Origin of the sequence: Longimicrobium sp. (assembly GCF_036399935.1) — a bacterium.
Lineage (GTDB): Bacteria > Gemmatimonadota > Gemmatimonadetes > Longimicrobiales > Longimicrobiaceae > Longimicrobium.
Genome location: NZ_DASWMD010000047.1, coordinates 1 through 56,447 on the forward strand (window position 1 = coordinate 1; position 56,447 = coordinate 56,447).

General features: G+C 71.4%; 52 protein-coding genes (1 of these 52 running past the window's edge). 18 read left to right on the plus strand and 34 right to left on the minus strand.

Annotation, left to right across the window (positions count from 1 at the left end; translation table 11 throughout):
- Positions 1–392: 392 nt before the first annotated feature.
- The 14 genes from VGB24_RS15125 to VGB24_RS15190 all read right to left on the minus strand — a co-directional run bounded on the left by VGB24_RS15125 (position 393) and on the right by VGB24_RS15190 (position 12,176).
- Positions 393–1,031, minus strand: a complete 639-nt coding sequence (locus tag VGB24_RS15125) for a hypothetical protein (protein ID WP_331073787.1) — start codon at positions 1,029–1,031, stop codon at positions 393–395.
- On the minus strand, positions 1,028–1,591 hold the full coding sequence (locus VGB24_RS15130; protein WP_331073788.1) for a hypothetical protein: 564 nt from the start codon (positions 1,589–1,591) through the stop codon (positions 1,028–1,030). The genes VGB24_RS15125 and VGB24_RS15130 overlap by 4 nt, the downstream gene beginning before the upstream one ends.
- A gap of 50 nt (positions 1,592–1,641) precedes the next feature.
- Positions 1,642–2,463: a PHP domain-containing protein gene (locus VGB24_RS15135; RefSeq protein ID WP_331073789.1), complete on the minus strand. Its 822-nt coding sequence runs from the start codon at positions 2,461–2,463 to the stop codon at positions 1,642–1,644.
- Between the two features lie 60 nt (positions 2,464–2,523).
- On the minus strand, positions 2,524–3,120 hold the full coding sequence (locus tag VGB24_RS15140; protein WP_331073790.1) for a hypothetical protein: 597 nt from the start codon (positions 3,118–3,120) through the stop codon (positions 2,524–2,526).
- Between the two features lie 1,102 nt (positions 3,121–4,222).
- Positions 4,223–4,513, minus strand: coding sequence for a F0F1 ATP synthase subunit epsilon (locus tag VGB24_RS15145; protein WP_331073791.1), 291 nt, complete (start codon positions 4,511–4,513; stop codon positions 4,223–4,225).
- Positions 4,513–5,994 (minus strand): F0F1 ATP synthase subunit beta, encoded by a 1,482-nt coding sequence (atpD, locus tag VGB24_RS15150; RefSeq protein ID WP_331021858.1) that lies wholly within the window; start codon positions 5,992–5,994, stop codon positions 4,513–4,515. Before atpD ends, VGB24_RS15145 begins: the two co-directional genes overlap by 1 nt.
- Before the next feature lie 34 nt (positions 5,995–6,028).
- Positions 6,029–6,892 carry an ATP synthase F1 subunit gamma gene (gene atpG, locus VGB24_RS15155; protein ID WP_331073792.1) on the minus strand — a complete coding sequence of 288 codons (864 nt, stop codon included), beginning with the start codon at positions 6,890–6,892 and terminating at the stop codon, positions 6,029–6,031.
- A gap of 86 nt (positions 6,893–6,978) precedes the next feature.
- Positions 6,979–8,676, minus strand: coding sequence for a F0F1 ATP synthase subunit alpha (gene atpA, locus VGB24_RS15160; RefSeq protein ID WP_331073793.1), 1,698 nt, complete (start codon positions 8,674–8,676; stop codon positions 6,979–6,981).
- 122 nt (positions 8,677–8,798) lie between these two features.
- On the minus strand, positions 8,799–9,380 hold the full coding sequence (gene atpH / locus VGB24_RS15165; protein WP_331073794.1) for an ATP synthase F1 subunit delta: 582 nt from the start codon (positions 9,378–9,380) through the stop codon (positions 8,799–8,801).
- Between the two features lie 3 nt (positions 9,381–9,383).
- On the minus strand, positions 9,384–9,956 hold the full coding sequence (atpF, locus tag VGB24_RS15170) for a F0F1 ATP synthase subunit B (protein ID WP_331073795.1): 573 nt from the start codon (positions 9,954–9,956) through the stop codon (positions 9,384–9,386).
- 81 nt (positions 9,957–10,037) lie between these two features.
- On the minus strand, positions 10,038–10,295 hold the full coding sequence (locus tag VGB24_RS15175; protein WP_331021853.1) for an ATP synthase F0 subunit C: 258 nt from the start codon (positions 10,293–10,295) through the stop codon (positions 10,038–10,040).
- A 251-nt stretch (positions 10,296–10,546) separates the two neighbouring features.
- Positions 10,547–11,563 carry a F0F1 ATP synthase subunit A gene (gene atpB, locus VGB24_RS15180; RefSeq protein ID WP_331073796.1) on the minus strand — a complete coding sequence of 339 codons (1,017 nt, stop codon included), beginning with the start codon at positions 11,561–11,563 and terminating at the stop codon, positions 10,547–10,549.
- Complete coding sequence (locus VGB24_RS15185) at positions 11,560–11,931, minus strand: hypothetical protein (RefSeq protein ID WP_331021851.1); 372 nt, start codon at positions 11,929–11,931, stop codon at positions 11,560–11,562. Before VGB24_RS15185 ends, atpB begins: the two co-directional genes overlap by 4 nt.
- On the minus strand, positions 11,928–12,176 hold the full coding sequence (locus VGB24_RS15190; protein WP_331073797.1) for an AtpZ/AtpI family protein: 249 nt from the start codon (positions 12,174–12,176) through the stop codon (positions 11,928–11,930). Before VGB24_RS15190 ends, VGB24_RS15185 begins: the two co-directional genes overlap by 4 nt.
- A 240-nt stretch (positions 12,177–12,416) precedes the next feature.
- Here VGB24_RS15190 and VGB24_RS15195 point away from each other — a divergent pair, with 240 nt between their 5' ends.
- The 8 genes from VGB24_RS15195 (at position 12,417) to VGB24_RS15230 (ending at position 19,432) form a co-directional block, all read left to right on the plus strand.
- Complete coding sequence (locus VGB24_RS15195) at positions 12,417–12,860, plus strand: BsuPI-related putative proteinase inhibitor (protein ID WP_331073798.1); 444 nt, start codon at positions 12,417–12,419, stop codon at positions 12,858–12,860.
- Positions 12,857–13,888 (plus strand): threonine ammonia-lyase, encoded by a 1,032-nt coding sequence (locus VGB24_RS15200; RefSeq protein ID WP_331073799.1) that lies wholly within the window; start codon positions 12,857–12,859, stop codon positions 13,886–13,888. The genes VGB24_RS15195 and VGB24_RS15200 overlap by 4 nt, the downstream gene beginning before the upstream one ends.
- Complete coding sequence (locus VGB24_RS15205; protein WP_331073800.1) at positions 13,888–14,451, plus strand: gamma carbonic anhydrase family protein; 564 nt, start codon at positions 13,888–13,890, stop codon at positions 14,449–14,451. Before VGB24_RS15200 ends, VGB24_RS15205 begins: the two co-directional genes overlap by 1 nt.
- Positions 14,448–15,605: a M42 family metallopeptidase gene (locus VGB24_RS15210; protein ID WP_331073801.1), complete on the plus strand. Its 1,158-nt coding sequence runs from the start codon at positions 14,448–14,450 to the stop codon at positions 15,603–15,605. Before VGB24_RS15205 ends, VGB24_RS15210 begins: the two co-directional genes overlap by 4 nt.
- Positions 15,602–16,726, plus strand: coding sequence for a glycine oxidase ThiO (gene thiO / locus VGB24_RS15215; protein ID WP_331073802.1), 1,125 nt, complete (start codon positions 15,602–15,604; stop codon positions 16,724–16,726). Before VGB24_RS15210 ends, thiO begins: the two co-directional genes overlap by 4 nt.
- Before the next feature lie 397 nt (positions 16,727–17,123).
- Positions 17,124–18,764, plus strand: coding sequence for a putative bifunctional diguanylate cyclase/phosphodiesterase (locus tag VGB24_RS15220; RefSeq protein ID WP_331073803.1), 1,641 nt, complete (start codon positions 17,124–17,126; stop codon positions 18,762–18,764).
- A gap of 141 nt (positions 18,765–18,905) precedes the next feature.
- On the plus strand, positions 18,906–19,163 hold the full coding sequence (locus tag VGB24_RS15225) for a DUF4160 domain-containing protein (RefSeq protein WP_331073804.1): 258 nt from the start codon (positions 18,906–18,908) through the stop codon (positions 19,161–19,163).
- A 14-nt stretch (positions 19,164–19,177) separates the two neighbouring features.
- Positions 19,178–19,432 (plus strand): DUF2442 domain-containing protein, encoded by a 255-nt coding sequence (locus tag VGB24_RS15230; RefSeq protein WP_331073805.1) that lies wholly within the window; start codon positions 19,178–19,180, stop codon positions 19,430–19,432.
- Between the two features lie 74 nt (positions 19,433–19,506).
- Here the strand turns inward: VGB24_RS15230 and VGB24_RS15235 are convergent, their stop codons facing one another.
- A complete protein-coding gene (locus VGB24_RS15235) occupies positions 19,507–20,844 on the minus strand; it encodes an MFS transporter (RefSeq protein WP_331073806.1) in 1,338 nt (445 codons plus the stop codon).
- Between the two features lie 95 nt (positions 20,845–20,939).
- Between VGB24_RS15235 and VGB24_RS15240 the strand changes: the two genes are divergently transcribed.
- The 4 genes from VGB24_RS15240 (at position 20,940) to VGB24_RS15255 (ending at position 23,402) form a co-directional block, all read left to right on the plus strand.
- Positions 20,940–21,389, plus strand: coding sequence for a PaaI family thioesterase (locus VGB24_RS15240; protein WP_331073807.1), 450 nt, complete (start codon positions 20,940–20,942; stop codon positions 21,387–21,389).
- Positions 21,390–21,460: 71 nt separating this feature from the next.
- Entirely contained in the window at positions 21,461–22,042 is a 582-nt protein-coding gene (locus VGB24_RS15245) for a phosphoglycerate mutase family protein (protein ID WP_331073808.1), read from the plus strand.
- Positions 22,043–22,173: 131 nt separating this feature from the next.
- Positions 22,174–22,719, plus strand: a complete 546-nt coding sequence (gene msrA, locus VGB24_RS15250; protein ID WP_331073809.1) for a peptide-methionine (S)-S-oxide reductase MsrA — start codon at positions 22,174–22,176, stop codon at positions 22,717–22,719.
- Positions 22,720–22,832: 113 nt separating this feature from the next.
- A complete protein-coding gene (locus VGB24_RS15255; protein ID WP_331073810.1) occupies positions 22,833–23,402 on the plus strand; it encodes a hypothetical protein in 570 nt (189 codons plus the stop codon).
- A gap of 433 nt (positions 23,403–23,835) precedes the next feature.
- Here the strand turns inward: VGB24_RS15255 and VGB24_RS15260 are convergent, their stop codons facing one another.
- From VGB24_RS15260 to VGB24_RS15280, 5 genes are all read right to left on the minus strand, one after another.
- The gene (locus VGB24_RS15260) at positions 23,836–30,057 is read right to left on the minus strand and encodes an alpha-2-macroglobulin family protein (protein ID WP_331073811.1); all 6,222 of its coding nucleotides are present in this window, start codon (positions 30,055–30,057) and stop codon (positions 23,836–23,838) included.
- A 175-nt stretch (positions 30,058–30,232) separates the two neighbouring features.
- Positions 30,233–31,015, minus strand: coding sequence for a gamma-glutamyl-gamma-aminobutyrate hydrolase family protein (locus tag VGB24_RS15265; protein ID WP_331073812.1), 783 nt, complete (start codon positions 31,013–31,015; stop codon positions 30,233–30,235).
- A gap of 176 nt (positions 31,016–31,191) precedes the next feature.
- On the minus strand, positions 31,192–31,860 hold the full coding sequence (locus VGB24_RS15270; RefSeq protein ID WP_331073813.1) for a transglycosylase SLT domain-containing protein: 669 nt from the start codon (positions 31,858–31,860) through the stop codon (positions 31,192–31,194).
- Between the two features lie 148 nt (positions 31,861–32,008).
- A complete protein-coding gene (locus tag VGB24_RS15275) occupies positions 32,009–33,004 on the minus strand; it encodes a glycosyltransferase family 2 protein (RefSeq protein WP_331073814.1) in 996 nt (331 codons plus the stop codon).
- Between the two features lie 95 nt (positions 33,005–33,099).
- The gene (locus VGB24_RS15280) at positions 33,100–33,516 is read right to left on the minus strand and encodes a BON domain-containing protein (protein ID WP_331073815.1); all 417 of its coding nucleotides are present in this window, start codon (positions 33,514–33,516) and stop codon (positions 33,100–33,102) included.
- Positions 33,517–33,627: 111 nt separating this feature from the next.
- Between VGB24_RS15280 and VGB24_RS15285 the strand changes: the two genes are divergently transcribed.
- On the plus strand, positions 33,628–34,359 hold the full coding sequence (locus VGB24_RS15285) for a type II CAAX prenyl endopeptidase Rce1 family protein (protein WP_331073816.1): 732 nt from the start codon (positions 33,628–33,630) through the stop codon (positions 34,357–34,359).
- Between the two features lie 82 nt (positions 34,360–34,441).
- The gene (locus tag VGB24_RS15290; RefSeq protein ID WP_331073817.1) at positions 34,442–35,248 is read left to right on the plus strand and encodes a carboxypeptidase-like regulatory domain-containing protein; all 807 of its coding nucleotides are present in this window, start codon (positions 34,442–34,444) and stop codon (positions 35,246–35,248) included.
- A gap of 23 nt (positions 35,249–35,271) precedes the next feature.
- Here the strand turns inward: VGB24_RS15290 and VGB24_RS15295 are convergent, their stop codons facing one another.
- Both VGB24_RS15295 and VGB24_RS15300 read right to left on the minus strand, forming a co-directional pair.
- Positions 35,272–35,541 carry a hypothetical protein gene (locus VGB24_RS15295; RefSeq protein ID WP_331073818.1) on the minus strand — a complete coding sequence of 90 codons (270 nt, stop codon included), beginning with the start codon at positions 35,539–35,541 and terminating at the stop codon, positions 35,272–35,274.
- Positions 35,542–35,575: 34 nt separating this feature from the next.
- Positions 35,576–36,052: a hypothetical protein gene (locus VGB24_RS15300; RefSeq protein ID WP_331073819.1), complete on the minus strand. Its 477-nt coding sequence runs from the start codon at positions 36,050–36,052 to the stop codon at positions 35,576–35,578.
- Between the two features lie 212 nt (positions 36,053–36,264).
- Between VGB24_RS15300 and VGB24_RS15305 the strand changes: the two genes are divergently transcribed.
- From VGB24_RS15305 to VGB24_RS15320, 4 genes are all read left to right on the plus strand, one after another.
- Positions 36,265–36,804 (plus strand): RsbRD N-terminal domain-containing protein, encoded by a 540-nt coding sequence (locus VGB24_RS15305; protein WP_331073820.1) that lies wholly within the window; start codon positions 36,265–36,267, stop codon positions 36,802–36,804.
- A 90-nt stretch (positions 36,805–36,894) separates the two neighbouring features.
- Complete coding sequence (locus VGB24_RS15310) at positions 36,895–37,464, plus strand: hypothetical protein (protein WP_331073821.1); 570 nt, start codon at positions 36,895–36,897, stop codon at positions 37,462–37,464.
- A gap of 239 nt (positions 37,465–37,703) precedes the next feature.
- A complete protein-coding gene (locus VGB24_RS15315) occupies positions 37,704–39,788 on the plus strand; it encodes a hypothetical protein (RefSeq protein ID WP_331073822.1) in 2,085 nt (694 codons plus the stop codon).
- The gene (locus VGB24_RS15320) at positions 39,785–41,206 is read left to right on the plus strand and encodes an acyl-CoA reductase (RefSeq protein ID WP_331073823.1); all 1,422 of its coding nucleotides are present in this window, start codon (positions 39,785–39,787) and stop codon (positions 41,204–41,206) included. Before VGB24_RS15315 ends, VGB24_RS15320 begins: the two co-directional genes overlap by 4 nt.
- A gap of 22 nt (positions 41,207–41,228) precedes the next feature.
- Here VGB24_RS15320 and VGB24_RS15325 read toward each other — a convergent pair whose 3' ends face one another.
- From VGB24_RS15325 to ftsH, 12 genes are all read right to left on the minus strand, one after another.
- Positions 41,229–42,719 (minus strand): putative glycoside hydrolase, encoded by a 1,491-nt coding sequence (locus VGB24_RS15325; RefSeq protein ID WP_331073824.1) that lies wholly within the window; start codon positions 42,717–42,719, stop codon positions 41,229–41,231.
- A 155-nt stretch (positions 42,720–42,874) separates the two neighbouring features.
- The gene (locus VGB24_RS15330) at positions 42,875–44,878 is read right to left on the minus strand and encodes a M1 family metallopeptidase (RefSeq protein ID WP_331073825.1); all 2,004 of its coding nucleotides are present in this window, start codon (positions 44,876–44,878) and stop codon (positions 42,875–42,877) included.
- A 666-nt stretch (positions 44,879–45,544) separates the two neighbouring features.
- Positions 45,545–46,528 carry an RluA family pseudouridine synthase gene (locus VGB24_RS15335; protein WP_414676729.1) on the minus strand — a complete coding sequence of 328 codons (984 nt, stop codon included), beginning with the start codon at positions 46,526–46,528 and terminating at the stop codon, positions 45,545–45,547.
- A gap of 13 nt (positions 46,529–46,541) precedes the next feature.
- On the minus strand, positions 46,542–47,084 hold the full coding sequence (lspA, locus tag VGB24_RS15340; protein WP_331073827.1) for a signal peptidase II: 543 nt from the start codon (positions 47,082–47,084) through the stop codon (positions 46,542–46,544).
- The gene (gene ileS, locus VGB24_RS15345; RefSeq protein ID WP_331073828.1) at positions 47,081–50,260 is read right to left on the minus strand and encodes an isoleucine--tRNA ligase; all 3,180 of its coding nucleotides are present in this window, start codon (positions 50,258–50,260) and stop codon (positions 47,081–47,083) included. The genes lspA and ileS overlap by 4 nt, the downstream gene beginning before the upstream one ends.
- Positions 50,261–50,755: 495 nt before the next feature.
- Complete coding sequence (locus VGB24_RS15350) at positions 50,756–51,574, minus strand: purine-nucleoside phosphorylase (protein ID WP_331073829.1); 819 nt, start codon at positions 51,572–51,574, stop codon at positions 50,756–50,758.
- Between the two features lie 2 nt (positions 51,575–51,576).
- Positions 51,577–52,083 (minus strand): DivIVA domain-containing protein, encoded by a 507-nt coding sequence (locus VGB24_RS15355; RefSeq protein WP_331073830.1) that lies wholly within the window; start codon positions 52,081–52,083, stop codon positions 51,577–51,579.
- Positions 52,080–52,772 carry a YggS family pyridoxal phosphate-dependent enzyme gene (locus VGB24_RS15360; RefSeq protein ID WP_331073831.1) on the minus strand — a complete coding sequence of 231 codons (693 nt, stop codon included), beginning with the start codon at positions 52,770–52,772 and terminating at the stop codon, positions 52,080–52,082. Before VGB24_RS15360 ends, VGB24_RS15355 begins: the two co-directional genes overlap by 4 nt.
- A 50-nt stretch (positions 52,773–52,822) precedes the next feature.
- The gene (locus VGB24_RS15365) at positions 52,823–53,599 is read right to left on the minus strand and encodes an alpha/beta hydrolase (protein ID WP_331073832.1); all 777 of its coding nucleotides are present in this window, start codon (positions 53,597–53,599) and stop codon (positions 52,823–52,825) included.
- Positions 53,600–53,625: 26 nt separating this feature from the next.
- Positions 53,626–54,426 (minus strand): diadenylate cyclase CdaA, encoded by an 801-nt coding sequence (gene cdaA / locus VGB24_RS15370; RefSeq protein ID WP_331073833.1) that lies wholly within the window; start codon positions 54,424–54,426, stop codon positions 53,626–53,628.
- Positions 54,423–55,325, minus strand: coding sequence for a dihydropteroate synthase (gene folP, locus VGB24_RS15375; protein WP_331073834.1), 903 nt, complete (start codon positions 55,323–55,325; stop codon positions 54,423–54,425). The genes cdaA and folP overlap by 4 nt, the downstream gene beginning before the upstream one ends.
- Positions 55,326–55,502: 177 nt before the next feature.
- Positions 55,503–56,447, minus strand: partial view of an ATP-dependent zinc metalloprotease FtsH gene (gene ftsH / locus VGB24_RS15380; RefSeq protein ID WP_331073835.1) — the final stretch only. Its footprint extends 1,056 nt past the window's final position; 945 of the gene's 2,001 nt are visible here — the last part of the coding sequence; the start codon falls outside the window, past its right edge — the gene reads right to left on this strand; its stop codon occupies positions 55,503–55,505.

The following is a 56,447-nucleotide window of genomic DNA, read 5'->3' on the forward strand; positions in this document are numbered from 1 at the left end:
CAGCTTATCGCGCCCTTCTTCGCCTGTCCGTGCCAAGGCATCCACCGTGCGCCCTACTTTCGCTTGACCGGATATGCTTGTTTCCCCACCCGCGCCTAAACGGGGAGGGGCTCATCCGGTCCACCGAACCAACACACTTGCTTGGTGCTCTCGAGCTTTAGCTTCGAGCTAAGATCTTCACGATCCGCTCGGCTTCGCTACCCAACCCACTACCCAAGTTTTCAAAAATTCGTGCGCGGCTTTTTCGCCGCGAGCCATCTAACTTACACGCTTTCGTCGCGGTTGTCAACGGGGCCGGTCGCCCGACTTTCGTTCCCGCTTCCCGGCGCCGTTGCCGGCGCCCCTCGCGAAGGGCTCCACGAATAATCTCAAAAGCCCTTCCTGTCAACGGGTTACGATTTGAGGAGCCTGATCTCTTCTCGAACGATCGTTCGGTCCTCCGCCTCGTGAACTTCGTCATCGGGCCAGAGGAGGCGGGTGCCCGCCGCCCAGCAGGCGATGGCGACAAATCCCACCAATTGCCCGATGGGCCGCAGGGGCCGGTAGTCGGCGAACACGCGGCGCACGCCCTCCGCCGCGTCGCCCAGGCCGAAGGCCGTCCCCGGCTGCGGACCGATGCGGCCCCAGAGGACGGGGATCACCGAGAACTTCAGCACCGCCAGCAGCAGGGCCAGGCTGGCGAGGGTAAAGACGAGCCGCCTACGCGAGCCGCCAGAGAACGCACCCCAGGCCGTCACCGCCACGCCGGCGACCACCATCCACTCGATCATCCCCGGCGGGGGAAGGAGCAGCTCCAGCACCTGGGCGCTCGCCAGCGTTCCGTAGGCGACGGCGATCCATCCGACGGCGTCCTCCGGTGCGTGCCAGCCGCGGCGGAAGACGAGGAGGTACGAAAGCAGGAGGGCGAATACCCCTTCCACCATGCCGAAGGCGCGGTACTCCACGCCCTCTGGGACGAGGGCCACGCCCGCCAGCGCCACGGAGGCGAGAAAGGCGAGGGACGCGGCGACCGCGCGCTGTGCGATCGTCATCGGCGGGGGAGCCATTCCAGGGGACCCGTGCGAAGCTGCCGCTCGATCCGCGCGATCAGCTCGTCCGCGCGCTGTCGTGTCGTGGGCGAGACTGGGGCTGCGCGGACACGCTGGGCGATGGCGAGCGCATCGTTAAGCATCTGGTCGTTGTCTCCCCGGTACCAGGGCGTGGCGCCACCCGCCAGCATCAGCCCCGCGCGGTCCACCGCGATCCCCGCCCAGAACTCCGTCGCCTCGGCCACGCGCGCCGTGTCGTCGGCCGCGCGGTTGCGCGCCTCCAGCGCTTCCTCCTCCGCTTCGGCGTAGCGAGCGATGGCGGCTGCGGTGTCCCCCGCAGCGGCGGCGTCCAGCGCAGCCTTCACCCGCTCCCGCGCCCGGGAGATGCGCGGGGTATAGGCGTCGGGGGCGAGAGCGACCCAGGCGCGCCCGCCCACCTCGGCGGCGGACTGCGGCTTTCCGCTGTAGAGGTGGACGACGAGCACGGTGAGGACGGCCAGGAGAACGAGGCCGGGGATCACCCCCGGGTCGCGGAGGCCTCGGGACGGGCGTGGATCGGGCACGGCGCTGCGCGGGCCGGGGTTCGGCGGCCCGGACGGGCCGCCGGTGAGGATCAATCGTGCGGAACGGCGTCCAGCAATCCGCGGACCTCTTCGGCGTCGATGTAGAAGTCGCCCAGCCGGTTGCGGTGCGGCCCGTGCCAGTCCGACCCGCCCGTGGCCCACAGCCCCAGCTCGCGTGCCACGGCGCGGTAGCGCTTGGCGTCGTTGGCCGGCGTGTTGGGGCGGAAGCACTCGATGCCCGCCAGGCCGTACTCCGCGAAGTTGTGGATCTCGCGCTCGAAGATCACCGGGTCGGGGTGCGCCCAGACGGCGTATCCCCCGGAGGCGCGGATCATTTCGATGGCGTCGCGGACGGGCGGCAGCAGCGTCATCACGAACGCGGATCCCGCGTCGCCCAGGTAGCGGTCGAACGCCTCGTGCATGGACCTCACCGCGCCGCGCGCCACCAGCGCGCGCGCCACGTGCGGCCGTCCGATGGCGCGCGCATCCGTCCCGGCGGCGCGCATCACGTCCTCGTAATCCACCGTGACGCCCATCCCCTGCAGCCGGCGCACCATCTCGCGGGCGCGCTCCTGCCTGCGCCCCAGCGCGCCGTGCTCGTGCGCCAGGAGGGGCGCGGCGTCGGGCGCAACGTGGTAGCCCAGGATGTGGATTTCGTCCTCGCCCTGGCGGCTGCTCACCTCCACACCCGTCACCACGCGAACGGGTCCGCCCCGCGCCGCCTCCAGCGCCTCGGCCAGCCCGCCGATGGTGTCGTGGTCGGTGATGGCGATGACGTCCAGCCGCGCGGCGGCCGCCGCCTGCACCACCTCGGCGGGGGACAGCTCGCCGTCGGAGGCGCGGGTGTGGATGTGAAGGTCGGCTCGCTTCATGGGTTCCGGATACGGGGAGCGCGCCGCCCGGCGGACGGCGCGCGATGACCGGCGCGAGTGCTACTGGCGGAAGGCCACGCCCAGGCCCCAGTTGGCGCCGTCGCCCAGGTTGGCGCCCAGGCGCAGCGACACGCCCGAGGCGAAGTCCAGGTCCAGCCCCACGTCGGCCAGCACGTCGATGTTGAAGTCGTTCTCGCCGGCTGTGTCGTCGTCCACGAACCCGTTGGCGATGGCGAGCCGCGGGTGAATGTAGGGCGTGATGGTCATGCCCGGGACCGGCAGAGCCTGGCCTGCGGTGAAGCCCACCTGCCCGCCGATGTAGGTTGCGTCGCCCACGACCGCCTGCCCGCCGACGGTGAACGCCAGGCCGATGGGCGCGCCCGCCAGCACCACGGGATTACGCATGTCCAGGCCGACGGTGAGCGAGCCGTCGCCCGAGTCCACGTATCCCGCGTGAAGACCCACGTTGGAGCCGCCGCGCGACTCGCGGCGCCAGATCCCCTCCACGCCCAGCCCGCCGCCCCAGTCGCTCACGTACGCGCCGAAGTCGTTGGACGGGACGGGCGAAAGGAAGGTGGGCGTGAACACCTGCGCTTCTGCCCGGGCGGCGAACGCGGCGGTCAGGGCCAGGGAGGCGGCAATCAGCTTGTGCTTCATCGGTCGAGTTCTGGTTCTGGTCGGCGGACAACGCTACGATGCCCGCTGGATTGTAGGCCAGCGGGCGTCGTGGGTTCCCGGGCGGGGTTCAAGTTCCGGACCAGACAGGTGTTTGCTGCGTCTTCCTCGCTCGCGCGGGCGGCCGATACGAGGGCGCGCGGCCTGGGCTCCGCAGGGGCCCTCACCCGGCCGCGCTGACACGCGTGCCCCCCTCTCCCACAAACAGCGTGGGCGAGGGGGTACACTTCAGATAAGCGCGCATCCAAGTCATTGCCGCGCCACAACCTGTCATCCGGAGGCCCAAGCGCGCCGGCCCTACCCGCAGCACACCCTGCGCGGGCCGAAGGATCTAGCCGCGGCCACGTACAAGCCAGGGCGCGGCAGCGGTCACGAAAGCCGAGGCCTCCCAAGAGCGGGTGAACCCGCCGCTGGGAAAGCGGAAAGCCCCGACTCGGGCCGCTGGCGCGTCGCGATCGGGGCCTCACCCGCACGCACTCCACACCTGCCGGAGCACAATCGAATTCTCCCCTCTCCCGCTTGCGGGAGAGGTGCCGGGGGAGAGGGCAGCCGAGCCATGCACGGCGGCAATTCGAGACGCCACGACCGCCACCCGGGGCCCGCACCCAACCCATCGGATTCACGCCAAAGCCTGGTGTGTACCCCCTCTCCCACGCTGTTTGTGGGAGAGGGTGGACGAGCCTAAGCGAGGACGGGTGAGGGCCCCACGGCAGCCGAGGCCTCGGCTGCCGTGACCGCTGCCGCGCCCGGGCTTTTTTCCCTTCCGCCGCTAGATCCTTCGGCCCGCGAAGTCGGTACTACGGGCCAATTCGGTGCGCCTGGGCCTCAGGATGACAGGCTTGCGAGCGTGGTCTGGGACCGCGCGCCGGACTGGCTCCCTTCCCCCGCGCAGTTTGCGGGGGAAGGGCTGGGGATGGGGGGCGGCCGCGGATGCGCCAAACCCACTCGAACCCCCACCGAAGTTCCCCCCTCTCCCCACAGCAGTATCGTGCGGGGCGGGGCCGGGGGAGGGGCCCCAGACGAAAACCGGCCCCCGCTGCCCGAAAGCAGCGGAGGCCGGTTCCATCCATCCCGACGGACGATCTCAGGCGGGCGTTGCGCGCTCGCTGAGGACCGTCACCTCGTCGTCGGCCACCTGCAGGAACCCGCCAGCCACCATGAACCGGCGCTCGTCGCCGCCGGTGGTCACGCGCAGCTCGCCCTCACCCAGCAGCGCCATCAGCGGGGCGTGGCCGCGCAGGATGCCCAGCTTGCCGTTGAAGGCCGGCGCGATCACCGAGTCGGCCGTGCCCTGGAACACCGTCTGCTCGGGCGAGAGCACGGTGACGCGCAGCGCCGCCGCGCCCGTGCCCGCAGCCGCCGAGGGGGCCGCCATCAGCCGCCCGCCTCGAGCTTGCGGGCCTTTTCGATCACACCCTCGATGCCGCCCACCATGTAGAAGGCCTGCTCGGGAAGGTGGTCGAACTCGCCGTTCACCACGCGCTCGAACGACTCGATGGTGTCCTCGAGCTTCACGTACGCGCCCGGCGTGCCCGTGAACTGCTCGGCCACGTGGAAGGGCTGCGAAAGGAAGCGCTGGATGCGGCGGGCGCGGCCCACCGTCACCTTGTCCTCTTCCGACAGCTCGTCCATGCCCAGGATGGCGATGATCTCCTGCAGCTCCTTGTAGCGCTGCAGGATGCGCTGCACGCTCGTGGCCACGGCGTAGTGCCGCTGCCCGATGTACTGCGGGTCCACGATGCGCGACGTGGAGTCGAGCGGGTCCACCGCGGGGTAGATGCCGATCTCCGTGAGCGCGCGGCTGAGCACCGTCGTCGCGTCCAGGTGCGCGAAGGCCGTCGCGGGCGCCGGGTCCGTCAGGTCGTCGGCCGGCACGTAGATGGCCTGCACCGAGGTGATGGAGCCGTCGCGCGTGGAGGTGATGCGCTCCTGCAGGCCGCCCATCTCGGTGGCCAGCGTGGGCTGGTAGCCCACGGCCGAGGGCATGCGGCCCAGCAGCGCCGACACCTCGGAGCCCGCCTGCGTGAAGCGGAAGATGTTGTCGACGAAGAAGAGCACGTCCTGCTTTTCCATGTCGCGGAAGTACTCCGCCACCGTCAGCCCGGCCAGGGCCACGCGAAGGCGCGCGCCGGGCGGCTCGTTCATCTGGCCGTACACCAGCGCCACCGAGCTCTCGGCCAGGTTGTCGTCCTTGATCAGCTCCGCCTCGCGGAACTCCAGCCACAGGTCGGTGCCCTCGCGGGTGCGCTCGCCCACGCCGGCGAACACCGAGCGGCCGCCGTGCCCCATGGCGATGTTGTGGATGAGCTCCTGGATGACCACCGTCTTGCCCACGCCGGCGCCGCCGAAGAGGCCGATCTTGCCGCCCTTCACGTACGGGGTGAGCAGGTCCACCACCTTGATGCCCGTCTCGAGCACCTCGGTCTTGGCCTCGAGGTTCACGAACAGCGGGGCATTGCGGTGGATGGGCCAGCGCTCGGCCGAGGCCGGGATCTCGCCGCGCTCGTCCACCGGCTCGCCCAGCACGTTCATGATGCGGCCCAGGGCGTTGGTGCCCACGGGGATGCTGATGCTGCCCCCGGTGTCGACCACGTCCATGCCGCGGACCACGCCGTCCGTGGCTTCCATGGCCACGGCGCGCACCTGGTTGCGCCCGATGTGCTGCTGCACCTCGAGGGTGATGTTCACCGCGGCGCGGCCGTCCGCCGCCGGGGCGCGGACCACCAGGGCGTTGTAGATCTCGGGAAGGTGGCCCGAGAACTCGGCGTCGATGACGGGGCCGATGACCTGGACCACGCGGCCCACCTGCTGGGTGGGCGCGGGCACTGTGGCCCGCTCGGGGGCAATCGCTGCCATGTATGCTTTCTCCTCGCTCGTGGGATCTCGCGTGTTATTCCAGCGCCGCCGCACCGCCGACGATCTCGGCGATTTCCTGCGTGATGGCCGCCTGCCGCACGCGGTTGTACGTCCGCGTGAGCGTTTCCAGGATGTCGCCCGCGTTGTCGGTGGCGTTCTTCATGGCCGTGCGGCGCGCGCCGTGCTCGGCGGCGGCCGTTTCCACCAGCGCCCGGTACACGCTGTTGCGCACGTACAGCGGCAGGATGCGCCCCAGGATCTCGTCGCCCGAGGGCTCCAGGATGTAGTCGGCGTCGCCGCCCTGCCCGCCCTCCGGCGGTGCCACCGGCAGCAGCTGCATGGTGGTGGGCGGCGTGCTGAGCGCCGAGTTGAACTTGGCGTACACCACGTACACCGCGTCGAGCTCGCCGGCGATGAACTGCTCCATCAGCCCGTCCACCAGCCGCTGCGCATCCGCTGCGCCCGGGCGGTCGCTGATGTCCGACGCCGCCGTGCGCAGGGTTTCGCCCTGGTAGCGGAAGAAGCCGATGCCCTTCTTCCCCGCCGCGTGAAGCTCCACCTCGGCGCCCTCGGAGCGAAGGCGCGCCAGCAGGCCGCGGGTTTCGCGGATCAGGTTGGCATTGAAGGCGCCCGCCAGGCCGCGGTTGCTGGTCAGCAGCAGCACGGCGGCGCGCCGCACCCGCTCCGGCTGGCGCAGCAGGGGGTAGCGGGCCGCCAGCTCCGGCGTCAGCAGCCGGCCGATGACCCCCGCCAGCCGCTCGGCGTAGGGCCGCGCCGCCTCGACGCGGTCCTGCGCGCGCTTCAGCTTGGACGTGGAAACCATCTCCATCGTCCGCGTGATCTTGCGCGTGTTCTGGACCGAGCGGATCCGGCCCTTGAGCTCTCTTGCTTTCGCCATTTTGGTGTCGAAGTGCGTTCGTGCGTGAGTGCGTCAGTGCGCGAGTGGGGATCTACCGCACTCACGCACTCCCGCACTCCCGCACTTCAGTAGCTCTGCCGGGCCGAAACGGCGTTCGCCTCGGGGCGCGACGCCATGCGCAGCTGCTCTTCCGACATGTGCCGGTCGGCGTCCGTTTCCGTGAGGATGGCGCTGTCGGCGTAGTTGTCGGTGCCCACCGGCGAGTGCGGGTCGGCGAACAGCTCGGCGTAGCGCTCCAGCGCCGCCTTCAGCGCCGTCTCGCCGTCCGCCGTCAGCTCGCGCGCCGTGCGGATGCCGTCCAGGATCTGCGGGTGCTGCGTGCGCAGGTACACGTGGAAGTCGCGCTCCCACGCCTTCACCTGCGGCAGGTCGACGTTGTCGAGGTAGCCGTTGGTCAGCGCATAGATGATGGCGACCTGGTTCTCCACCGGCATGGGCTGGTACTGGCCCTGCTTGAGCACCTCGACCGAGCGGGCGCCGCGTGCCAGCTGGCGCTGCGTCACCGCGTCGAGCTCCGAGCCGAAGGCGGCGAACGCCTCCAGCTCGCGGTACTGCGCCAGCTCGCCCTTGAGCTTGCCGGCCACCTTCTTCATGGCCTTGATCTGCGCCGCGCCGCCCACGCGCGACACCGAGATGCCCACGTTCACCGCCGGGCGCACGCCCGAGTAGAACAGGTTGCTTTCCAGGAAGATCTGGCCGTCGGTGATCGAAATCACGTTGGTCGGGATGTACGCCGACACGTCGCCGGCCTGCGTCTCGATGATCGGCAGCGCGGTCAGCGAGCCGCCGCCCTCGGCGTCGCTCAGCTTGGCCGCGCGCTCCAGCAGGCGGCTGTGCAGGTAGAACACGTCGCCGGGGTACGCCTCGCGACCCGGGGGGCGGCGAAGCACCAGCGACATCTGCCGGTACGCCACGGCCTGCTTGGAAAGGTCGTCGTACACGCAGAGGGTGGGCATGCCCTTGCCCTCTTCGTTCTTGGTGTACATGAAGTACTCGGCCAGCGCGGTGCCCGCGTACGGCGCGATGTACTGCATGGGGGCCGGGTCCGACGCCGTGGCCGCCACCACGATGGTGTACTCCATGGCGCCGGCGTTGCTCAGCCGGCTGACCACGCCCGCCACCGTCGAGGCCTTCTGGCCGATGGCGACGTACACGCAGACGACGCCCTGGCCCTTCTGGTTGATGATGGTGTCGATGGCGATGGCCGTCTTGCCCGTGCCGCGGTCGCCGATGATCAGCTCGCGCTGGCCGCGCCCGATGGGGATCAGCGCGTCGATGGCCTTGACGCCCGTCTGCATGGGCTCGCCCACGGGCTTCCGCAGCACGATGCCGGGAGCCACGATGTCTACTTGGCGGCGGGTGACGCCGTGGATGGGGCCCTTGCCGTCGATGGGCTCGCCCAGCGGGTTCACCACGCGGCCCAGGAACTCGGGGCCCACGGGGATGTCGAGCACGCGGCCCGTGCGGCGTGCCTGGTCGCCCTCGTGAAGCTGCGTCCAGTCGCCCAGGATCACCGCGCCGATGTTGTCTTCTTCCAGGTTCAGCGCCAGCGCGGTCACCGATTCGCCCGTCTCCGAGCTGGTGATCTCGAGCATCTCGCTGGCCATGGTGCCCATCAGGCCGTAGACGCGCGCGATGCCGTCCTTCACCTCGAGCACCGAGCCCACCTGCTCCGCCTGGAGCGCGTCCTCGTACTGCTCGATCTCGCCGAGCAGCACGTTCTTGATCTCGCTTGCGCGAAGCTGGGATTCGACCGTCGCCATCGTTGCTATCCTCGTTGAGCGGTCCGGCGCAAAAGCCGGAGCGGCCGTTAAGTCCTTCAGTCGTTTCTTGTTGCGTCCTGTAACCCGAACCCGTCCGTCCGTTCGCCCGCCGGGGGCGCCCGTCAGACGGCGGCCGGCGCCGCGCTGGGCGGCAGCTGGGCCGCCATCATCGCCCGGCGCAGCCGCGCGGCGCTGGACCGCACCGAGCCGTCCAGGATCTCGTCGCCCACCTGCACCACCATGCCGCCCAGCAGCTCGGGGTCCACCGTGAAGGTGGGGATCACCGTGCGGCCCAGGCGGAGCGCCAGCGCGTTGCCGATCTCGGCCTGCAGGGCCTCGTCGGGAAGGTGGCTGATGGCCACCTGCACCCGCACCCGGCCCATGCGCTCGTCCACGAGGCCGCGGAAGGCCTGGGCGATCTCCGGCAGCAGCGTCTGGCGGCGCTTGTCGACCAGCACGCTCACGAAGCGCAGGAACAGCTCGGGGGCGCGGCCGGCCAGCGCCGCGCGCAGCGCCCGCTTCTTTTCGGCGGCCGGCACGCGGGGCGTTTCCAGGAACTGGCGCACGCGCGGGTCCGACTGCACCAGCCCGGCCACCTCGTCGAGCGCCGCCGCGAACTGGTCCATGGCGGCCGCGCCGCCGTTGCGGTCGGCCAGGTCCAGCAGCGTTTCGGCGTAGTTGCGGGCGATCAGCTCGGAGCGCACGGCTCAGGCCTCCGCGCGGGCGCCCACGCCGGCCAGGTACTCGCGCACCAGCCGGCGGTTGTCTTCGGCGTCCAGGGAGCGGCGCACCAGCTTTTCGGCGGCGCGGATGGCCAGGTCCACGGCCTCGCGGCGCACCGACTCCAGCGCACCCTCGCGCTCGGCGGCGATGTCGCGGCGGGCGCGCTCCATCATCTCCTGCTGCTCGCGGCGCGAGGTGGCCAGCACCTCGGCGCGCATGGCCTCGCCCTGCAGGCGGGCCTCGTTGATGGCCTCGTGCGCCTTGGCGCGCGTTTCCTCCAGCAGACGCCGGTTCTCCTCGGCGGCGGCGGCGGCGGCGGCGCGGTCGCGCTCGGCGCCTTCCAGCAGCTCGCGGATGTGGGTCTCGCGCTGCTCCACCGCGCCCAGGATGGAGGGCCACGCGGTGCGCGACAGCACGGCCAGGACGATCCCGAAGATCAGGAAGGTCCAGATGATCAGCGCGACGTTGATGTCCAGCGGTCCGCCGCCCTCGGCGGCGTACAGCGGGGTCGCCTGGAGCAGTGCAAGGCCGGCGAAGGCCCACGGCTTGAGAGTCATGGCGTCTGCGAAGCGTTTCAGTCTGTCGAAATGCAAGGCGGGAGGGGAGGACGGGCCTCCCCTCCACACGGGCTTTCCAGCTTAGCCGAGCGCGTTGCCGACCGTGGTGTTGATCAGCAGGCAGACGATCAGCGCGAAGAAGGTGGCGCCCTCGATCAGCGCCGCCAGGATGATGCCGGCCGTCTGGATGTTGCCGGCGATCTCCGGCTGGCGGGCCATGCCCTCGGTGGCGCCGCGGCCGATGAGGCCGATGCCCAGGCCGGCGCCGATGATGGCGAGGCCGGCACCCAGGCCGGCGCCCATCAGGCCATTCGCGAGCGATCCGATTTCAGCCTGCATGTCAGTATCTCCGTCTCGTGTGTGAGAATCAGTCGGTTCTGGGCCTCTGCTCGGCGGCACGTGCCGCGGCGCCTGATCGGCGCCTCCCCGGGCTGCCCCTGGTCCCGGGTACTGTACGACGGGGGTCGAGCGCTTCCCCGCCGGCGGAGGCTTGCATGGTGCCTCCGCGAACCTCAACGACAGTGCGTTAGTGCGTTAGTGCGTTAGTGCGCGTCGGAGCAGTTCGCTTCCGCACTCACGCACTCCCTGCCTCAGTGCGCGTGTCGCATGAGCCCGATGAACACGCTGCTCAGCACCACGAACACGTAGGCCTGCAGGAACGCCACGAACAGCTCCAGGAACATCAGCGCCGTGGCCATCACGAACGGGCCCGCCATCAGCGCGCCGCCGAACATCAGCGCCATGCTGAACAGCGACAGCAGCACGATGTGGCCCGCCATCATGTTGGCCATCAGACGCACCGACAGCGCGAACGGCTTGGCGAACTTCCCCAGCAGCTCCACCGGTGTCATGATCACGGCCATCACCGGCACCAGCGCCTTGGGCAGCCCGTGCGGAATGAAGACGATGGTCTGCAGGTAGCCCTTGGGCCCCAGCGTAATCATGCCCGTGACTTCGACCACCACGAAGGTGATCAGCGCCAGGCCGATGGTGACGGCGAAGTTGGCCGTGGCCGTGGCGCCGAACGGCAGCAGCCCCAGCAGGTTGCAGAACAGGATGAAGAAGAACAGGGTGATCAGGAACCCGGCGAACTTTTCGCCCCCGTGCCCGATGTTCGGCATCACCACTTCCTGCCGGATGAACAGCGCCGCCGCCTCGATGGCGTTGTGCCGCTTCTTCGCGTGCCCGTGCCCCGCCTGCCGGCGCGCCGCGGCGCGGCCGGCCGGGATGAACACGGCCAGCATGATCAGGCTGGCGAGCACCATGAACACCACGTGGCGCGTGGGCGTCATGTCCAGCGGGCCCACCTGCCAGCTGTGCGCGGCGGGCAGGTGGATCTCGCCGAACGGCTGGAAGTCCAGCGTGTGCCCGTCCTGCACGTGGTGCATGGCGTCGAACTCGCCGTGCCCTCCGGCGGTTTCCCCGTGCTCCCCCTCGGCCGCGGCGTGCCCCGGCCCGTCGCCGGTCGCCGCCTGGTGGACGGCCTGGGCGGCCTGGGGAGGCGTCGCGGACGGTACCTCCGGGCCCTCGATGGTGCCATGGCTCGCCTGTGCGACCGCGGGAGCGGCGGCGAAGAGCAGCGCGAGCAGGGCGGCGTTGAGCTTCATCCTTGCGTCGGGTTCGACGTGCGAGTCTTCAGGAACAGCGGCTCCATGATCGTCGTCAGCCAGAATACGCCAACGAGCGAGAACAGCGTCGCCGCGAGCGGCAGCCCGGCGGCCGGGACGATCACGAACGCCGCGAGGGCGAACATCGCCAGCCGCACCAGCAGCCCAAGCCCGTAGCCGTGCCACGCACGGCCCGGGTACAGCCAGACGAAAAAGGCCCAGAACACCGCCACCTGCACCAGCAGCGCCATGCCGGCCCCGGCCAGCACCCCGTCGCGGTACGCGGGGGCCATCAGCACGCCGGCCACCGCCACGAGGGCGGCGAGCGCGAAGGCGATGGCGGAGTAGCGAAGTCCCAGCCTGGTCACTTTCGATCCATCGTTTCCCGGTCATTCTGCTTCGGCGCCACCACCAGCCGCCGGTACATGGACCAGAAGCCCGCCGTGCCGCCGATGAACGCACCCAGGATCAGCAGCCAGGGCGAGGTATCCAGCCTGCGGTCGGCCCACATCCCCAGGAACAGGAAGAGCGCGACCGACGCGGCGAACCCCAGCCCCACCCCCGCCAGGTCGCCTGCCCCCGGACCCTTCCCATCCCGCGGATTCGCTGGCATCCAGGCCCTTTCGGCTGCTCCCGGGGGGTGTCGTCGGGGCCCAATATAGGAGCTTGTGAAATTTTTCGCAAGCACGGAAGGGCGTGCTTGTGAAATTTTTCCCAAGGGCCGTCCGGCACCTCGAAACGGTTGCTTGACGCCCCTGTCCGGTGGCGTCTAATTTGCCGTCGGGAGCGGGCCGCCGGGCACGTTCTCCCGGCACCCGCCGCGCCGTCCGCGCCTTCACAGTCTCGTATGCCGATGCCCGCCATCCTGCTGATCGCTCTTGCCCTGGCGCTGGCCGCCTGCACCCCGCCGCCGGCAGAGGGCCCCGCGCCGCGCCCCGGCGCCGGGGATGCCGCGTCGCCCCTGATCGCCTCGCTGAGCGTGCAGCCCGGGGCCGACAGCGTACGGTTGACGCTGCAGGTGACCAACGCGGGCACCACGCCGGCGACGCTGTCGTTCAGCTCCGGGCAATCGTACGACTTCGCCGTGCGCAGCGGCGGAACGACCCTGTGGACGTGGTCGGCCGACCGCAGCTTCCTGCAGGCGCTGCGCAGCGAGACCCTGGCCGCGGGCGAGACGCGCGCCTGGTCGGAAAGCTGGACGCCGCCCCGCGGCACCAGCGGACCGCTGACCGCCGTGGCCAGGCTGACCTCCACCAGCCACCCGGTGGAGCGATCGACCGAGTTCCGGCTGCCGTGAGCAGGGCCGCGCGCCCGCGCACGTTCCATTCCGCCGACTTGGCCGACGCGCTGGATTCCGGCGCCGTGTTCCCGTTCCCCTCCGCCGCCGACGTGTTCGCCGCGGCGGCGCGGGTCCGCGGGTTCGTGCGCCGCACGCCGCTGGAGCGCTCGGCGTGGCTGTCCGGAATCGCGGGGACGGACGTTCACCTGAAGCTCGAGAACCTGCAGCGGACGGGATCATTCAAGCTGCGCGGCGCGTACAACGCCATCGCCTCGCTCCCGCCCGAGCGGCGCGCGCGGGGGCTGGTCACCGCCTCGGCCGGCAACCACGGGCAGGGCGTGGCGCTGGCCGCGTCGCTCATCGGCATCCGCCCCGTCGTCTTCGTCCCCGCCGCGGCACCGGAAACCAAGAAGCGGCGCATCGCCCGCTTCGGCGCCGACCTGCGCGAGGTGGAGGGCGGCTGGGACGAGACGGCCGCCGCGGCCGAGGCGCACGCCGCGGCCACGGGCGCCTGGTACGTGCACGCGTTCAGCGACCCGGCCGTGGTGGCGGGTCAGGGCACCGTGGGGCTGGAGATCGTCGAGGACCTGCCCGGGGTGAGGACGATCGTCGTCCCCGTCGGCGGCGGCGGGATGATCGGGGGCGTGGGGGTGTTCGCCCGCGCCGTCGGGGGGATCCGCGTGGTCGGCGTGCAGACGGACGAGACCGCGGGGATGCACGCCTCGCTCGCCGTGGGGTCGCTCGCCTCCCCCGCCTACGGGCCGACCCTCTGCGAGGGGCTTTCGGGCGACGTGGACGAGCGCAGCCTGGCGCTGGCGCGGCAGGTGGTCGACGACCTGGTGCTCGTCTCCGAGGCCTCGGTGCGCCGCGCCGTCCGTGCCCTGTACGTGGAAGAGGGGCTGGTGGCCGAGGGGAGCGCCGCGGTGGCCGCTGCCGCGCTGATGGAGGGCGCGGTCCCCGGCCTGGAGGGACCCGTGGCCCTGGTGCTGACCGGCGGCAACCTCGACGCGCGGCGCCTGGCCGAGATCCTTTCCGACGACCCCTGATGGCCATCATCGTTCCCTTCGCCGGGATCTTTCCGCGCATCCACCCGACGGCCTTCGTCGCCCCCAACGCCACGGTGATCGGCAACGTCACCATCGGCGAGGAGGCCAGCGTGTGGTTCGGCGCGGTGATCCGGGGCGACGAGCCGGAGTTCGAGATCCGGGTGGGCGCGCGCACCAGCGTGCAGGACAACGTGGTGCTCCACGTCAGCCGGCAGGGCCCCACGCTGATCGGCGACGACGTCACCATCGGCCACGGGGCCGTGCTGGAAAGCTGCACGGTGGGGCGCAGCGCGCTGATCGGGATGAACGCCGTGGTGCTGCAGCGGGCCACCGTGGGCGACGAGGCGCTGATCGCGGCGGGCGCCGTGGTTTCCGCGGGCGGAACCATTCCCGCGCGCACGATGGCGGCGGGCTCGCCGGCGGTGGTGAAGAAGGAGCTGGAGGGAGCGTCGCTGCGATGGGTGAGCAGCAGCGCCGCGCATTACGTGGAGCTGTCGCGCGGCTACCTGGCCGCGGGCGTCGGGCGGATGCACGAAGCCGGGGAGACGGGAGAGAGCGGATGAGCGAGTTCAGGGCCCGCGACGAGGAACGGGCGAGCGGCGACCCGGGCGATCCCCGGCCCGCCGCCGCCCGCGCCGGCCGATCCGAAGGGCCGGCGGTGGACCCCGGCGGGAGCGCGGAGCGGATGGAGGCGCTGCTGCGCGACCTCTGCGCGCTTCCGGGGCCCACCGGCCAGGAAGAGGCGGTGACGGCGTGGGTGCGCCGCGAGTGGGAAGGCCGCGGCGAGGTGACGGCGACCCCCGTGGGCAACCTGTTCCTGCGCATTCCCGGCCCCGGCCCGCGCGTGCTGCTGGCGGCCCACGCCGACGAGCTGTCGCTGATCGTGCGCTCGGTGACGGCCGACGGCTTCCTTCACGTGCTGCCGGGCGAGCGCGACACCTTCTCGTCGCCGTACTTCATCGGCCAGCGCTTTCAGCTGCTGGCGGACCACGGCCCCGTCATCGGCATCCTGGCGACGACCACGGGCCACGCCATGACCCCCGAGCAGCGCGAACGCACCCGGATGGGGTGGGACGACCTGTTCGTGGACGTGGGGATGACCGCCGCCGAGGTGGCCGCGGCCGGCATTCACGTCGGGACGCGGATGGTGTGGGACCCGGGCGTCCAGAAGGTAGGCCGGCTCCTGGTGGGGAAGGCGATGGACGACCGGCTGGGCGTGGCCGTGCTGGTGGAGCTTTCGCGCCGGCTGGCGGAACGGGCGCCCCACTTCGACGTGACGTTCGCGCTGACCGTGCAGGAAGAGATCGGGATGATCGGCGCCAGCAGCGTGGCGCGCGACGGGCGGGCGTTCGACATCGGCTTCATCATCGACAACGGGCTCGCCGGCGACATCCCCACGGTACAGGACGAGCACGTTCCCGTGCGCCTGGGCGGGGGCCCGGCGCTGGTGCACCGCGACTCCTCCGTCCACTACTCGCGCCGTCTGATCGCCCGGATGCACGCGCTGGCGCAATCGCACGACATCCCCGTGCAGGACGTGGTTCTCTACCACTACTCGTCCGACGGCGCATACCTGGTGCGGCAGGGGATGGAGACGCTGCTGGTGGCGCCGCCCATCCGCTACTCGCACTCGCCGTTCGAGGCCGTGGACCCGCGCGACGTGGAGCACGCCGTCCGCCTGTTCGAGGCGTTCCTGACGGAGGCCGCGGCGGAGTGAGGGACGCGCGCACCGCCGACGTGGTGATCGTGGGCGGGGGAGTGATCGGGTGCGCCATCGCCCGCCGCGCGGCTCGCGGCGGGCTTTCCGTCGTCGTCGTGGAGCGCGCCACGCCGGGGATGGAGGCGTCGTGGGCCGCCGCGGGAATGCTTTCCCCGCTGGCCGAGGCGACCGGGCCGGGTCCCTTCCTCGACCTGCTGGTGCGTGCCCGCGAGGTGTACCCCGCCTACGCCGCCGCACTGCGCGAGGAAACGGGCGTGGACGTGTGCTACGCGGACGCGGGCACGCTGTTGGTGGCGCTGCGGGAGGGGGACGACGAGGAGCTGTGCGCGCGCTGGCGGTGGCAGTCCGCGGCGGGCCTGTTCGTGGAGCGGCTCTCGGCGCGGGAGGCGCGCGAGGCGGAACCCGCCCTTTCGCCCGCGGTGCGGATGGCCCTTCGCTTTCCGGGCGACCACCAGGTGGACAACCGCGCGCTGGGTCCGGCGCTGTGGTCCGCCGCGTCTCGCGCGGGCGCCCAGTTTCGGCTGGGCTCCCAGGCCGTGCGGCTGCTGCGGGCGGGCGATCGTGCCGCGGGGGTGGAGCTGGCCGGCGGCGAGCGCATCCACGCGGGTGCCGTCGTTCTGGCGGGCGGCGCCTGGGCGGGGATGATGGAGGGGCTTCCCCGGCCCGTGCCGGTGGAGCCGGTGCACGGGCAATTGCTGGCGCTGGAGGCGGTGCCCCCCATGTTCCGCCACGTGGTGGACTCGCCGCGCTGCTACCTGGTCCCACGTGCCGCGGGACGGGTGATCGCGGGGGCGACGGTGGAGAGCACCGGGTTTCGCAAGGCGGTGACGCCCTGGGGCGTGCGCCGGCTGATCGACGGCGCGGTGGAGATCGCCCCCGCGCTGGAGCACGCGCCGCTCGCGGAGACATGGTCCGGCCTGCGCCCCGGCACGCCCGACGGGTTTCCCATCCTCGGGACCGATCCGGATGTCGCGGGCCTGGTGTACGCGACCGGCCACTTCCGGAACGGCATCCTGCTGGCTCCGCTGACGGGGGAGATGGTCGGTGGACTCTTGTGTGGGGAGCCGTGGGGGGTGGAGATGGAGCCGTTCGGGATCGAAAGATTCAGCCTGGAATGACGGCGGCCTGCCGGGGCCCTGGCCTCCTCGGGCGATCGAATTCGCTGCAACGACTACACGAAGTTCGCCTTCGCGGACTGGTGTGCCCGGGGGCTGTCCGCGGCTCTGGTGCGCGCTCCGGGAGCGGATGAAATCCGCCGCAGCGACGGCGGAAAGCCTCACGAACGCGTGAGGCCTCAAACCGACACGGAGATCGATCCTGGGCGCGCCATCTGGCTCCCTCTACACGGGGGCAGGCCAGTCCACGCAGGTGGACTTCGTGTGTTCGTTGCAGCGGCTTCAGTCGCCCGGGGCGGCAACCGCCACTCCGCAGCCCGCCTTGGCGAACCCCGCTGCTCCCGTTAGCATGTGTGTCACCTGGCGCCGGGCACACGCCTTTCATCCGCTGATTCTTCCCATGCCGCACCGCTTCCGCACCCTGTTTCAGTACACCGCGGACGCCGTTTGCCTAGCGGATGCCGACGGCGCCATCGTCGAGGTGAACCCGGCCGCCACGGTGCGCTTCGGGCTGACCGCGGACGGCACGGCGCACCTGCGCGACCTGCTGGCGGACCCGGCCGAGTGGGCCACCGTGGCCGACGACCTGCTGCGCGGCGAGGACGTGGTGGCGCGCACGGTCCACGTTCGCGCCTCGACGGGCGAGCCCGAGCTCGCGGCGCTCACCTGCGTGCAGATGCGCACCGGGCTGGGCGGGCAGATCCAGGCCATCGTCCACCGCGGCGACCACCCCGCGCTCGACGCGCTCGACGAGCTGTACGACGAGCAGACGGGGCTGCCCAACCGCGAGGCGTTCGTCGCGCAGCTCACCCGCGCGCTCTCGGGGCGCCCCGGGCGCGCCGTGCACCAAATCGCCGTCATCCACGTGGACCTCAACCGCTTCCAGCGCATCAACGAAACGCTGGGCCACGAAACGGGCGACACCGTGCTCTCGATGACGGCGCAGCGGCTGGACGCGTGCATCCGCCCCGGCGACGTGGTGGCCCGGGCCCGCGGCGACGACTTCCTGGTGCTGCTGAACGGGGTGAGCGGCGAGACCGAGGTGGTGCGCGTGGCCGAGCGGATCGCGCGGGCGCTGACGGGCGGCTACGGCGTGGCCGGGCACGAGGTGTTCTGCGGCTCCGACGTGGGCGTGGCCCTGGGCGAGCCGGGGACGGCCACCCCCGAGGGGATGCTGCGCGCCGCCGAAGCCGCCATGTCGCGCGCGCGCCATTCGGGACGGGTGCAGGTGTTTCGCCCGGAGATGCACACAGAGACGATCTCGGCGCTGCGCCTGGACGCCGAGCTGCGCTACGCCATCGAGCGCGACGAGTTCCGCGTGTTCTACCAGCCCATCGTGGGGTTGGAGGACGGGCGGGTGCACGGCTTCGAGGCGCTGGTGCGCTGGCAGCACCCCGAGCGCGGCCTGGTGCCCCCCGCCGAGTTCATCCCCGTGGCCGAGGAAACGGGGCTGATCCTGCCCATCGGCGGCTGGGTGCTGGAGCAGGCGGCGAGGCAGCTTCGCGACTGGCAGGCGCGCTACCCGGCGCACTCCATCGCCATGGGCATCAACCTGTCGGTGAGGCAGTTCCGGCCGTCGCTGGTAGACCAGGTTCGCGCCGTGCTGGACCGCAGCGGGGTAGATGCCGCCGGGTTGAAGCTGGAGGTGACCGAGAGCGTGGTGATGGGCAACGCGCAGGACACCATCTCGGTGCTCCACGACCTCAAGGCGCTGGGCGTGAAGCTGCAGGTGGACGACTTCGGCACGGGCTACTCGTCGCTCTCGTACCTGCACCAGCTGCCGCTGGACATCCTGAAGATCGACCGCTCGTTCATCGTGGCGATGGCGCTCGGCAACAAGCACATGTCCATCGTGCGCGCCATCATCGCGCTGGCCAACACGCTGGGGCTGGAAACGACGGCCGAGGGGGTGGACGAGGTCGCCCAGGCGCAGCAGCTTCGGGAAATGGGAGCCACCTACGGCCAGGGATACCTCTGGAGCCGCCCCGTGCCGGCGGACCAGGCCGAGGCGCTGATCACCTCTCCCCCGCGCATCGGCTAGCGTTTCGCTCCCACCCTACAAAAGTCGAACGCCACCCGCGGAAGTGATCCGCGAGGTGGCGTGTTTAGTTTGTACACTTTCGCTGCGTTCCGGAGTAGATTTGGGGCGACGTCCGCGCCAACTCGAATCGGGAGCAAAGCCATGCCGGTGGTCGGCCGGTTTTTCGGGATCGTGGTATTCATGAACTACAGGGAGCACAACCCGCCGCATTTCCACGCCCGGCGTGGGTCCGACGAAGTTCTCATCGAGATCGCCACGGGAGCGATGACGGGGACGATGCCGCTTCGGGCATCACTCATGCTCCGGGATTGGACTGACCTCCACCGATCCGAGCTGCTGATGAATTGGGAGCGCGCCAGCAGGCATCTTCCCCTCGAACCCATCGCTCCGCTGACCTGAACGAGAGGTGCACGATGTTCCTGCACGTCAACTCGGTGGAACCGCTCGAAGGGTACTCGCTGCGGCTGGCGTTCAGCGACGGTTCCGTCCGCGATGTGGATCTCTCCGACGAATTGTACGGTGACGTGTTCGAGCCCCTTCGCGATGCGGATATCTTCAGGAAAGTCGCCGTCAACGAAGAGACGGGCACCATCGAATGGCCGAACGGGGCCGACTTCGCCCCGGAGTTCCTGTACGAGAGCGGAAGCCCGGCGCGCCAGCCCGCCTGAGCGGCTACGCTGAGCCGGTCCCTGCCGTGATCGACACGCTCGGCGCCTGGCGCAGCTCCCGCGAAGGGTAGCGATCAGGTCGCGGGCGCGGCCTCGTCCAGCTGGCGGCCGCGCCACTCGGGGAGCATGAGCGCGCCGACGATGGCGACGCCGAAGAACCCGGCGAAAGTGCCGAAGACCGCCCACGAGCCGCCCGCCGACATCAGCTTCGGCACCGCCAGCGGAGCCAGGATGCTGGCGATGCGTCCGAAGCCGGCCGCCCACCCGGCGCCGGTCGCGCGCACCTCCGTCGGGTAGACCTCGGGGGTGGCGGCGTATACCGCGCCCCACGCGCCCAGGTTGAAGAACGAGAGCAGGCAGCCGGCGACCAGAATGGCGTCGCGCGACTCGGCCCCCGCGAACAGCAGGGCGGCGAGCGCCGAGCCGGCCAGGAACGTGGCCAGGGTGGGCCGCCGGCCCCACTTTTCGATCAGGTAGGCTGACACGGCATAGCCCGGCAGCTGCGCCAGGGTGATGATCAGCGTGAACTCGAACGACCTGACCAGCGAAAAGCCTCGCTCCATCAGCAGCGTGGGCAGCCAGATGAAGGCGCCGTAGTACGCGAAGTTGATCCCGAACCACACCAGCCAGAGTGCCAGCGTCCGACGCGCCAGCGTGCCGCGCCACAGCTCGCCCAGGCCCACGCGCCGCGCGGGGTTTGCCGCGATGGACGGGGAGGGTTCCGCGGGAGCGGATACGCCCGCGGCGGATTCGAAGCGGCGTACCACCTCTTCGGCCTCGGCCGAGCGGCCCTGCGATTCCAGGAAGCGCACCGACTCGGGGAGCGCGCGGCGGACCACGCCCGAGTAGAGCGCGGGGAGCGCGCCCAGCGCGAACGCCCACCGCCAGCCGTTTTCCGACGTGGGGATCACGTAGGTGCCGATCACCGCCGCCAGGATCCATCCCACCGCCCAGAACGCCTCCAGCAGCACCACGATGCGGCCGCGGATGCGCGCGGGAGAAAACTCGCTGACCAGCGTCGACGCCACGGGCAGTTCCGCGCCCAGCCCAAAGCCGATCAGGAAGCGAAAGACGAGCAGCGACGCCACCGACCACGAGAACGCCGCCGCGCCCGTGGCCACGCCGTAGATCAGCAGGGTGCCCGCGAACACCGTCCGGCGTCCCCGCCGGTCCGCGACGCTGCCGCCCAGGCTGGCGCCCAGCGCCATGCCGATGAAGCCCACCGCACCGATCCACGCCACGGTGGGGGCGTCGAGCCCCCACTGCTTGGCGAGCGCGGCCATGACGAACGAGATCAGCCCCACGTCCATGGCATCCATGGCCCAGCCGGCCCCGGCGACCAGCAGCAGGCGGCGGTGGATGGGGGTGAAGGGCAGGCGGTCGAGCCGGTCGGCGCGGGAAAGGGCGGCCATGGGTCCGTGGTCTGGTGAAACAGCGCTGTGGCGTGCCAGATTCAATCCCCAGGCCAACGGCCTGCGCCCCCTTCATCCGCCAGCGAGCGAACGGAATGCCCCGCGCCCCGGAACCCGGGTTCGAAGACCGCGTCCGCGAAAGCTTCGCCCGCCAGCGGCTGATGGAAACGCTGGGCGCACGGCTGGTGCGCGTGGAGGCGGGCGAGGTGGACGTGGAGCTGGACGTACGCGACGAGGTGGGCCAGCAGCACGGCTTCGTCCATGCGGGCGCCCTCGCGTCCATCCTCGACAGCGCCGCCGGCTTTGCCGCCTACACGCTGATGCCGGCCGATGCGGGCGTGCTCAGCGTGGAGTTCAAGGTGAACCTGCTGGCGCCCGCGCGGGGCGAGGTGATCGTCGCGCGGGGGCGGGTGGTGCGCGCCGGGCGCACGATCAGCGTGGTGACGGCGGACGCGTTCGGCGTCGAGGGCGGACGCGAGACGCACGTCGCCACCTTCACGGGCACCATGATGACCATCCAGGGCCGGCCGGGCGTCGCGGGCTAAGGGGGGCCCGCCCCGCGACACGCCAGCGATTCGCACAACTCACACCCCATCCACCCGTACCCGATCTCCCCATGCGCATCTTCCCGCTGATCCCGCTCGCGCTCGCCGCGCTGGCCGCCTGCGCGCCCGCGTCTCCGGCCGCTTCGCCCCCCGCCCCGTCCGCCGCCGCGCAGGACTCCACCGTGGTCGTGCTGGTGCGCCACGCGGAAAAGGGCGGTGTGGCAGGGGAAGCCGATCCGCTGCTCAGCGCGGCGGGCGAGGCCAGGGCGCGCGCCCTGGCCGACGTGCTCCGAACGAGCGGCATCGACGAGATCATCGTCACGCAGTACCGGCGTACGGGGGCCACCGCCGCCCCGACCGCGTCCGCGCTGGGCATCGTTCCCGACACGTTCAGCACGCGGGCACCGGATCACCCGGCCACCGTCGCCGCGGCGGCCCGGGCGCACCGGGGCAAGACGGTTCTCGTGGTGGGGCACAGCAACTCCGTGCCGGCGATCATCACGGCGTTGGGCGCGGGGCCCATGGCGAACCTGTGCGAGGCGGAGTACGCGCACCTCTTCGTCGTCGTGCTCAAGGACGGCGCGGCGGCGCGCCTGGAGCGCCGCACCTACGGCCAGGCCGACCCTCCCGGCGCGTCGGCCTGCCCGCGATAGAGCACGGCGGTGGCTGTTTCCGGTGGTGCGGTGTACAGGGTCTGTGCGCCCGCCGCCGTACGGCGGGCGCGGACGCGGGTTTCAGCGGATGGCGATCATCCGCGATCCGGAGCGAGAAAAGGGAGTGATCGATGGCGGATGCGGGACGCGAAGTGGCCACGCTGGGCGGGGGCTGCTTCTGGTGCACGGAAGCGGTGTTCGTGGACCTGCGCGGGGTGGACCGCGTGGTGTCGGGATACATGGGCGGGCCGCTGCCGAACCCCTCGTACGAGCAGGTGTGCTCGGGGCGCACGGGGCACGCCGAGGTGGTGCAGGTGACGTTCGACCCGGCCGAGATCCCGTTCCGTGAAATCCTGGAGATTTTCTTCACCACCCACGATCCCACCACCCTCAACCGCCAAGGCGGCGATGAGGGGACGCAGTACCGCTCGGTGGTCTTCTACCACGACGACGAGCAGCGCCGCGTGGCGGATGAGATCATCCGTGAGTTGACGGAGCGGCGCCTGTACGACGATCCCATCGTCACCGAGGTGAGTCCGGCGTCCGAGTTCTACCCGGCGGAGAGCTATCATCAGGACTACTACGCGCGGAACCCCTACCAGGGATACTGCCAGGTGGTGATCGCGCCCAAGGTGAGCAAGTTCCGCAAGGCATACACGTCGCGCCTCAAACGCTGACGGCGGCGGCCGGTCCGGGAGCCCCGGACCGGCCACCCCCACCCGTCACAATCCGCATGGCTCGCGCGTAGACACGTGCGTCCAATCCGCCGGAACCCTCACCTTTCGCCACGATGTCCATCTTCCGCCCTTCCCACATCGCTCTTGCTTTCGCGTTCGCGTGCGCCGCGGCTCCGTCCGCCGCCCAGCAGACCGGGGGATCGCGCCCGGAAATCGGCGTCATGCCCTACTTCGGCACAGCGTACTCCGCCGCGGTCCAGGCGGGGCTGCAGATCCAGGTGCGCCCCTCGGCAAACAGCGAGTGGACCTTCTTCGCCGACTACAATCGCTGGGTCTGGGGGCTCGTGTGCGTGGACTACCTGCTCGCGAACGAGGGCGGGGGCCCGAACTACGATGACCGTTGCGGCGAAGAGGGCAACGCCATGCACATGGGCGTGATGCGCACGTTTGGGGCGGGGAACTGGCAGCCGTACGTGTCGGCGGGCGCCGGGCTGTCGGAGGTGGTGACGAGGGAGAGGGACGATCGCCCGTCGTTCCTGCTGGAGACCGGCGTGGACGTGGGTGGCGGGCGGATGCTGAACGGCCGGCTGGGGCTTCGCTACCAGACCCGACCCGGCGCGGGCGGCGGCGGGCTGCACGCCGACTTCGCGGGGCCGGTGGTCGCGTTCCGGGTGACGTTTTAGGCGGCAAGCAGACCGAGTCAGCGTCGATCAACACGAAGCCCCTCGCCAGACCAGGCGAGGGGCTTCGTGTTCTACTTCTTGGGCGTTCGTGTTCTACTTCTTGGGCGGAGGATTCTTCGGGGGGCCGTTGCCGCGGACCTTCCCTGAGGGCTTCTTGAAGTTCTTGCTCGGGAGGTTTTCCACCGGCGGCTTGGTTCCGCCATTGTCGGCTGCCATGCGCAATCTCCTGTGCATCCCTCTTGATCGTGGCAACGGTCGGTGGAGGGGGAGCCGCCGTCCGCAGGCGCTCGGTGGACACCGGCGCGCCGATCCATACGATGCGACGACGCGCAAGTTTCATCAAGCCAACAGGATACCAGGTCGAGCACAAAACGGGGGGGGGCACGGAAACCATCCTCCCGTGCCCCCTTCGTGCCCTTCGTCCGAGACCCGATCAGTTGTCCTGGATCCTCACGCGATCGGAGCTGCCGCGGCCGAACGTCTCGGGGCTGTACATCTCTTCCGCGCGCGGCGGCGGCACGATGAACTCGCCGGGCGTGGTGGCGCGGGCCACGTAGGAGTAGGTGTGCACCCCGGCGTTCAGCAGCGAGGTGAACGCCTCCGCCCGGTCGTCGCGCAGGTTCTGGTGCTGGAACCACGGCCCCCACCACCAGCCGCGGTGCGAAACGGCCCAGGGCGCCTGGTCCGGCGTGTCGGGCGGCGGCACCACCTCGGCGCCGCGCAGGGCCGTGTTCACCGCCTCGAAACCGGCGGGGAGCGGATCCACCAGCGCCACGTGCACCCGCCGGCTGGGCGCCACCATCGTCACCGTCACCCGCACCCGCGCACCCGGCCTGATCCGCCACACGCCGTCTTCCCCGCGCACCACGTCCGACGGATCGTCGATGGCCTCGTAGGTGCGCTCCACCGAGAACCCGCGGTCCAGCGCCGGCAGGTCCAGCCCGCGCGGCGCGTACCGCAGCCCCGCGCGGTAGTACACCCGCCCCGCGCCCTCCTTGCCCACGGTCAGCGACTCGGGATCCAGCTCCACCAGCGCGTCGATGGGCACCGTCAGCTGGTGGCGGTCGGCGTTGCGGCCGGCGAACGCGTGCTCGCCGGCGAAGCGCTCGCCCAGCCACACGCGCGCGACGAAGTCGGGGGTCTGCGCCTCGTACTCGCGGAAGTAGCGGTCCAGCGCCAGCAGCACCCACGCGTTCTCCTGCGTGTTGCTCCACCGCCCGGCCCGCCGCCCTCCCAGCAGCCCGCGCACCGTCTTGGCCACCAGCGGGTTCCGCGGGTCCGTCCGCAGCAGCGCCTCGAGCACCACCGCGTCCGTCCGGCGGCGGCTGTGAAGGATGAGGTACTCGCCCTGTTCGTACGAAGTGGCGAACGTCGCGGTGGAGGCGGTCTCCGTCGCGCGGTTGTTGACGATGCGCAGCAGCTCGGTGCGAACCTCCTGCGTGCCGCCCTGCCCCGCGGAGGCCGCCAGCAGCCACCCGACGACCTCGACGGGAAGCTGGTTGGAACCCACCTCGCGCATCAGCGCCGTCACGTCGCCGCCCACCCGCTCACCCGCCAGCGAGCGCACGTACAGCGCGTACGCGCGGACTGCCCGGCGCTCCGAAGGCCCGTACCACCGCGGCATCCGGTTGCCCACGGTGCGCGTGTACTGCATCGCGCGCTGCATCATGTCGTCGGGCACGTCGTAGCCCCGCTCGCGCATGCGCACCAGCGCGTGGGTCACGTGCACGCTCACGTACGGCCACGACTCGCGGTCCGTCCGCCAGAAGTTCCAGCCGCCGTCGTGGTTCTGCATCCGCCGGAGCGCCTGGATGTCGCGCGCCACCGAGTCCGCCAGCGCCTCCGGCGCCGGCAGCCCCTCCGCCCGGAACTCGGTGAGCACGTCGCGCAGCGCGGCCACGGCCAGCAGGCGCGAGGCGATCTGCTCCGACCCCTGGTAGGGGTACTTGACCAGGTACAGGAACGCGTCCGTCAACTCGTGCAGCGCCGTGGACGAGGTGGTCACCTCCAGCCCGCCGAAGCCGGGAAGCACGTCGGCCTCGTCGATCTGCAGCGGCAGCGTGGCCGCGCCCTCGGTGAAGTTGCCGTACGTCGCGAACGCCTCGGCCGTGGCCGGGGTGTAGACGGGCAGGCTGACGAACGCCGCGTCGGAGCGGGCCCCGGAGACGGCGGCCACCTGCACGTGCGCCGTCCCCGCGCGCACCGCCTCGCCCGGAATGCGCACCTCCACGCGGTCATGTGCCGGCACCGTTACCCGGCGCCCCGGCTCGGCGAACGCGATGCCCTCCGCGCGGGCGGCCACGTCCACCGTCATCGGCTGCCCCGTCTGGTTCTGGATGACGACGGCGAATTCGAACCGGTCGCCGAAGTTCAGGAACCGCGGCGCCGACGGGCGCACCATCAGCGGCTGGCGGACGGTGATGGACGACTCGCCCGCCCCGAACCGCGCCAGCCCCTGCGCCGCGACCGCCATCACACGGTAACGGGTGAGGCTGCTGGGCAGGGTGAACGGAACCGTCGCCCGCCCATCCGCGTCCGTCCGCACCACCGGCGTCCACACCGCCAGCGGGTTGAAGTTGGTGCGAACCGCGATGGCGGGCTGCGGCGCTTCCGGGGGCGGCGGGGGAGGGGCCATCGCCGTTGGCGCGGCCACCGCGGGCGGAGCGGGGTCCAGCGACGACGCTCCACGGATCCGCACCTCCGCGCCGGCCGCCCTGCCCTGCAGCTGGCCGCTCACCCCGCCGACCGCCACGCTCTCCAGCATCAATGCCGCCGGGTGCATCACGATCTCCACCTGCACCGGCTCGTCGCCGACCACCACCTCGCGCGACGCGGAGCCCATCCCCAGGCGGGCCACGGTGATGATCCGCGGCCCGGCGGGCACCCCCACCAGCCGGAAGGCACCGGCGCCGTCCGTGGTCGTGCGCACCTGGGTTCCATCCACCGTCACCAGGGCGCCGGCCACGGGCCGGCCCTCGGCGTCCCGGACGCGTCCGGCGACCACGCCGGCGCCGGTGGTGCGCTTGAGCACCGAGGGGTGGAGCCACGCGTCCATTGCACCCTCGTCCCACACGGGGTGAAAGAGCTCGAGGGGATCCTGGAACCGGTAGCCGGTCAGCGCCAGCACCGCCTCGTCCACCACGGCCAGCGCCACCTCGGCGCCGGGCACGGGCCGGCCCTGTGCGTCGTTCACCTGCACCGACACCGAGGCCGGGGCATCGGGAACGAGGACCGAGTCCGCCGGGAGCGGCGTCAGCGTGAGCGACCGGCCGGTCGGCGGCACCCGCAGCATCACCGACCCGGTGGCGAAGTCCGTCCCGCGCGAGCCGGGGATGGTGTCCGACGCACCCACGACGTCCACCTGCACGTAGGTGTTGGGGATGTCGGCCTCGGTGAGGGGCACGGACAGGAGCAGGGTGGACGAGTCCGACGCGACCGTTTCCGTGCGGACGATGCCGGCGCGGCGCACCGTCATCACCCCGCGCGCCGGCCAGAAGGGAAGCTGCACGAGGATGCGCGCCGTGTCGCCCGGCGCGTACGCCTCGCGATCGGGAAGGAGGCGCGCCTCGCGGCCCGTCGCCAGCCGCTGGCCCGGCGGCGCCGGCATGGGGTCGCCGCCGGAAACCCAGACCGTCACCTCGGTGCGCGACGGGCGGCCGCGCTCGTCGGCCACGTCGGCGACCAGGCGGTAGCGCCCGCCCTCCGGGGTGGCGAAGGTGCAGGTGCGGGGGTTCAGCTCCGAGACGAACTCGCACACCGCCGTGTCGCGCGCCACCTCGGCCCAATCGCCGCCCCGCTGCACCCACGCCATGCGCTCGGCGCGGACGCGCACCGGCCGGCCGACCACGGGCTTGCCGTCCAGGTCCACGACGATGCCTTCCATGCGGATGGGCTCGCCGCGCGGCTGCCAGTTGCGGGCGGTCCGCAGCCCCACGTACACCTCGGCCGGGTGCACCAGCAGGGTGGCCTGCGAGGTCCAGGGCTGGCGGTTGACGTCGATGACGGTGGCGGTGGCGTTCAGCGTGTACGGCCGCGGCGGAACGGCGCGGTCCAGGTCCAGCCGGATGCCGTGGCGCCCCTGTGCGTCCGTTTCGCCCGACAGCTCGCGGGCTTCCTGGCCGGGAGTAGGCCGCCCCCGGTACCACCATCCTTCGTCATGGATTCCGAACCGCCACTCCGCCCACCCCGGCGGCGTGTAGGAGCCCGGCAGGCTCTGCACCCGCCAGTTGACCTCGGCCCCGGGAAGCCCGCCGCCCGCGAAGTACGAGGCGCGCACCGACACTTCGGCCGAGCCGCCGATCACGTGCGGGCCGGGGTCGGCCTCCACCGCCACCTCGAACTCCGGCCGGCGGAACTCCTGCACCGCGTAGCCGATGGCGTGCGCGTCCCCGCCCTCGGCTTCGACCACGATGGAGGCGCCGCCCAGGTTGGCGCCCGCGGGAAGGGTGAACGCCCCGTCGAAGCCGCCGAACTCCGTCAGCCGCGCCGTGCCCTTCGCGAGCTCCACGCCCTGCGGGTCCATCGCGCGCCAGGTGACGCCCGGCCCCTGGCTTACGAACGACAGCCCGCCCGTCTCACCGCGGGTGAAGCGCCGCACCCATCCCTTGAAGCGAACCTCTTCGCCGGGCCGGTACAGGTTGCGGTCGGTGATGCCGTACCACAGCAGCTGCCGCGGCGTTTCCTGGCGTACCAGGCGCAGCCAGCCGCCGCGTCCCTGCCCGGAAAGGATGGCCTGGTCGCCCGGCCGGCCGACGACCAGGAAGCGCTCCCGGTCGCCGCGCGGCTCGGCGCCGGGAAGGGGGAGCGTGGCCAGCCCGTCGGCGCCGGTCACCCCGCTGGAGCCCGTGGGGAGCATGCGCGCCTCCGCCCCGGCGATGGGGCTGCCGTCGCGCAGCGAGGTGGCCCACACCAGCACGCTGTCGCGGTCGGCGAAGGCGGCCACGCCCACGCCGGTCACCTGCAGCCACGCCACGGAGGGCCTCTCCCCCGCCGGCTCCACCAATACCACCACGTGGCCCGGCTCGCCGCGCAGCACCTCGTCGGCGTCGATCACGTGCTCGGTCATGGCGCCGGGCGCGGGGTCGGCGCGAAGCCACCGGTCCACGACGGGTGTGCCGGGCAGAGGGGACTTCTCGGGATCCCGGGCCCGGAACGCCGCCCAGTCATCGGGCCGCACCCGGTGCATGCGAAGGCGCACCCGCGCCACGTCGTGGGTGAACACCGAGACGGTGCGCGGCCCCGAGGCGTCCAGGACCATCATGGGCTCGGCAAAGCCGATGAACCCCGGCGCGGGCGGCCCCACGCGCACGGTGCGCGTCTCGTCGCGCCCCAGCACCTGGCCGAACTGGTCGCGCACGGCGCGCGACACGTGGACGGTGTATTGGGTGTTCGGCGCGGCGGTGCCGGTGATCCACAGCCCGTTCCCCGACGCCGTCACCCGCATCCCCGGCAGCGCGGGCACCACGCGCACCCACTCCGCGGGCCGGCCGGCCGTGTCCAGCGGGTTGTTGAACTCCAGGACCCACGGCGTGCCGGGGCGGCAGTCGTCCTCGTTATACCCGCAGGCGAAGCGGACGAGGCGCAGCGGCGCATAGGTGCGGAAGCGCCATCCCTGCACGGCCTGCGTGCGAAGCGGCCCCTCGGCCGAGGGCGCTCCAGCGCGCAGCAGCACGTCGATCGCGGCGTTCAGCGGAAGGGGCTGGGTGGCACGGAAGGCGATCCAGGTGCCGGGCTCCGCCTGCGCCGCAAAGGCGCGTGCGACGGAATCGCGCTGGATTTCGTCTGCGGACGCGAGGCGGACCGTCCGCTCCACGCCACCCGCCGTCAGCCGGATGGAGGGGAGCAGGGCGGCGGGAGACACCTGCTGGTCGAAGTGGATGAGGAACACGGGATCGGGCCGCACGTGGTCGCCCCACGGCCACGCCCCGATCCCCGTCAGCTGGGGAGTGCGGAAGGTCCAGCGCACCTCTTCCGCGAGCACGCCGCCGGTGGCCGAGCGGGTTCCGGCGGGGATGGTGACCGTGTACTCCGTGGCGAACGGCACCCGGCCTTCGGGGGTGAACACCACGGTGCGCACGTCCAGCCAGCGCCAGCTCCCCGAAATGCGCGGGCTGATGCGCACCGGCACCGCACCGCTCTCCACCGTGCTGACGGTGGAGAGCGGCACCATCGCCTGCGAAAAGGTGACGGTCACCTCGGCGACCCGCTCCACCTGCCCCTCGGGCGCGGCGCGGACCACCGTCAGCGGCGCGCGCGCCGTGCCCAATGGGCGATCCGGCCCGGCGCTGTCCGGCGGCGGAAAGCCCGCCAGCACCGTGCGCCCGGTGCGCGGAGGCGGCAGCGTGGCCGCGGGAAAGGCGAACCGCTCCGCCGCGGCGACGGAGGGCAGCGGCTCCAGCCGGGCCAGGATGCGCTCCGCGTCGGCGCGCGGCAGCATCAGCGCGGGGGCGGGCGCCTCGCGCTCCGGCGCGCGAAGGGGCGCGGGGCTCAGGCGAAAGCGCAGGCCGCTGCTGTCGGGCACCACCGTGTCCGGCTTCGTCGCGATCGGCCGGACGTGCAGCGGCGGAATCTCGGTGCGGCGCTGCGCCTGGGCGGGCGCGGCCAGCCCCGCCAGCAGGGCGGCAAGGAACAGGACGGGCCGGTGGATGGCTCGCATGCGGACGTGTACCGGTGTGTGGGACGGAGGGTCCGAACCCCCCCCTTGCTGATCAAACGCGGGTGCGGGGGCAACTCTGACACACAGTACGGCAGGGAGGGGACGAGGGCCAGAGCGCAAAAAGGCCCCGGCTCTGTTCGAGCCGGGGCCTTCGGGCCGATCCGCCCCGCCGCGATCAGGCGTAGGCGAGCGACTTTGCGTCGTGGAACTGGTTGGCGGCCTCGATGAAGGCCTCGAAGAGCTTGCGCGTGCCCTCGTGCGTGTCGATCAGCATTTCCGGGTGCCACTGCACGCCGACCAGGAACTGCCCCTCGCGCGTGCCCTCCAGCGCCTCGACCATGCCGTCCGTTGCCCACGCCGTGGCCACCAGCCCCTCGCCCAGGCGGTCCACCGACTGGTGGTGCATGGAGTTGACCATCGCCTGCTCCACCCCGAACGCCGTGTGAAGCCGCGACCCCGGGGCAATGCGTACGTCGTGCGCCAGGTGGTCGCGCGCCCATCCCGCGCCGGGGAAGTAGTCGTGCTTCATCGCCCCCGGGAACAGCTCGCCGCAGTCCTGCACCAAGGTGCCGCCGGCCGCCACGTTGATCACCTGCTGGCCGCGGCACACGCCCATCACCGGCTTGCCGTCTTCCAGCGCCCAGCGCGCGAACATCAGCTCCACGTAGTCGCGCGCCAGGTCGGTGCGCCCGCACAGCTCGTGGCGCTCGGCGCCGTACGAGGTGGGGTCAACGTCCACCCCGCCGGCGATGAAGATGCCGTCCAGGTGGTCGTAGATGCCCCGCAGCGTCTCGGGATCGTTCTCCAGCAGCGGCACCATCCAGGGAATGGCCCCCACCGAGGTGCACGCCAGGAAGTAGCGCTGGTTCATCACCCACGACGCCGGAAGGTCTTCCGGAATGCGGTCGATGGACTGGAGCGTCTGCGTGGGAATGCCGATGACCGGGCGCTGTTGCATGCTGATCCTGCTGCGTGAACCGCGATGAAAGAAAGGGGACGACAGCCCCGGGGCGGGAGGCAAAATCAGGGCCGGGCAACAAGATGCCCGCGCCCCGCCCGCCGTGCAACGCCCCCGTACACCCTACCGGCGTGCACGTTCGCCGGGAGTACGGCAAATGTTTCGCCGCCGGTGGTTCAGAGGCCGGAGGGGAGGCGCGTGGGGGCGGTCTCGTGCAGCGGCGGGGCGGGCGGGGCGGCGGAGTCGTGGCGCACCAGGTTCACGGGCGAGCCGCCGCGCGCGCCCAGCACCAGGTCGGCGTAGCCGTTGGCGGGGTCGCCCCCGGCCGAGCGGATGCGGCGCACCGTGCCCATTCCGCGGTTGTACGCCGTCAGCGCCTCCTCCTGGTCGCCGTCGTACACGGCCAGCAGGTACTTCAGGTAGCGGAAGCCCAGGCGCAGGTTGGTCCGCCGCTCCAGCAGCTGCTCGCGGGTGATGCCCGGCATCAGCTCGGCGGCCGTCGCGGGCATCACCTGCGTAAGCCCCAGCGCGCCTACCGGGCTACGCGCGGATTCGCGGAACGCGCTCTCCACGCGGACGAGGCGAAACGCCAGTTCCGCATCCAGCTCCTCTTCCCTCGCGGCGCGCTCGATCTCGTCGGCCAACTCCACCGAAATGCCGTAGCGCCGCGCGTACTCGGCCACCTGCCGCTCGCGCGCCTCGGCCGCGCGCGAGGCCGCCAGCGCCGCGTCCACCACGCCCCAGGCGCGGGCCGCGACGGCTCGCACCGGCGGCAGCAGCGCCAGCACGACGACGGCGCCCAGCACCAGCCAGGGACGCGCGCCCCTGGGCCGCAGGGACGGCAACGTGCGCCGCGCTCCGGGGCGCTTGGACCGGGGGGCTCGGCGATCTCGGGGGGATGAACGGCGGGGCACGGCTCCTCCATTTCTCGCGGCGGACGGCACCCAAGCTAACGGCGCCGCGCCGTTCGCGCGACGGCACCCGCCGCGCGCGTCACTCGTCCGGCCCGGGGTACGGCGCGGGTTCCTGCGTCAGCCGCCGCCATTCGCGCACGGTGGACCACTTCACGGGGGTCCGCGCGCCCAGCGCGACCCGCGCGGCGGGTGCCAGCCGGCGCAGGACGCCGGCGAAGCCCTCGGGGTCGTCGACGTTCCACCCCCGCCGCATCTGAAAGTAGCGCCGCAGCCGCACCATCGCCCCGCCCAGCGCCAGCGGGAGCGGCAGCGTGTACAGCGCGATGAGGACGTCGTTGCGCACCGTCAGGTGCAGGTAGCGCCGCATGTCGCGCCCCCCGGGGTCGGCCCGGTGCGCGACGACCGCGTCGGGCAGGTACACCACCCGCCACCCGGCGTCCAGAAGCCGGAGGCAAAGCTCCTTCTCCTCGCCGGTCATCACCAGCTCCTCCCGATACCCGCCCACCTGGAGCATCGCGCGGCGCCGCAGCACGTGCCCGTAGCCCACGAAGGAGGCTACCCGCGAGGGAACGCTCACCGGGGCCGGCTGCGCCTGGGCGGGCCACGCGCGCCCCTGCTCGTCGCCCTGCGCCAGCGCCACGGCGCCCACGCGCGGGTCGGTGTCGAAAACGGCCAGGGCGGCGTGGATGGCCGCGGGATCGACCACGGATGCGTCGTCGTCGAGGTTCAGCACGTACGCCGATGCCGTGGCATGGACGATGGCGTTGCGCCCCGCGGCCAGGCCGCGGCTGGCCTCGCTGCGCAGCACGCGAAGGCCGGGAGGCGCGTCCGGTCCCAGCGCCTCCCGCAGCCCCGGCTCCACCGGCACCCGCGAGCCGTCGTCCACCACGATCACGTCGCCCACTAGCCCGGCGATGGCGCCGAGCGAGCGGATGCACCGCACCAGGGCGTCCGGCCGGTCGCGGGTGCACACGCCCACGGCAAGGCGGGAATCTTCGTGCGGACCGGCATCCGGTCCCATGGACGCGGCGCCGGACACGCTCGCGCCGGTCAGGTTGCCGGCGACGCCGCTCACGCCCGGCCCCGGGCGAAGGCGGGGGAGCTCATGGAAAACGGGAGAAGGAGAGCGCGGCCCCGGCGAGGGCTACCGCGCGGCACGATCTTTCTCGATCATTCATCTTCGGACGCCTGCCGGACGCCCGCGACCCGGGGAGCGTGGCAGGTGACGCGCGCGGGGCCGGGCTGCAGCACCAGGAAGTCGATCACCAGCGTTACGCCGGGCACCATCTCGGCGTTGGCGCGCGCGCACTGCAGCGCGCCGAAGCCGCGCACCGACCCGTGCAGGTGAATCTCCGTCCCCACGACCACGGGGCGGATGGTGGCCGCGTCGATGGAAGGCTCCGCCGCCATCCTCGCCTGCACCTCGCGCACGATGGCCGCCTCGCGGCCGGTGCGCTCGGATATCTGCGCCGGCGTTTCGGCGGGCTCGCCGCCGCCCAGCAGGGCACAGGCACCCATCCCGGATGCCGCCCACACCATCACCGCCGCCCCCATGCGCCGCGCCGCCCGCCGCCGATCGCCAGCCATCCACCCTCCGAGCCTGGGAAACCTGCGAGGCGCTTCGTACGTTACACCGGGTACGGCGCCGTCCTCACGACGCGGTTTTCGCAATCGACAGGCCAGAAGCGGCGCTGAATCATGAGCACCTATCTCCGCACCACCCGGTCGCACACCTACTCGCTGCTGTTCGCGCTGCCGCTGCTGGTGCTGTACGAACTGGGCGCCGTGCTCATCGCGGACCGGGGCGGCACGGGAATGCGCAACGGCGCCGACGTGCTGCTGCGCACGATGCTGGCGGCGGGCGGGGTGCAGGGAACGCTGGCGTTCACCGCGGCGCTGGCGCTGGGCGCGGCCGTCCTGGTCACCTGGGAGCGGCGAAAGACGCGGGTACCGCTGCGGGGTTCGTACTTCGGCGGCATGCTGGCGGAGAGCGCCGTCTACGCCCTGCTTTTCGGCGGGCTGATCGCCGCGGCGACCCACTTTCTCCTGGGCGGGTTCGTGCGGCTGGCGGCGGACGGGGCGCTGGCCACGCTGCCGCTGCTGGACGGCATCGTCCTGTCGCTGGGCGCGGGCATCTACGAAGAGCTGCTCTTTCGCGTGCTGCTGACGGGCGGGCTGCTGGCGCTGCTGGTATGGACGGGCTTCCGCCGCACCCCCGCGGCGGCCGTGGCGGTGATCGTATCGGCCTTCCTCTTCTCGGCCTTCCACTACGTGGGGCCGTACGCGTATCCGCTGGAGCTGGGCAGCTTTACCTTTCGCCTGCTGGCGGGTGTGGCGTTCAGCGCGCTGTACGTGTGGCGCGGCTTCGGGATCGCCGCGTGGACGCACGCCCTGTACGACGTGTTCCTGGTGATCGCCGGCCAGGGGTGACCGGGTTTCAGCGCGAATCTTGCAGGACGCGTTTCCATCCCGCCCGCCACTACACAGCAATCCCCTCCGCTCCCGGACGCCCATGACTACACTCCGTGCCGCCCTGATCGCGCTCGCCGCTCTCGTTCTCGGCGTTCCGCTGCACGCGCAGTCCATTCGGGGCCGCGTGGTGGATGCGGCAGGCGAGGGCGTGCCCGAGGCGAGCGTCGTGGCGACGGGAGGAGGGGGCCGGCAGCAGGGGGTCCGCACGGGTGCCGACGGCGCGTTCGTGCTGGCGTTGCGCGGGCCGGGCGTGTACCGGCTGAACGTTATGCGCACCGGGTACGCCCCTGCCACGTCGGGCGAGATCACCGTGTCGGCCGCGGAGGCGGTGGAAGTGGCGGTGCGTGTGGCGGCCCAGCCGCTGGGTCTGGAGGCGGTGACGGTGACCGGCCGGCAGGGCCCCCGGCGCATCGCGTCGCTGGAGCCCACCGGGTTCTACGATCGCGAAGCGACGGGGTTCGGGCGATTCATGCGCCGCGAAGAGATCGAGCGCCGGCGGGGGGCGCGGCTGGCCCAGCTGCTGGACGACGTGCAGGGCATCCGCCTGTACCGCGACCGCCGCGGCACCGAGTACGTGACCTTTACCTCTCAGCAGTCCAACGGCGCCATCCGCCGCGCGCAGGCGGGGGAGGCCGACGTGTGCCTGCCAGTGATGTACCTGGACGGCACGATGGTGTCGCAAGGCGCGGCGAACGGACCCGGCGGCGTTTCCATCAACGACCTGGTGCAGACGGAAGCCATCGAGGCGATCGAGGCGTACGGCAACGCCTCGCGCATTCCGCCGCAGTACAACGGCAGCAACTCCGCGTGTGGCGTAATCCTCATCTGGACACGGTCGGGGAACTGAACCCAGCTCCCCGTCGCGGCAAGTCAGTGAGCGGCGGTGGATGCCGGAGTCGTGTAGCAGTAGCCCACCCAGCCGCGCTGGTGCACACGCCGGGTGATCGTCGCGTCGCCGGGAAGCTGCGACCCGTCCGTCGGCTCGCCGTCGAAGAACTTCTCTCCGCGCCCCAGGCAGGGGCTCCGGCCGGTGCTGCCGTACCTGGGCGCTCCGGGTTCCGCGGGCGTGCTGGACGACGCGGGCGCGCAGCCGCTCACCACGGCGCCGAGGATCGCGAACAAGGGGATGAGCCTGGGCATCGGCGTCTCGTCGTGGTGGAAGGGTGACGGTTCGTCAGGATCGTCCCGCGGCAACCCGCGCTGCATGCTGGACCCCGGACCGCGGCTGCCCGCCAGGAGAGGCGCCGCACTCGCCGATCACCTGCGACACTTCGGTCGCAAGCACTTCGTCGGACTCGAGCCGCCTCTGGTAGCTCGCGGGCTCGCGAAGTGTAACTCCGGGAACGCTGACCTCCCTGCCGGACTTGGTGTACAGGCGCTCGCCGCGCACATGAAGCGCCGGTGACACGTTCTTGTCAAGGGTGACGTTCACCAGGTGTTCCACCCGGTGCACCCACACGCTGTCGACGGTGCGCCGGGCCCAGAAAGCGCTGCTTCCAGGCGCGGGTTCGGCGGCGTATCCCAGGCGTTCCAGCGATTCCCGCGCGCAGGCAAGCGCGTTCTCCGGTGCCGCGGCGCTCTGGTGCACGGCGGGCGGCACGCAGGCCGACAACAGAACCACGGGAACGACGAGGGCGATGGAAAGGCGCATGGTCTTCGCTCGCTGGGTGGGTCGAGGGGGGTGTGGACGCCCGTCCAGGAACGCGGAATTCGTGCCCGCCCGCACCGTGCGGCTCTGCTCGCGAGACGCCGGCCCGGCCGTCTCTTTCCGCGGACAGGGGCGTATCCTTTTGGTGACGCTACCCGCCCGACGCGCCGCATGCTAGCTTCCCTGGCGAGAGCGGGCCCCCAGCAGAAACGGAAATGACGGACACGGGACACCAGTTCTACACCGAGCGCGAGATCCGCGACCTGGGAAGCGCCGTCGACCAGCTGCGGGTGGGCCGCGAGGCGGTGCTGCGCGACTGGATGGAGCGTGTGCGCGCCAACCAGGCCATGGCCACGGGCCAGGCCCTGGCCGAGCCGCTGCTGCTGGACCACATGCCGCAGCTGTTCGACGCCATCCTGGACCGGCTGGAGATCAACCGCTCGCGCGAAGACGCCGAGCAGTTCGCCACGGTGCACGGCTTCGCCCGGCGGCTGACGGGCTACAACATCGTCGAGACGGTGCTGGAGCTGCTGATGTTCCGCCGCGCCATCTGGTCGCACCTGACCGCCGTGGGCGCGCGGGTGGAGGGGGCGTACGCGGCCATGGAGCAGATCGACGGGATGGTGGACCGCGCCGTCCTTTCGTCGCTGAACGCGTACCTGGACCCGAACGCCGCCATGCTGCAGCGCGGCGCCCTGACCCCCGAGGCGGAAGCCGGGGCCCCCGCCGCCGACGGCGAGATTCCCGTGGCGTGAACGGTGGACCCGTGCGGCAGGCGCGCGGGTACACGCATCCGCCGGGGCCGTAGCCCCGTGACCTTGCGACCCTTTCAGAGTGCCTTGACCATGCGACTTCTTCTGACCCGTGCCGCCGCGCTCGGCGCGCTGACGCTGCTGGCCGCGTGCGGCGACGGCGGCACCACCCCGAACACGCGCCTGACGGCCGCCCAGGTGGCGGGCACGTACCAGGTGTGCGAGCTCCGGTTCTCGCCCGCCAACACCATCCTGCCGACGGCGGACCTGCTGACGGCCACGGTGGATACCACGCCGCCCACCGGCCGCCCCGAGTTCACCCTGGCGCTCTCGCAGGACGGCAAGTTCGACCTCGTGTACACGCGCGGGTCCGACGCCTTCCTGCAGCAGGCGCGTGGAGACGTGGGCTACGGCGCGCAGCACGTGTCCCTCAGCCTGCCGTCGAACTCGGAGATCACGTCGGAGCTGCTGCTGCCGCGGCCGCTGAACCTGCGCTTCACCGGCACCGGCGGAAGCCGGCTGACGGCCGAGGTGTCGGACAACCTGCAGTACCCCGTGAACCGCGCCGACTACGCCCGCGCGGCGGGGGTGAGCGACGAGGGGCTGCAGCCCACCATCAACGGCCGCCTGACCGCCACGCTCGCCGTGAACGGCTGCAGCTGAACGAAGGTACGGCAACGACGGGCACACCGGCCCGGGACGCGCGCGATGGCTGACGGCGCACAGTCCGCGCAGGCGGACTTCGTGACGTTCCAGCCGCGGTTTCAACCGCCATCGCGAGGCGGGTGATCGTGAGCGCGATTTTCCCGTGCGATGTGCCCCGTCAGGCAGGCCGAATCGGATGAACAACCCAGCGGGTCCGGCGTGGATGGCCGGACCCGTGTCGTCAGATAGGGAATCCCATGCGAGCTTTGTTGATGCGGATGGCGATGGGCGCGGCGGCGTTGGGGGCGGGGTTGGCCGAGCCGCCGGCCGCCGCGGCGCAGGCGGACGGCGAGTGGAACTCGCCGCGCGCGCTGGAGCTGGTGTCGCGCGCCCAGCACCGGCGGCAGGTGACCCAGGCCGACACCGGCATGGCCGACTACCAGGCCGACGCCCGGGGCTACGTCTATTTCTACCTGGACCGCATGGACATCGGCGAGCGCAACCTGGTGAAGACCGACCAGGTGGCGCTCGACGTGTACTGGAAGGCGCCCAACCTTTCCAAGCAGCGCATCATCGGCCTGCGCGACGAGCGCGCCTTGCCCACCAACATCCGCTACCACGAAGACCACCTGACGGTGGTGCAGGACAACTTCGGCGACCTCATCCGCCTGGGCGACGGCGACGAGGTGGCCGACGTGCCGCACCCCGCGTCGCCCGGGGCGGCGGCCGTCTACCACTACCGCCTGGTGGATTCCACCAGCATCCGCCTTCCCGGCGTGAGCGAGCCGGTGCGCGTGTACAAGCTCGAGGTGCGCCCGCTGGACCCGTCCGGCGCCGCCATGGTGGGCTCCATCTTCGTGGACCGCCGCGCCGGCGACATCGTGCGGATGGACTTCACCTTCACGCCGGTGGCGTACGTCGACAAGTTCCTGGACTACATCAACATCCGCATGGAGAACGGGCTCTTCAAGGGCCGGTTCTGGCTTCCCATCCAGCAGCAGGTAGAGCTTCGGCGGCAGCTTCCCGAGCTGGGGCTCCCCGCCGGGGGCGTCATCCGCGGCACCATGCGCGTCAGCAACTACCGCTTCAACCAGGGGCTGGACGACGCCCTGTTCCGCGGCCGGCGCGTGGTCTCCGTCCCCGTGCAGCAGCGCGAGGCCTTCGCCTTCGAAGAGGCCATCGACGCCGAATTGCGCGAGGAAGGGATCAGCCCCGGCACCGAGCTCGGCGACGTGCGTCGGCAGGCCGCCGAGCTGATGGGCCGGCGCCTGCTGAGCGGACTTCCCGCCAATCGCATCGACGTGGGGAACGCGTCGCAGGCGCTCCGCTTCAACCGCGCGGAGGGGCTGGCCCTCGGCGCGGGGTACCGCTGGCGGCAGACGGAGGGAACCACGCTCGCCGTCCGCGCCGGCCTGGCGACCGGCCCCATGCAGCCGTTCGCCAGCGTCGACGCGTGGAGCGGGTCCCTGCCCAGCCGCGTCGGCGTGGGGCTGTACCTCAACCAGACGCGCGACGTGGGCGTGGGCCCGGCCATCTCCGGCGCGATGAACACCGTGACCGGGCTCATCGCCGGCTACGACTTCACCGATCCGTACTTCGTCACGGGCGCCGAGGTGCGGATGGACCGCGGCGTCCGCGGCGGATGGACGATGCCCGTGCGCGTGCGGGCGGAGAGGCACCGGCAGGCCACGGTGGCCGCGGACTACGCGCTGCTGGGTGGCACGAACTTCCGCGACGTGCCCCGGGTCGAGGAGGGCACGTTCTTCGGCGGGTCCATCGGGGTGCGGCGCGAGGTGCCGGCGCAGGTGGCCCGGGGCTGGTCGATGGGCGTGACCGTGGACGGGGGGCACCTTGACCCGTCCCTCCTCGATCGCGACTTCCAGTTCGTCCGCCCGCGCGTGGACGCGGGACTGCGGCTGCGCTTCGGCGGAGGGGAGGACGTCGCGGTCGAGGGCTCGGCCGGCACCTCGCTGGGCGACGTGCCCCCGCAGGCGAAGTGGGCGCTGGGGGGCCGAGGCACGGTGCCGGGCTACGCCTTCCGCTCGTACGGGGGCGAGGCCTTCGCTTTTTCCCGGGCCACGGCCGCGGCCGACCTGTGGAGCCCGTTCCTGCGTGGCCGGGTGTTCGCCGCCGCCGGGGGAGCCTGGCAGGGGGAGGGCGACATCGTCCTGTACGACGTGGCCCCAGAGCCCCGGTACCGCACGGGGACGATGATGTCCGTGGGCGCGGGCGTCGGCATTCTGTACGACATCCTGCGGATCGACGTGGCGCGCGGGCTGGGGCGGTACGGGCAGTGGGAGGTGATCGTGGAGGCCAATCCGCAGTTTTGGGACTTCCTGTGACCGTCCGCGCGCCCGTCATCGACGCCTTTCACCTTCCGGCGCTGGAGCATCCGCGCGCGACCACCTGGTCGTACGGCAAGGGCGACGATGCCTTCGAGGTGCGCATCCCGCGCCTGTCGCCCGCGGACCTCAAGCGGCAGGTGGAGGCGCTCGTCCTGGCGCGCGACCGCCACCTGGCGCACCGCCCGGTGGCGGAAATCGTCGGGGTGATCGACGCGGTCGCCGCGCGGCTGCTGGACCTGGGCGATCCGCTGCGGCAGGCGGCGGAGCGGGCGCTTCCCGCGGTCACCGCCTACTCGGCCCCGATGATCCGCCTGGTGCTGGACCGCATGGCGGCGGACTGGCGCGCGCCCCGCCTGCGCGAGCTGCTCCGCGCCGAGTTCGGCGATCCGCGGGTGCTGGACGGCTTTCGCCCCGCGCCCCGCAGCAACGGCCTTCACGCCGCGTTCGGGCCGCGGCTGGCGGTGCACGTGTTCAGCGGCAACGTCCCTGGCGTGGCGGTGACGTCGCTCGTTCGCTCGCTGCTGCTGAAGTCCGCCACGCTGGGCAAGGCCGCCGTGGGCGAGCCGCTGCTGGCCGCGCTGTTCGCGCGCGGCGTGGCCGAAGCGGACGCGGAGCTGGGGCAGTGCCTGGCGGTGACGTACTGGCCCGGCGGGGACGAGGCGATGGAGCGCGCCGCCCTGGACGCGGCCGACGCCGTCGTGGTGTACGGCGGCGCGGACGCGGTGGCCACCATCCGCAGCCGCACGCCGGTGACCGCGCGGTTCGTGGGATACGGGCCCAAGGTGTCGTTCGGCGTGGTCGGCCGTGGTTTTCTCGGAGAAAACGAGGCACGGGAGGCGGCCCGCGGGGCGGCGCTGGACGCGTCCACCTTCGACCAGCAGGGGTGCGTGTCGCCGCACCTGTTCTACGTGGAGGAAGGCGGCCCCGTGTCGCCGGACGGGTGGGCGGCGATGCTGGCGGAGGAGATGGCGGCGGTGGAGGGCGAGCTGCCGCGCGGCGTGCTGGCCCCGGGCGAATCGTCGTCCATCCGCCAGCTCCGCGCCGAAGCCGAGTTCGCGGAAGCGGGTGGAGGCGGCGTGCGGCTCCACGCGTCGGCGGAGGGAACGGCGTGGACGGTGGTCTTCGATCCCAAGCCCGACTTTTCGGCCTCGTGCCTGAACCGGGTGATCCGGGTGAAGCCCGTGGCCTCGCTGGCCGACGTCCCCGCGCTCGTCGAGCGGTTCGGGCCCGTGCTGCAGACCGTCGGCGTGGCGGCGGACGAGGAATCCACGCGCGTCCTGGCGGAGGCGCTGGCCCGCATTGGCGCCAGCCGGTTCACGAGCTTCGGGCGGATGGCGTGGCCGCCGCCCTGGTGGCACCACGACGGCCGCCCGCCGTTGCGCGAGCTCGCGCGCTGGGCCGACATCGAGGGCTAGGCCACAAGAGTCGTTCTCCGTTCTACGGACTTCGCTGCGCGGGACTGCCGGGGCTCGTCTGCCCGCCCGCCGCGGGAGTGCCGGAGGCAGACGGCGCGGCCTCGGCCGGGGCGTTCTGCCCCGGCGTTACGGCGGCGGGCGCGGCACCCGGCTCGGGGCGCCCGGTCTTGGCCGCCTGCGCCGCGGCGGGATCGACCACGTCGCCGCGCGCCTGCTGCACCGCCTTCGCCCGCCCCTGCCCCATGCCTTCGCGCTCGAACTGGTTGAGCCACGCCATCACGTCCGGCGGCGGCGTGTACGAGGCCACCTTGTGCGACCGCGCCTCGCCCTGCTCCAGCCCGGCCACGATGTGCTCGTAGTTGCTGCCGGGGTGCCAGAGCACCCAGTCCTCCAGCCCCACGTCGTACACGCCCTTCTTCTGCTGCCGAAGCTGCTCCGCCCCGTACTTCTGGTGGTTGCGGCCCAGCCACGGCGCGCTGAACGCCTGCAGCCAGGGCATGATGCGCGCGGGCTGCACCCCCGCCTCCTGCAGCTTGTCGTTGCGCCACCGCGCCATCCCGGCAGACTTGAACAGCACCTCGTACGGCATCAGGTCAGGCTTCCGCACGCCGGGCAGGTGCGTGGGAAAGTAGTGCGAGGGATACATCATGGGCAGGATGTGGTCAGCGATGGCGCTGATCGTTTCCCACTGCTGCCCGATGTTCACGTCGCTCCCCTCGTTGGGCGACAGGCCGAACACGTCCGCCGTCACCGTGACGCCCAGCGGATGCAGCCGGCGCCGCGCCTCGAGCAGGAACGCGGCGATGGCGTCCGTCCGGTCGCCCCGGGCCTTGGGGTGCACCTGCGCCGGAAGGCTCTTGTACGGCTCGGCGAAGCGCACGTAGTCGAACTGGATCTCGTCGAACCCCAGCTTCGCCACCTCTTCGGCGATGTCGAGGTTGTAGTCCCACACTTCCTCGTCCCAGGGGCTCACCCAGGTGTTGCCTGCCTTGTCCACCCACAGGCCGCCGCTGGGGTTCTTGACCGACCAGTTCGGACGCGCCTTGGACAGGATGGGGTCCTTGAAGACGACGATGCGCGCGATCGTCCAGATGCCGTGCGCGTGCAGGGTGTCGGTGAACGCCTTGGGATTGCGGATGGTGATCTCGCTGTCCTCCGTCATCTCGTTCTGGAGGGCCAGGTTGCTCACGTAGTGCAGCCCGCGCTCGTCCTTGACGTCCACGACGAAGGCGTTGATCTCGGTCTGGTCGGCGATCTCGATCAGCCGCTTGCGGTGCACGCCGGATCCGGCCTTGTACGCGTTGACGTACAGCCCGCGGATGATCGGCGGCGCCTTGCCGCGCGGGGAGCGGGTGGCCTGCGGCTGCGCCGGCGCCGCGCTGTCGCCCTTGGCCGCCTGCGCGCTGTCGCCTCCCGCGCCCTTCTCGCCGGCCCCGCCCCCATCCCCGCCGCACGCGGCCAGAACGACCGCGAGCGGCACCATCGCGAGCCGGCGAACACTGATCATCGACATGCTTTTCCGAGCTTGATTGTGGACCCTGGATGCGCCTGAACGCGCGCCCTGCGGAGCGGCGGCAAGGTTCGCGCCGGGGGCAACGGACGGGGGCGGCGCCCACGCCGTGGACGCCGCCCCCTCGTCATCCCTGCCCGCAGTCACCGTCGGCGCAGTTACCGGCCCGGCGTCCAGGCGTTGTTCCGCCGGTTGGCGTCGGGGAAGTACCGCAGCGGGTCGATCTCCACCCGCGTCACGGTGCCCGACACCGGGATGGTCACCGTCTGCACGCGCGTGGACGGGTTCAGCCACTGGTCGATGGTGATGGTGTGCGTCACCGTCTGCCCGCCGCTAGTGGTGACCACGATCTCCGCCGGCGCGGGCGCCTGCCCCACGTCGCGCACCGTCACCTGCACGCCGTTGGCGGTGGGCCGCACGTCGCTCAGCGCGTGGTCCAGCGTGACGGTGCGGTACCAGAACGGGTACCAGAACCAGTCCAGGTCTCGCCCGGCCACCCGCTCCATGGTGTTGAAGAAGTCCCACGGGTACGGGTGCTTGAACTGCCAGTCGCGCGAGTACTGCCGCATCCCCGCAAAGAACACCGAGTCGCCCAGCGTGCGCTGAAGCGAGCGCAGCAGCGTGCCCGGCTTGCTGTACGCCGACACCCCGAACGCCGGCCCGAACACCAGGTCGATGTGCCTCATCAGCGGCGCCTCGCCCTTGTCGCCCGCGATCTCCAGGTACGACTCGCGCGGCACTTCGAAGGGGTCGTGGTTGGGGAAGAAGTCCTTGGTCGCGCGGTTCTCGTTGAAGGTGGTGAAGCCCTCGTCCATCCACGCGAACGCGGCCTCGTCCTGGCCCACCATCATGGGAAACCACTCGTGGCCCACCTCGTGGGCGATCACCTCGTACAGCCCCAGGCGCTCCTCCGGCCGGCCGATGAACACCAGCATCGGGTACTCCATGCCGTACACCGGGCCCTCGGAGATGGTGATCTGCGGATACGCGTACGGAACCATCTCGCGGCTGAAGTACTCCATGGAGTGCTCGCCGAACCGCGCCGCCCCCTCCCAGTGCGGCGCGCCGGGGCGGTACAGCGAGTGAACCATCACGTCGCGCGTGCCGCCACCCGGCGCGGGAATCTGGGCGCGCAGCGCGTCCCACTGGTAGCGGTTGGAGGTGGCCCAGGCGAAGTCGCGCACGTCTTGCGCGGTGAACCGCCACGTCACGCGGCCGTTCGTTCCCGGGGCGGTGCCCTGCCCCAGCTGGTTGCGCCGCAGCACGGTGACGGTGCTGTCGCTGCGCGCGGCGACCTCCAGCTGCCGCCGCACGTCGGCCGACAGCACCTCCTGCGGGTTCTGCAGCGTGCCCGTGGCGCCGATCAGGTACCCGGCGGGCAGCGTGAGCGACACGTCGAAGTCGCCGTACTCCAGGTAGAACTCGCCCTCGCTGCGATAGGGCGTCACGTCCTGCCCTGCCACGTCGTCGAACACGGCGATCTGCGGATACCACTGGGCGATCTGGAACACCCGGCCGCCCAGCGCGTCTTCCCACCCGGTGCGGGGCGCGCCCATGGGCGGCACCACGAAGGTCCACGCCACGTCGAAGATGGCGCTGTCGCCGGCCGCGATGGGGCGCGGCAGCAGCACGCGCGACAGGGTGCCGCCGGCCAGGTAGCCCACGCTGGCGCGCTGCTCCCGCTGGTTCGCCTCGTACTGGCCCTGGGTGAGGGGGCCCAGCGTGTCGCCGTTGAACGAGAACGACGTCAGCTGGATGCCGCCGGTGTTGAACGGGCTGCGCGGGCCGGTGAAGCCCTCGGTGAACAGGTTCTGGTACAGGTTGAAGCGCACCTCGGCCAGGGCCACGGGCGAGCGGTTGTGGTACACGATGCGCTCGCGCCCGGTCAGCCGCCGCCGCTCGGGGTCCAGCTCCGCCTGGATGCTGTAGCGCACGCGCTGCTGCCAGTAGCGCTGCCCGGGGACGCCGGTGGTGCTGCGGGTGCCGGCCTGCAGGGCGCGCTGGTACTCCTCCGGCACTTCCACGGTGCGCACGAAGGGGCGGCCCGCCGTGTCGAGCGCCGCGCCCTGCGGCAGCGGCGCGATGATGGGCTCTGATACCGGCGCGCAGGCGCCCAGGACAAGCACGGCCAGCAGGGCCGTGCGGCTGACGATGGTTTGCAACGTATGAACTCCCGGTCTGATGTGCGGGACTGCGGGTAGGTACACGCGGATCAAATCTCTTGCCACGGGCGAATTACGCGGGCCCGCAGAGCGACGCGGGACGCCGACGAGCGTGGCGGGCCGAAGATCGCGGCGGAGTCACGGGCGGGGGCCAGGGGCGGGTGAACCCACATCTGGAACAGCGGAAAGCCCCGACACGGCCGCTGTCGCGTCCGTTCGGGGCTTCACCTGCACGCACGCCGCACCTGCCGAAGCGCGAGCGCCAACGTGACACGCTCAACATCCACCGGAAGCGCACCTGTCATCCCGACGGAGCGGCCACGGTGAACCTGCCCCCACACCGTGGACGGCAGCGACCGAGGGATCCGCCACACACCACGCGTCCCGCTCGGCAGCAGCGGAAACACCCACCTCGGATTTTCTCCGCCGGTGAAGGCGTCAGGTTCGCCGGGGGCGCCCCATAAGAATGACAATCGTGGTTCGGCAGACCAGGTGCGCGTGCGGTTGAAGCCCCGGGCGGGACGCGACAGCGGCCCGAGCCGGGGCTTACCGCTTTCCCAGCTGCGGGTTCACCCGCTCACGGAGCCGCGGTGCACTCCGAGGCTTGTGTGCGCTTCGATGGCTGTGTGGCGGATCCCTCAGTCGCTGCGGTCTTCCGCGCGGACGTCAGGGTTCGCCGGGGCCGCTCCCTCGGGATGACAGATCGGGAGGCGCGTTCTCGGCCCCGCGCGCCCATTCGGCCGCGGCGGCGAGGTCCGGGGGAAGAGGCGAATCGAAGCGCATCGCCTCGCCCGTGCGGGGGTGCGTGAAGCGCAGCTCCGTCGCGTGAAGGAACTGCCGCGGCGTGCGGCGGGCCAGCCCCGCCGCCCACCCGCGCTCCGGCCCGCCGAACCCCTTGTGCCGCTCCGGCCCATAGGTGCGGTCGCCCACCACCGGGTGACCCAGGTGCAGCAGGTGCACGCGGATCTGGTGGGTGCGCCCCGTGTCCAGCTCCGCGCGCACCAGGTCCGCCGCGCGCCACCGCTCCAGCCGGATGAACTTCGTGCGCGCCGGCCGCCCGTCCTCCACCACCGCCATCTTCCTCCGATCGGTGTGATGCCGGCCGATGGGCGCGTCCACCGGCACCACGTCCGCGGCCAGGCGGCCCCACGCCGCCACCAGGTACGCGCGCCGGATCCGCCGCGCCTTCAGCTCGTCGGAAAGAGCGCGGTGGGCGTCGTCGTTCTTGGCGACCACCAGCAGCCCCGACGTGTCCTTGTCCAGCCGGTGCACGATCCCCGGCCGCAGCACGCCGCCGATTCCCGACAGGTCGTGCACCGCATGAAGCAGCGCGTTCACCAGCGTGCCCTGCGGGTTGCCGGGCGCGGGGTGGACGACCAGGCCGGGGGGCTTGTCGATCACCAGCAGGTCGTCGTCCTGGTAGACGATGGCGAGAGGGATGTTCTGCGCGGCGAGCGGGGAGGGCGCGGGCGGGGGGATGCGCACCTGCACGCGGTCTCCCGGCACGGGGCGGTCGCGCTTTTTGGGGACGGCGCCGTTCAGCAGGACGCGGCCGTCCTCGATCAGCTGCGCGGCGCGGGAGCGCGAAACATCCAGCCGCGCCGCCAGCCAGCTGTCCAGCCGGTCGCGCGCCTCGTCGCCGGCCACCAGCTCGACGGCATCGTCAGGAACCGTCAGGTTTCTTCTCCATCTGCTGCTCCTCGCGCCAGAGCGAAACCGCCAGCATCAGCGCCCCCACCGTCACCCCGATGTCGGCCACGTTGAACACCGGCCAGCGCATGGTGCCGAACCCGAAATCGAAGAAGTCGATCACCCCGCGCGACGAGCGGACGCGGTCGATCAGGTTGCCGATGGCCCCGCCCGTCACCAGGGGGATGGCGATCAGCCGCATCTTGTCGGACCACGGCGTCGTCCGGTACATCATGTACAGCAGCACCGCCGCGGCGACGGGAAGGATGCTGAACGCGATGCGCGACCAGTCGCCCAGGTGCAGCCCGAAGGCCGCGCCGCGGTTGTAGATGTACGTCAGGCGAAAGAAGTCGCCGATCACCGGCACCGGGTCGTACAGCCGCAGGGTGCGCTGCACGATGACCTTGGTGACCTGGTCCAGCACCACCCAGCCGATCACCAGCCCCAGGTACAGCGCCATCTTCCGCCGCGCCTCGTCGGCCGGCGTGCCCACGCTCGTCGTTGCTTCCGCCATCATCCGTCCTGTTTCGGAACCCGGGCGATTCCCACCGTGCCGGTCACCCCGTCGAGATCCACCTCGCGCATCGCCTCGTATCCCTCGTCGGTCACCGACCCGCTCTCCACCGCCACCCCCAGCGTTTCGCGGGCCACGAACTCGCCCCACTCCCGCGCCACGTCCAGGATCTCCCCGTCCCCGAAGATCCCCAGGCGGATGCGGTCGCTGACCTCGAAGCCCGATTCCTTGCGCAGGTTCTGCACCCGGTTCACCAGCTCGCGCGCCAGCCCCTCCAGCCGCAGCTCTGGGGTGATGGTGGGGTCCAGCGCCACGGTGAAGCTGGCCTCGGCCTCCACGTGGAAATCGCCCTCCGCCGTCTGCACCAGGTCGAACTCGGCGTCCGTCAGCGCGAAGGTGAGCGGCTGCCCCGTCTGCCCGTCCGCGTACGAGATCTCCACCGGCTCGCCACGCCGGAACGCCGCGAGCGAGGCGGACGACAGCGTGCGGATGGCCGAGGCGGCCGCCTGCGTGTTCTTGCCGTGCACCTTGCCGATGCCCTTGAAGTTGGGCTTGGCGCTGAACGACACCAGGTCTTCGGCGTGGTCCATGAACTTCACCGCGCGCACGTTCAGCTCGTCGCGGAGGATGCCGAGCAGCGTCTCGTCCACCTCGTACCCGTCCGGCACCACCGCGTACACCGTTCCCAGCGGCTGGCGCACCTTGATGCCCACCGACTCGCGCGCCGCGCGGCCCAGCGTCGACAGCGTGCGCACCGCCTGCATCCCGCGCTCCAGCTTCTCGTCGCGCGCGGCCGTGTCGATGGATGGAAAGTCCGCCAGGTGCACCGAGGTGCCGGTGAGCGCGCGGTGCAGCCAGTCGGCCAGGAACGGAGCGACCGGCGCCATCAGCCCGGCCGTGGCCACCAGCGCCGTGTGCAGCGTGGCGAAGGCGGCGCGCGTGTCGGCCTGGTCGGCGCTCCCCCAGAAGCGGTCGCGCGAACGGCGCACGTACCAGTTGCTCAGGTCGTCGGCGATGAATCCCGACACCGCGCGAACGGCGCGCGTCAGGTTGTAGTCCTCCAGGTCCTGCGTCACCTCGGCCGTCACCGTCGCCAGCCGGGAAAGCAGCCAGCGGTCCAGCACCCCGCGATCGGCCGGCGCCGCCACGTCGCCGTCCGCCGAGAAGCCCTCGAGGTTGGCGTACATCGCGAAGAAGCGGTACGTCTGGCGCAGCGTGTCGAACGTCTTGCGCTGCACCTCCTTGACGCCTTCGGGATCGAAGCGCTTGGGAAGCGAGGGGTTGGACGAGGACAGCAGGTACCAGCGGAGCGCGTCGGCCCCGAACTCGCCGATGGCCTCCCACGGGTTCACCGTGTTGCCCTTGGACTTCGACATCTTCAGACCCTTGGCGTCGAGCACCAGGTCGTTGACGACCACGTTGCGGTACGCCGGCCCACGGCCCAGCAGCGTGCTGATGGCCAGGAGCGAGTAGAACCATCCGCGCGTCTGGTCTACGCCTTCGGAGATGAAGTCGCCCGGAAACTGGCTTTCCTGCAGTTCCTTGTTCTCGAACGGGTAGTGGTGCTGGGCGAACGGCATGGCGCCGGAATCGAACCAGACGTCGATCACCTCCGGCGTGCGCTTCATCGTTCCGCCGCACTCGCAGGGGAACGTCACCTCGTCCACGTACGGGCGGTGCGGATCGGGAAGCTCGGCCAGCCCCGACTTTTCACGCAGCTCACTGAACGAGCCGATGAAGTGGATGTGCGATGGATCGCGCTCGCACACCCAGGCCGGCAGCGGCGTGCCCCAGTAGCGGCTGCGGCTGATGGCCCAGTCGACGTTGTTCTCCAGCCACTCGCCGAACCGCCCCGTACCCATCTCCGGCGGAAACCAGCGGACCTCTGCGTTGTTCGCCAGGAGCTGGTCGCGGACGCTGGTCGTGCGGATGAACCACGAGTCGCGCGCCATGTACAGCAGCGGGCTTCCGCAGCGCCAGCAGTGCGGGTAGCTGTGCTCTTCCTTCGACGACTTGAAGACGCGTCCGCGGCGCTTGAGCTCGATCACCAGCTCGGTGTCGGCGTCCTTGACGAACTGGCCGCCCACCAGCGGGATGTCTTCGCGGAACCGACCGCGCTCGTCCACGGGCATGATGATCGGCAGGCCGACCTCCTGCCCCAGCTTGTAGTCGTCGGCGCCGAACGCCACGGCGGTGTGCACGATGCCCGTGCCGTCCTCGGCCGTCACCCAGTCGGCGCCGTACACCTTCCACGCGCGCGCCACCGTCTCGTCGTCGAAGCCCACCGGGTGCGCCCAGTCCAGCGGCCGCTGGTAGCCCAGGCCGATCAGCTCCGACGCCGGGAAGGTGCGCGCCATCCCGTCCTCCGAGCCAAACAGCGGCGCCACGCGGGCGCGGGCCAGCACGTAGCGGCGGTCCTCGTGCGCGACCTCGGCGTACTCCAGCTCGGGATTCACGGCGAACGCCACGTTGCTGACCACGGTCCACGGCGTGGTCGTCCAGACGAGGAACTCGCGGCCGTCCGGCTGCCCGTCAGCCCCCACGATGGGCGCGGTGAAGTACAGCGACGGGTCCTTGACGTCCTTGTAGCCCTGCGCCAGCTCGTGCGACGACAGGCCGGTGCCGCAGCGCGGACAGTAGGGCAGCACCTTGTGGCCCTTGTAGAACAGGCCCCGGTCGGCGATCTGCTTGAGCAGCCACCACACGGACTCGATGTAGTCCGGGTGATAGGTGACGTACGGCTTGGAATAGTCCAGCCAGTAGCCGATGCGGGCCGAAAAGCGCTCCCACTCTTCGGTGTAGGTGAGCACGCTTTCGCGGCACACCTCGTTGAAGCGCGCGATGCCGATCTCCTCGATCTCCCGCTTGCCGCTGATGCCGAGCTTCTTTTCCGCCTCGATCTCCACCGGCAGGCCGTGCGTGTCCCACCCCGCCATGCGGGGCACGAAGCGACCCTGCATGGTGCGGAAGCGCGCCACGGTGTCCTTGATGGTGCGCGACATCATGTGGTGAATGCCGGGGCGGCCGTTGGCCGTGGGCGGGCCTTCGTAGAACGTGAACGGCTTGCCGTCCGCGGTCCGCTGCAGCGACTGGCGGAAGGTGTCCTCCGCCTGCCACTGGCCCAGGACCTCGTCTTCCAGCGCGTTGACGGACGAGGGGAGCTCGGGAAATTTCTTCATCGACCGATCTGATGACACGCCCTCAAGGCGTTTAAACGGGCACGAACGCGGAATATAAGCAACCAGGCAAGCGCCGCCTATCCGCGCCGCCCCGATCGCCTAACACCGAAGTCTGTCATCCAGAGGCCCAAGCGCACCGAACTCACCCGCACGCCACTCCATGCGGGCCGAAGGATCTTGCCTGCGTCACATCTCAACTAGGGCGCGGCAGCGGCACGAAAACCTGAGACGCGTCAGCCGAGCATTGTGTGGTGCCGAAGCCTGCTGGGGCGAATGAATTCGCGGCAACAACTACACGAAGTCTGCCTTCGCGGACTGGCTTGCCCGGGTGCACTCTGCACCTTGGTGGCGCGCCCGAACTCAAGCCTCCCGGGGTTTGGGAGGCTTCCCGCAGTGTGCGGCGGAGCGGCGGATTCATCCGCTCCTTGCAGGGACACGAAAAGGCCGGGGATCTCCAGCCCCCGGCCTCACTTACCCAACCTGCAGATGCCCGGCCTACAGCCGTTCGACCACGCCCTCCACCAGCGCCGTCAGGTTCGGCTCGGCGGCGCCGGCGACGGCGATGATCTTCCGGATGTCGGCCACTTCCAGCGCATCCGGCAGGCACTGGTCGGTGATGATGGAAACGCCCATCACCCGCATGCCGCCGTGGATGGCTACGATCACCTCCGGCACCGTCGACATCCCCACCACGTCGGCGCCCATCATCCGCAGCATGCGGTACTCGGCACGTGTCTCCAGGTTGGGCCCGGCCACGGCCACGTAGACGCCGCGCCGCAGCGTGATCCCCCGCTCCAGTGCCACCTCCACCGCAATCCGCCGCAGCTCGGCGTCGTACACGGCCGACATGTCGGGAAAGCGCGGCCCCAGCTCGTCCAGGTTGGGGCCGATCAGCGGGTTGTCGCCCAGCAGGTTGATGTGGTCGGCGATCAGCACCAGGTCGCCGGGTCCCCACAACGGGTTCATCCCCCCGCACGCGTTGGAGACGACGAGCGTGTCCGCGCCCAGCGCCCGCATCACGCGCACGGGAAAGGCCGCCTGCTGAAGGGTGTAGCCCTCGTAGCGATGGAAGCGCCCCTGCATCGCCACCACCGGCTTGCCGCCCAGCCACCCCAGCAGCAGCCGCCCCGTGTGCGTCTCGACGGTGGACAACGGAAAGTGGGGGATCTCGGCGTAGGGAATCTCCGCCTCTACCTCGATGCGCTCCGCCAGCCCGCCCAGCCCCGTGCCCAAAATGATGGCCACGCGCGGCTCCAGCGTGCTCCGGCCGCGGATCTCCGCGACCGCGGCCGCGATCTGCTCTCTCACATCCACGGTCAGTGCCCCTGCGCCTCGGGATCCTCGTCCCCCCGGCCGACGGCGGAGGTGCGCTCTTCCTCCTGCTCGATCTCCGTCAGCTGCCGCTCCACGAGGGCGCGGAACAGGCGAAGGAAGCGCACGCGCTGGCCCTGCAGGCGGCGCAGGGTCTCCGCCGCCATCGTGGCCTGGCGGCGCGCCTCGCCCACGATGCGGTCGGCCTCGGCGCGGGCCTCGCGCAGCACCAGATCGGCCTCGCGGGCGGCCTGTTCGCGCATCTCCTCGCGAAGCTGCTGGGCGGAAACGAGGGCCTCGTTCATGGCGCGCTCGCGGTCGCGGTAGGCGGCGATGGATTCGGCCATCCCCTCCACGCGAACGCTCAGCCCGGCGTTTTCGCGCACCAGCTCCTCAAAGCGCTGGGCGACGGTGTCCAGGTAGTCGTCCACGGAACCGGCGTCGTACCCGCGGACGACCTTCCGGAAGTCGCCCTTCTTCTTTCGTACGTCCAGCGGCGTGAGATCGATCATCGCCCGCGCTCTCCAAAGAGGGTCGAGCCCACGCGGACGAGGGTGCTTCCCTCTTCCACCGCGATCTCGTAGTCGTTGCTCATGCCCATCGAAAGCTGCCGTCCCAGGGCGGGAACCTGCCGCGCCCCCTCGTCGCACAGCCGCCGCGCCGCGGCGAAGGTGCGCCGGATGACGGCCTGGTCGTCGGTGAACGGCGCCATGGTCATCATCCCCCGCAGCCGCAGGCCCGGCAGCTCCGCCATCCGCGCGACGGCATCCACCGCCTCGTCGGCCGCCAGCCCGAACTTGCTCTCCTCGCCCGAGGTGTTCACCTGGACGAGCGCATCCACCGTCGTCCCCGCGCGCTGCGCCTCCTTCGAAAGCGCTTCGGCCAGGCGCAGCGAGTCCAGCGAGTGCACCAGGTCGGCGAGCTCCACCGCCTTGCCTGCCTTGTTGCGCTGAAGGTGGCCGATCAGGTGCCAGCGCACGGCCGTGCGGCCCACGACGGCCACCTTGTCCTCCATCTCCTGCACGCGGTTCTCGCCCACGTCGGCGAGCCCCGCGGCGATCGCGGCCTGCACGATCTCTGGCGGATGCGTCTTGGTGACGGCCACGAGCGTCACGTCGCCGGTGCGCCCGGCGCGCTGCATCGCCCGCTCGATCCCCTCCCGAACCTCCGCAACCCGCGCGGCCAGCATTTCGGCGTTCATGCGGACGATTGTATGTCGTTGCGGGGGCGGTAGCAAGCGAGGCGGGAACGTCAGCGCAGGCCGTGGAGAAGGTCCACCAGCTCGCGCGGGGCGGTGGTCTGGGGATTGTGGCCGGCCGGCATCTGCAGCACGGTCCAGCCGCGCGCGCGGGCGCGGTCCGCGTACATCGAGAACGCGTCCGTCTGCTTGCCGGGCTCCATCGTCAGGATGTACGTGGCGGGGAGGCCGCGGCCGGGTGGATGGGCGAGCAGCAGCGGATCGGCGAAGCTGCGGTAGGGATGCGGAACGTCCCATGGCGGGTCGCGCGCCGGCTCCAGCCATGGCGGCACGATCATCCCGAAGCGCGACCAGCTTGCGAGGGTGGAGTCGCGCAGTGGCGAGCCGAGGCTCAGCACGCTCTCCCCGTGCTCCGGCAGGTACGCATCCAGGTACACCAAGTGGCTGATGCGGTCCGGCACCTGGTCCGCCACCCCGGTGATCACCATCCCGCCGTAGCTGTGCCCTACGAGGACGACGCCGCGCAGGTCCTCGTAGACCAGCGTGTTGACGACGTCGCGCACGTGCGTGCCCAGCCCCACCTCGGGCGAACCCAGGTGCACGCGCTCGCCCAGGCCGGTGAGCGTCGGGCGGTAGACGGTGTGCCCGCGGGCGGTCAGCAGCGAATCCACGCGCTTCCAAGCCCATCCCCCGCCCCACGCGCCGTGCACGATGACGAACGTCTTCCGCGCTGGATCGGGCGCATCCTGCGCGGCGGCGCGGCTCCTCGGGGTGCCGAGGAGAACGAGCGCCGCCAGGAACAGCAGGCAGGTGCGTCGGAGAGAAGACATGCGGAGGTCCGGGGCGCGAAGCGGGATCAGTCGCCGGTGAGGACGCCGCGACGCTCCACGCCCCCGGGGGCGCCCTCGTTCAGCATCTTCTCCAACTGGTCGGGCGTCAGGTGGCGGTGCAGGCGGCCGGCGTGGGCCAGGGAGATGGCGCCCGTCTCTTCCGACACCACGACGACCATCGCGTCCGTCTCTTCCGAAAGGCCCAAGGCGGCGCGGTGGCGCGTGCCCAGCGTGCGGTCGTCCAAGACGGACTGGGTGAGCGGCAGGATGACCCCCGCCGCCACGATCTGGTCGCCGCGGATGACCGCCGCGCCGTCGTGGAGCAGCGAGTACGGGGTAAAGATGTTCAGCAGCAGCGCGTCGGACACGCGGGCCTGCAGGGCGGTGCCCGATTCCAGGTACTCGCCCAGCCCCACCTCGCGCTCCACGGCGATGATGGCGCCCACCTTGCCGCGCGACATCTCTTCCACCGCCTGCGACACCTCTTCCGCCACCTGCATCTGCTCCAGCCGCGAGAACACGCGCAGGAGCCGGTTCTGCCCCAACTGGGCGAGCGCGCTGCGAAGCTCCGGCTGAAAGACGATGAGCGCGGCGATCACGCCGAACTCGAATACGCGCTCCAGCAGGTACTCCAGCAGCGACAGGTTCAGCACCCGCGCGGCGCCGTAGGTGGCAACGATGGCGAAGATGCCCAGCAGCATCTGGATGGCGCGCGTCCCCGCCAGCACCCGCAGCACGCGGTAGACGACGACGGCGACCACCAGGATCTCGAGGAGATCCTTCCAGTCGGGCGCCAGGAAGCCGAAGCGGTCCACCAGGCCGTTCACGGGCCCTCCGCCGACAGCCGCAGCACCGCGTGCGCCACGTCCAGCGCATGGCGGGTGGAGCGGACGTCGTGCACACGGAAGATGCGGGCACCCCGCGCCAGCCCGGCCACGCACGCGCCCACGCCCCCTGCGTCGCGCGCGTCCGCCGGAACGCCGCCGAGCAGGGCGCCGATGAATGACTTACGCGACGCGCCCAGGAGCACGGGCCGTCCCAGCCGCCGTTCGAGGCGCGCCAGGCCGGCGATCAGCTCCAGGTTCTGCTCCGCGGTCTTGGCGAACCCTATGCCGGGGTCCAGCACGACCCGTTCGCGCGCGATCCCGGCCCGGTCCGCGCGCTCCAGCGCCTGCTCCAGCTCCGCCGCCACGTCGTCCACCACGTCCCCGTAGTCCGTCATCCGCTGCATGGTTTCGGGCGTGCCGCGCATGTGCATCAGCACCAGCCCGGCGCCGGAGGGGGCCACGATCCCGGCCATCCGCGCGTCGCCCAGCGCCGAGACGTCGTTGATGACGTCCGCGCCGCCGTCCAGCGCCTCGCGAGCCACCTCCGCCTTGCGGGTGTCGATGGAGACGGGGATGTCGAGCTCGCCCTTGATGGCCCGCAGCACAGGCACGACGCGCGCCGCCTCTTCGTCTGCGGAGACGGCGGGGGCGCCGGGGCGGGTGGATTCGCCGCCGACATCGATCAGGTCCACGCCGTCCTCCGCCATCCGCCGCGCCTGGTCCACGGCGCGGGCCGGGTCCAGGAACCGGCCCCCGTCGCTGAAGCTGTCGGGGGTCACGTTCAGGATGCCCATCACCAGCGGCCGCTCCAGCGAAAGCGCCCGCCCGCGGATCGCCCACACGTCGTTGGAGACGGTCGGCAGAACCGGTAGATCGAGACGTGCGCTGGAATTGGCCATGGGGCCGAAAGTATCGAACGCAAAAGCGCCAAGGCAAGCGCGCGCGACAGGCCCCGCGAGAGACGTTTCACGCGGAGGACGCAGAGATGAAAGAGAGGACGCAGAGAAAAGAATGGCTTTTCTCTGCGTCCTCCTTCTGTTCTCTGCGTCCTCTGCGTGAAACCTTCTGTTGCTGGATTACGCGAGCCGCGGCTTCAGCCCCTCGATGCCGCCGGCGGGCTTGGGCCGGTCCGGCGCGGGCGCAGGCAGGCCCGCGAGGTCGGGCGGGCCCGGCTCGTCCAGCGGCTTCAGCGGCGGCAGCTCCTTGCCGGCGGCCAGCAGCAGCACGTCGTCGCGCGTCAGCGTCTCGCGCTCCAGCAGCTGGTTGGCCACCGCGTGAAGCAGGTCGATGTTCTCGCGCAGGGTGTCGCGCGCTCGGCCCAGCGCCTCGTTCAGTACGCGCCCCACCTCGGCATCCACCAGCTCCGACATCTTTTCCGACACCTCGCGCCGCTGGCCGATGTCGCGCCCCAGGAACACCTCGTGCTCACCCTCGGCGATGGCCACGGGGCCCACGGCGTCGCTCAGCCCCCACTGCGTCACGTAGCGCCGGGCGATGCGGGTGGCCTGCTGGATGTCGCCGGAGGCGCCGGTGGTCACCCGGTCGCGCCCGAACACCAGCTCCTCGGCCGCGCGCCCGCCGTACGTCATCACCAGCTTGGCCTCCAGCTGCTGGCGGGTGACGGACACCCGGTCGTCCTCCGGCAGGGTGAAGGCCAGCCCCAGCGCCCGCCCGCGCGGGATGATGGTCACCTTGTGCAGCGGGTCGTTCCCCGGAATGGTGACCGTGCAGACGGCGTGGCCGGCCTCGTGGTACGCGGTCAGCCGGCGCTCCTCGTCCTTCATGACGAAGGAGCGGCGCTCGGCGCCCAGCATCACCTTGTCCTTGGCCTCCTCGAAGTCGCCCATGTACACCTTGTCGCGCCCGCGGCGGGCGGCGAGCAGGGCGGCCTCGTTCACCAGGTTGGCCAGGTCGGCGCCCGCCATTCCGGGGGTGCCGCGCGCCAGCACGTTCACGTCCACGTCGGGCGCGGTGGGCACCTTCTTCATGTGCACCTTGAGGATGCCCTCGCGGCCGCGCAG

Excerpts from the sequence above, each read along its gene's own strand:
- VGB24_RS15125 (WP_331073787.1), bottom strand. The coding sequence starts at position 1,031 with ATGACGATCGCACAGCGCGCGGTCGCCGCGTCCCTCGCCTTTCTCGCC.
- VGB24_RS15135 (WP_331073789.1), bottom strand. The coding sequence starts at position 2,463 with ATGAAGCGAGCCGACCTTCACATCCACACCCGCGCCTCCGACGGCGAG.
- VGB24_RS15140 (WP_331073790.1), bottom strand. The coding sequence starts at position 3,120 with ATGAAGCACAAGCTGATTGCCGCCTCCCTGGCCCTGACCGCCGCGTTC.
- VGB24_RS15145 (WP_331073791.1), bottom strand. The coding sequence starts at position 4,513 with ATGGCGGCCCCCTCGGCGGCTGCGGGCACGGGCGCGGCGGCGCTGCGC.
- atpD (WP_331021858.1), bottom strand. The coding sequence starts at position 5,994 with ATGGCAGCGATTGCCCCCGAGCGGGCCACAGTGCCCGCGCCCACCCAG.
- atpG (WP_331073792.1), bottom strand. The coding sequence starts at position 6,892 with ATGGCGAAAGCAAGAGAGCTCAAGGGCCGGATCCGCTCGGTCCAGAAC.
- atpA (WP_331073793.1), bottom strand. The coding sequence starts at position 8,676 with ATGGCGACGGTCGAATCCCAGCTTCGCGCAAGCGAGATCAAGAACGTG.
- atpF (WP_331073795.1), bottom strand. The coding sequence starts at position 9,956 with ATGACTCTCAAGCCGTGGGCCTTCGCCGGCCTTGCACTGCTCCAGGCG.
- VGB24_RS15175 (WP_331021853.1), bottom strand. The coding sequence starts at position 10,295 with ATGCAGGCTGAAATCGGATCGCTCGCGAATGGCCTGATGGGCGCCGGC.
- atpB (WP_331073796.1), bottom strand. The coding sequence starts at position 11,563 with ATGAAGCTCAACGCCGCCCTGCTCGCGCTGCTCTTCGCCGCCGCTCCC.
- VGB24_RS15190 (WP_331073797.1), bottom strand. The coding sequence starts at position 12,176 with ATGCCAGCGAATCCGCGGGATGGGAAGGGTCCGGGGGCAGGCGACCTG.
- VGB24_RS15195 (WP_331073798.1), top strand. The coding sequence starts at position 12,417 with ATGCCCGCCATCCTGCTGATCGCTCTTGCCCTGGCGCTGGCCGCCTGC.
- VGB24_RS15205 (WP_331073800.1), top strand. The coding sequence starts at position 13,888 with ATGGCCATCATCGTTCCCTTCGCCGGGATCTTTCCGCGCATCCACCCG.
- VGB24_RS15210 (WP_331073801.1), top strand. The coding sequence starts at position 14,448 with ATGAGCGAGTTCAGGGCCCGCGACGAGGAACGGGCGAGCGGCGACCCG.
- VGB24_RS15220 (WP_331073803.1), top strand. The coding sequence starts at position 17,124 with ATGCCGCACCGCTTCCGCACCCTGTTTCAGTACACCGCGGACGCCGTT.
- VGB24_RS15225 (WP_331073804.1), top strand. The coding sequence starts at position 18,906 with ATGCCGGTGGTCGGCCGGTTTTTCGGGATCGTGGTATTCATGAACTAC.
- VGB24_RS15230 (WP_331073805.1), top strand. The coding sequence starts at position 19,178 with ATGTTCCTGCACGTCAACTCGGTGGAACCGCTCGAAGGGTACTCGCTG.
- VGB24_RS15235 (WP_331073806.1), bottom strand. The coding sequence starts at position 20,844 with ATGGCCGCCCTTTCCCGCGCCGACCGGCTCGACCGCCTGCCCTTCACC.
- VGB24_RS15240 (WP_331073807.1), top strand. The coding sequence starts at position 20,940 with ATGCCCCGCGCCCCGGAACCCGGGTTCGAAGACCGCGTCCGCGAAAGC.
- VGB24_RS15245 (WP_331073808.1), top strand. The coding sequence starts at position 21,461 with ATGCGCATCTTCCCGCTGATCCCGCTCGCGCTCGCCGCGCTGGCCGCC.
- msrA (WP_331073809.1), top strand. The coding sequence starts at position 22,174 with ATGGCGGATGCGGGACGCGAAGTGGCCACGCTGGGCGGGGGCTGCTTC.
- VGB24_RS15255 (WP_331073810.1), top strand. The coding sequence starts at position 22,833 with ATGTCCATCTTCCGCCCTTCCCACATCGCTCTTGCTTTCGCGTTCGCG.
- VGB24_RS15260 (WP_331073811.1), bottom strand. The coding sequence starts at position 30,057 with ATGCGAGCCATCCACCGGCCCGTCCTGTTCCTTGCCGCCCTGCTGGCG.
- VGB24_RS15265 (WP_331073812.1), bottom strand. The coding sequence starts at position 31,015 with ATGCAACAGCGCCCGGTCATCGGCATTCCCACGCAGACGCTCCAGTCC.
- VGB24_RS15280 (WP_331073815.1), bottom strand. The coding sequence starts at position 33,516 with ATGGCTGGCGATCGGCGGCGGGCGGCGCGGCGCATGGGGGCGGCGGTG.
- VGB24_RS15285 (WP_331073816.1), top strand. The coding sequence starts at position 33,628 with ATGAGCACCTATCTCCGCACCACCCGGTCGCACACCTACTCGCTGCTG.
- VGB24_RS15290 (WP_331073817.1), top strand. The coding sequence starts at position 34,442 with ATGACTACACTCCGTGCCGCCCTGATCGCGCTCGCCGCTCTCGTTCTC.
- VGB24_RS15295 (WP_331073818.1), bottom strand. The coding sequence starts at position 35,541 with ATGCCCAGGCTCATCCCCTTGTTCGCGATCCTCGGCGCCGTGGTGAGC.
- VGB24_RS15300 (WP_331073819.1), bottom strand. The coding sequence starts at position 36,052 with ATGCGCCTTTCCATCGCCCTCGTCGTTCCCGTGGTTCTGTTGTCGGCC.
- VGB24_RS15305 (WP_331073820.1), top strand. The coding sequence starts at position 36,265 with ATGACGGACACGGGACACCAGTTCTACACCGAGCGCGAGATCCGCGAC.
- VGB24_RS15310 (WP_331073821.1), top strand. The coding sequence starts at position 36,895 with ATGCGACTTCTTCTGACCCGTGCCGCCGCGCTCGGCGCGCTGACGCTG.
- VGB24_RS15315 (WP_331073822.1), top strand. The coding sequence starts at position 37,704 with ATGCGAGCTTTGTTGATGCGGATGGCGATGGGCGCGGCGGCGTTGGGG.
- VGB24_RS15325 (WP_331073824.1), bottom strand. The coding sequence starts at position 42,719 with ATGTCGATGATCAGTGTTCGCCGGCTCGCGATGGTGCCGCTCGCGGTC.
- lspA (WP_331073827.1), bottom strand. The coding sequence starts at position 47,084 with ATGATGGCGGAAGCAACGACGAGCGTGGGCACGCCGGCCGACGAGGCG.
- ileS (WP_331073828.1), bottom strand. The coding sequence starts at position 50,260 with ATGAAGAAATTTCCCGAGCTCCCCTCGTCCGTCAACGCGCTGGAAGAC.
- VGB24_RS15355 (WP_331073830.1), bottom strand. The coding sequence starts at position 52,083 with ATGATCGATCTCACGCCGCTGGACGTACGAAAGAAGAAGGGCGACTTC.
- VGB24_RS15360 (WP_331073831.1), bottom strand. The coding sequence starts at position 52,772 with ATGAACGCCGAAATGCTGGCCGCGCGGGTTGCGGAGGTTCGGGAGGGG.
- VGB24_RS15365 (WP_331073832.1), bottom strand. The coding sequence starts at position 53,599 with ATGTCTTCTCTCCGACGCACCTGCCTGCTGTTCCTGGCGGCGCTCGTT.
- folP (WP_331073834.1), bottom strand. The coding sequence starts at position 55,325 with ATGGCCAATTCCAGCGCACGTCTCGATCTACCGGTTCTGCCGACCGTC.